Origin of the sequence: Cupriavidus sp. WKF15 (assembly GCF_029278605.1) — a bacterium.
Taxonomy (GTDB): domain Bacteria; phylum Pseudomonadota; class Gammaproteobacteria; order Burkholderiales; family Burkholderiaceae; genus Cupriavidus.
This window is the reverse complement of sequence record NZ_CP119572.1, coordinates 3,605,657-3,662,682: the sequence shown is the minus strand read 5'-3', so window position 1 is coordinate 3,662,682 and position 57,026 is coordinate 3,605,657. Positions and strand designations below refer to the sequence as shown.

The 57,026-nt window shown below is 66.2% G+C and carries 48 protein-coding genes and 1 pseudogene (1 of these 49 cut by a window edge); 40 read left to right on the top strand and 9 right to left on the bottom strand.

The annotated features are described in order from the left end of the window. The 4 genes from CupriaWKF_RS17040 to phhA all read right to left on the bottom strand — a co-directional run. Positions 1-1,078 carry the 5' portion of a sensor histidine kinase gene (locus tag CupriaWKF_RS17040; RefSeq protein WP_276098960.1) on the bottom strand. 557 nt of this gene lie to the left of the window's left edge, so 1,078 of the gene's 1,635 nt are visible here — the first part of the coding sequence; its start codon is at positions 1,076-1,078; the stop codon falls past the left edge of the window. Positions 1,079-1,139: 61 nt separating this feature from the next. Then, a complete protein-coding gene (locus CupriaWKF_RS17035; protein ID WP_276098959.1) occupies positions 1,140-1,844 on the bottom strand; it encodes a response regulator transcription factor in 705 nt (234 codons plus the stop codon). A gap of 187 nt (positions 1,845-2,031) precedes the next feature. Continuing rightward, complete coding sequence (locus tag CupriaWKF_RS17030; protein WP_276098958.1) at positions 2,032-2,346, bottom strand: 4a-hydroxytetrahydrobiopterin dehydratase; 315 nt, start codon at positions 2,344-2,346, stop codon at positions 2,032-2,034. A gap of 98 nt (positions 2,347-2,444) precedes the next feature. Further along, positions 2,445-3,395, bottom strand: a complete 951-nt coding sequence (phhA, locus tag CupriaWKF_RS17025) for a phenylalanine 4-monooxygenase (RefSeq protein WP_276098957.1) — start codon at positions 3,393-3,395, stop codon at positions 2,445-2,447. A gap of 156 nt (positions 3,396-3,551) precedes the next feature. Between phhA and CupriaWKF_RS17020 the strand changes: the two genes are divergently transcribed. The 4 genes from CupriaWKF_RS17020 to pbpC all read left to right on the top strand — a co-directional run bounded on the left by CupriaWKF_RS17020 (position 3,552) and on the right by pbpC (position 13,138). Then, positions 3,552-4,025, top strand: a complete 474-nt coding sequence (locus CupriaWKF_RS17020; protein ID WP_224080162.1) for an Lrp/AsnC family transcriptional regulator — start codon at positions 3,552-3,554, stop codon at positions 4,023-4,025. A 97-nt stretch (positions 4,026-4,122) separates the two neighbouring features. After that, on the top strand, positions 4,123-10,200 hold the full coding sequence (locus CupriaWKF_RS17015) for an MG2 domain-containing protein (protein ID WP_276098956.1): 6,078 nt from the start codon (positions 4,123-4,125) through the stop codon (positions 10,198-10,200). Continuing rightward, positions 10,197-10,907: a lysoplasmalogenase gene (locus CupriaWKF_RS17010; protein ID WP_276098955.1), complete on the top strand. Its 711-nt coding sequence runs from the start codon at positions 10,197-10,199 to the stop codon at positions 10,905-10,907. Before CupriaWKF_RS17015 ends, CupriaWKF_RS17010 begins: the two co-directional genes overlap by 4 nt. Beyond that, on the top strand, positions 10,904-13,138 hold the full coding sequence (pbpC, locus tag CupriaWKF_RS17005) for a penicillin-binding protein 1C (RefSeq protein ID WP_276098954.1): 2,235 nt from the start codon (positions 10,904-10,906) through the stop codon (positions 13,136-13,138). The genes CupriaWKF_RS17010 and pbpC overlap by 4 nt, the downstream gene beginning before the upstream one ends. Here pbpC and CupriaWKF_RS17000 read toward each other — a convergent pair. Next, the gene (locus CupriaWKF_RS17000) at positions 13,124-14,062 is read right to left on the bottom strand and encodes a LysR family transcriptional regulator (RefSeq protein ID WP_276098953.1); all 939 of its coding nucleotides are present in this window, start codon (positions 14,060-14,062) and stop codon (positions 13,124-13,126) included. The genes pbpC and CupriaWKF_RS17000 overlap by 15 nt on opposite strands. Before the next feature lie 96 nt (positions 14,063-14,158). Between CupriaWKF_RS17000 and CupriaWKF_RS16995 the strand changes: the two genes are divergently transcribed. Together CupriaWKF_RS16995 and CupriaWKF_RS16990 are read left to right on the top strand one after the other, a co-directional pair. After that, positions 14,159-15,172: an aldo/keto reductase gene (locus tag CupriaWKF_RS16995; protein WP_276098952.1), complete on the top strand. Its 1,014-nt coding sequence runs from the start codon at positions 14,159-14,161 to the stop codon at positions 15,170-15,172. 60 nt (positions 15,173-15,232) lie between these two features. Then, a complete protein-coding gene (locus CupriaWKF_RS16990; protein WP_276098951.1) occupies positions 15,233-16,189 on the top strand; it encodes a delta(1)-pyrroline-2-carboxylate reductase family protein in 957 nt (318 codons plus the stop codon). 18 nt (positions 16,190-16,207) lie between these two features. On the opposite strand, the gene CupriaWKF_RS16985 is transcribed toward CupriaWKF_RS16990, so the two are convergent. Beyond that, on the bottom strand, positions 16,208-16,741 hold the full coding sequence (locus tag CupriaWKF_RS16985) for a helix-turn-helix domain-containing protein (protein WP_346348596.1): 534 nt from the start codon (positions 16,739-16,741) through the stop codon (positions 16,208-16,210). Positions 16,742-17,025: 284 nt separating this feature from the next. On the opposite strand from CupriaWKF_RS16985, the pseudogene CupriaWKF_RS16980 reads away from it, so the two are divergent. Together CupriaWKF_RS16980 and CupriaWKF_RS16975 are read left to right on the top strand one after the other, a co-directional pair. Beyond that, positions 17,026-18,983, top strand: a pseudogene (locus tag CupriaWKF_RS16980) (alkyl sulfatase dimerization domain-containing protein). 276 nt (positions 18,984-19,259) lie between these two features. Next, a complete protein-coding gene (locus tag CupriaWKF_RS16975) occupies positions 19,260-19,985 on the top strand; it encodes an OmpW family outer membrane protein (RefSeq protein WP_276098950.1) in 726 nt (241 codons plus the stop codon). A gap of 91 nt (positions 19,986-20,076) precedes the next feature. Here the strand turns inward: CupriaWKF_RS16975 and CupriaWKF_RS16970 are convergent, their stop codons facing one another. Then, a complete protein-coding gene (locus tag CupriaWKF_RS16970; RefSeq protein ID WP_276098949.1) occupies positions 20,077-20,277 on the bottom strand; it encodes a heavy-metal-associated domain-containing protein in 201 nt (66 codons plus the stop codon). Between the two features lie 200 nt (positions 20,278-20,477). Between CupriaWKF_RS16970 and CupriaWKF_RS16965 the strand changes: the two genes are divergently transcribed. From CupriaWKF_RS16965 to CupriaWKF_RS16955, 3 genes are read left to right on the top strand one after another with little or no spacing between them, the layout of a single operon-like run. Further along, entirely contained in the window at positions 20,478-22,937 is a 2,460-nt protein-coding gene (locus CupriaWKF_RS16965) for a heavy metal translocating P-type ATPase (protein ID WP_276098948.1), read from the top strand. Continuing rightward, the gene (gene cueR / locus CupriaWKF_RS16960) at positions 22,934-23,377 is read left to right on the top strand and encodes a Cu(I)-responsive transcriptional regulator (RefSeq protein ID WP_276098947.1); all 444 of its coding nucleotides are present in this window, start codon (positions 22,934-22,936) and stop codon (positions 23,375-23,377) included. The genes CupriaWKF_RS16965 and cueR overlap by 4 nt, the downstream gene beginning before the upstream one ends. 54 nt (positions 23,378-23,431) lie before the next feature. Continuing rightward, positions 23,432-24,376: an alpha/beta hydrolase gene (locus CupriaWKF_RS16955; RefSeq protein ID WP_276098946.1), complete on the top strand. Its 945-nt coding sequence runs from the start codon at positions 23,432-23,434 to the stop codon at positions 24,374-24,376. Here CupriaWKF_RS16955 and CupriaWKF_RS16950 read toward each other — a convergent pair. Then, complete coding sequence (locus CupriaWKF_RS16950) at positions 24,373-25,260, bottom strand: LysR family transcriptional regulator (protein WP_276098945.1); 888 nt, start codon at positions 25,258-25,260, stop codon at positions 24,373-24,375. The two genes, CupriaWKF_RS16955 and CupriaWKF_RS16950, sit on opposite strands and share 4 nt — an antisense overlap. Positions 25,261-25,509: 249 nt before the next feature. On the opposite strand from CupriaWKF_RS16950, the gene CupriaWKF_RS16945 reads away from it, so the two are divergent. The 12 genes from CupriaWKF_RS16945 to CupriaWKF_RS16890 all read left to right on the top strand — a co-directional run bounded on the left by CupriaWKF_RS16945 (position 25,510) and on the right by CupriaWKF_RS16890 (position 39,216). Further along, positions 25,510-27,129 (top strand): GMC family oxidoreductase N-terminal domain-containing protein, encoded by a 1,620-nt coding sequence (locus tag CupriaWKF_RS16945; protein WP_276098944.1) that lies wholly within the window; start codon positions 25,510-25,512, stop codon positions 27,127-27,129. A gap of 333 nt (positions 27,130-27,462) precedes the next feature. Next, positions 27,463-28,239, top strand: coding sequence for an ABC transporter ATP-binding protein (locus CupriaWKF_RS16940; protein ID WP_276098943.1), 777 nt, complete (start codon positions 27,463-27,465; stop codon positions 28,237-28,239). A 13-nt stretch (positions 28,240-28,252) separates the two neighbouring features. Beyond that, entirely contained in the window at positions 28,253-28,972 is a 720-nt protein-coding gene (locus CupriaWKF_RS16935; protein ID WP_276098942.1) for an ABC transporter ATP-binding protein, read from the top strand. 87 nt (positions 28,973-29,059) lie between these two features. Beyond that, the gene (locus CupriaWKF_RS16930) at positions 29,060-30,268 is read left to right on the top strand and encodes an ABC transporter substrate-binding protein (protein ID WP_276098941.1); all 1,209 of its coding nucleotides are present in this window, start codon (positions 29,060-29,062) and stop codon (positions 30,266-30,268) included. 77 nt (positions 30,269-30,345) lie between these two features. Further along, positions 30,346-31,230, top strand: a complete 885-nt coding sequence (locus CupriaWKF_RS16925; protein WP_211946071.1) for a branched-chain amino acid ABC transporter permease — start codon at positions 30,346-30,348, stop codon at positions 31,228-31,230. Next, positions 31,230-32,258 carry a branched-chain amino acid ABC transporter permease gene (locus tag CupriaWKF_RS16920; protein ID WP_276098940.1) on the top strand — a complete coding sequence of 343 codons (1,029 nt, stop codon included), beginning with the start codon at positions 31,230-31,232 and terminating at the stop codon, positions 32,256-32,258. Before CupriaWKF_RS16925 ends, CupriaWKF_RS16920 begins: the two co-directional genes overlap by 1 nt. 309 nt (positions 32,259-32,567) lie before the next feature. Beyond that, entirely contained in the window at positions 32,568-33,065 is a 498-nt protein-coding gene (locus tag CupriaWKF_RS16915) for a hypothetical protein (RefSeq protein ID WP_276098939.1), read from the top strand. A 65-nt stretch (positions 33,066-33,130) separates the two neighbouring features. Beyond that, the gene (locus tag CupriaWKF_RS16910) at positions 33,131-33,889 is read left to right on the top strand and encodes a TSUP family transporter (protein WP_276098938.1); all 759 of its coding nucleotides are present in this window, start codon (positions 33,131-33,133) and stop codon (positions 33,887-33,889) included. A gap of 298 nt (positions 33,890-34,187) precedes the next feature. Further along, the gene (locus CupriaWKF_RS16905) at positions 34,188-35,339 is read left to right on the top strand and encodes an ABC transporter substrate-binding protein (RefSeq protein WP_276098937.1); all 1,152 of its coding nucleotides are present in this window, start codon (positions 34,188-34,190) and stop codon (positions 35,337-35,339) included. 213 nt (positions 35,340-35,552) lie between these two features. Next, on the top strand, positions 35,553-36,605 hold the full coding sequence (locus tag CupriaWKF_RS16900; RefSeq protein ID WP_276098936.1) for a branched-chain amino acid ABC transporter permease: 1,053 nt from the start codon (positions 35,553-35,555) through the stop codon (positions 36,603-36,605). Between the two features lie 3 nt (positions 36,606-36,608). Then, complete coding sequence (locus CupriaWKF_RS16895) at positions 36,609-38,450, top strand: ATP-binding cassette domain-containing protein (RefSeq protein WP_276098935.1); 1,842 nt, start codon at positions 36,609-36,611, stop codon at positions 38,448-38,450. A 22-nt stretch (positions 38,451-38,472) separates the two neighbouring features. Then, positions 38,473-39,216 (top strand): ABC transporter ATP-binding protein, encoded by a 744-nt coding sequence (locus CupriaWKF_RS16890; RefSeq protein WP_276098934.1) that lies wholly within the window; start codon positions 38,473-38,475, stop codon positions 39,214-39,216. Between the two features lie 228 nt (positions 39,217-39,444). On the opposite strand, the gene CupriaWKF_RS16885 is transcribed toward CupriaWKF_RS16890, so the two are convergent. Next, on the bottom strand, positions 39,445-40,386 hold the full coding sequence (locus CupriaWKF_RS16885; RefSeq protein WP_276098933.1) for a LysR substrate-binding domain-containing protein: 942 nt from the start codon (positions 40,384-40,386) through the stop codon (positions 39,445-39,447). Positions 40,387-40,506: 120 nt separating this feature from the next. On the opposite strand from CupriaWKF_RS16885, the gene CupriaWKF_RS16880 reads away from it, so the two are divergent. The 17 genes from CupriaWKF_RS16880 to CupriaWKF_RS16800 all read left to right on the top strand — a co-directional run bounded on the left by CupriaWKF_RS16880 (position 40,507) and on the right by CupriaWKF_RS16800 (position 56,987). Then, entirely contained in the window at positions 40,507-41,502 is a 996-nt protein-coding gene (locus CupriaWKF_RS16880) for a tripartite tricarboxylate transporter substrate binding protein BugE (RefSeq protein ID WP_276098932.1), read from the top strand. 3 nt (positions 41,503-41,505) lie between these two features. Continuing rightward, entirely contained in the window at positions 41,506-42,375 is an 870-nt protein-coding gene (locus CupriaWKF_RS16875) for an N-formylglutamate amidohydrolase (protein ID WP_276098931.1), read from the top strand. Between the two features lie 197 nt (positions 42,376-42,572). After that, positions 42,573-44,513, top strand: a complete 1,941-nt coding sequence (gene mnmG, locus CupriaWKF_RS16870) for a tRNA uridine-5-carboxymethylaminomethyl(34) synthesis enzyme MnmG (protein ID WP_276098930.1) — start codon at positions 42,573-42,575, stop codon at positions 44,511-44,513. Then, a complete protein-coding gene (gene rsmG / locus CupriaWKF_RS16865) occupies positions 44,514-45,221 on the top strand; it encodes a 16S rRNA (guanine(527)-N(7))-methyltransferase RsmG (protein ID WP_276098929.1) in 708 nt (235 codons plus the stop codon). An 84-nt stretch (positions 45,222-45,305) separates the two neighbouring features. Beyond that, entirely contained in the window at positions 45,306-46,112 is an 807-nt protein-coding gene (locus CupriaWKF_RS16860) for a ParA family protein (protein ID WP_276098928.1), read from the top strand. A 2-nt stretch (positions 46,113-46,114) separates the two neighbouring features. Then, positions 46,115-47,017 carry a ParB/RepB/Spo0J family partition protein gene (locus CupriaWKF_RS16855; RefSeq protein WP_276098927.1) on the top strand — a complete coding sequence of 301 codons (903 nt, stop codon included), beginning with the start codon at positions 46,115-46,117 and terminating at the stop codon, positions 47,015-47,017. Between the two features lie 305 nt (positions 47,018-47,322). Further along, entirely contained in the window at positions 47,323-47,841 is a 519-nt protein-coding gene (locus tag CupriaWKF_RS16850) for an ATP synthase subunit I (protein ID WP_276100853.1), read from the top strand. Positions 47,842-48,076: 235 nt separating this feature from the next. After that, positions 48,077-48,943, top strand: a complete 867-nt coding sequence (gene atpB / locus CupriaWKF_RS16845) for a F0F1 ATP synthase subunit A (RefSeq protein ID WP_276098926.1) — start codon at positions 48,077-48,079, stop codon at positions 48,941-48,943. A gap of 71 nt (positions 48,944-49,014) precedes the next feature. Continuing rightward, positions 49,015-49,281 (top strand): F0F1 ATP synthase subunit C, encoded by a 267-nt coding sequence (atpE, locus tag CupriaWKF_RS16840; protein ID WP_013958389.1) that lies wholly within the window; start codon positions 49,015-49,017, stop codon positions 49,279-49,281. 98 nt (positions 49,282-49,379) lie between these two features. Beyond that, positions 49,380-49,850: a F0F1 ATP synthase subunit B gene (locus CupriaWKF_RS16835; RefSeq protein ID WP_276098925.1), complete on the top strand. Its 471-nt coding sequence runs from the start codon at positions 49,380-49,382 to the stop codon at positions 49,848-49,850. Positions 49,851-49,852: 2 nt separating this feature from the next. Further along, positions 49,853-50,392 (top strand): F0F1 ATP synthase subunit delta, encoded by a 540-nt coding sequence (locus CupriaWKF_RS16830; RefSeq protein ID WP_276098924.1) that lies wholly within the window; start codon positions 49,853-49,855, stop codon positions 50,390-50,392. Positions 50,393-50,430: 38 nt separating this feature from the next. Next, entirely contained in the window at positions 50,431-51,972 is a 1,542-nt protein-coding gene (gene atpA, locus CupriaWKF_RS16825) for a F0F1 ATP synthase subunit alpha (RefSeq protein WP_276098923.1), read from the top strand. A 76-nt stretch (positions 51,973-52,048) separates the two neighbouring features. Next, positions 52,049-52,924 (top strand): F0F1 ATP synthase subunit gamma, encoded by an 876-nt coding sequence (atpG, locus tag CupriaWKF_RS16820; protein WP_276098922.1) that lies wholly within the window; start codon positions 52,049-52,051, stop codon positions 52,922-52,924. 33 nt (positions 52,925-52,957) lie between these two features. Further along, positions 52,958-54,361, top strand: coding sequence for a F0F1 ATP synthase subunit beta (gene atpD, locus CupriaWKF_RS16815; RefSeq protein WP_276098921.1), 1,404 nt, complete (start codon positions 52,958-52,960; stop codon positions 54,359-54,361). Between the two features lie 99 nt (positions 54,362-54,460). After that, positions 54,461-54,877 (top strand): F0F1 ATP synthase subunit epsilon, encoded by a 417-nt coding sequence (locus CupriaWKF_RS16810; protein WP_224080200.1) that lies wholly within the window; start codon positions 54,461-54,463, stop codon positions 54,875-54,877. Positions 54,878-55,555: 678 nt separating this feature from the next. Next, positions 55,556-55,993, top strand: coding sequence for a CoA-binding protein (locus tag CupriaWKF_RS16805; protein WP_276100852.1), 438 nt, complete (start codon positions 55,556-55,558; stop codon positions 55,991-55,993). Positions 55,994-56,030: 37 nt separating this feature from the next. Then, a complete protein-coding gene (locus CupriaWKF_RS16800; RefSeq protein ID WP_276098920.1) occupies positions 56,031-56,987 on the top strand; it encodes an alpha/beta hydrolase in 957 nt (318 codons plus the stop codon). The last annotated feature ends 39 nt before the right edge of the window (positions 56,988-57,026 follow it).

Sequence of the window (57,026 nt, the reverse complement as noted above, 5' to 3'; positions counted from 1 at the left end):
AATACTCCACCGGACCCAGCCGCTCCAGCGACAGCCCGGGCTCCGCGCGGGCCAGCGACAGCAGCTGGTTGGACAGGCGCACGGCGCGGTCGGAGGCGGTCTGCAGCTCGCGCAGCGCATGGCGGGCCACTTCGAGCGAATCGGCCTCCATGGCCCGGTCAGCGTGCAGCTTCACGGCTGTCAGCGGCGTGCGCAGCTGGTGCGCGGCATCGGCAATGAACTTGCGCTGGGCGTCCAGCGCATCCCGCAGCCGCGACAGCAGTGCATTCAGGCCGCGGATCAGCGGCGCCACCTCGGCCGGCACCTGGGTTTCGTCGAGTGCGGCCAGCGAGCGCGCAGTCTGGCGGTTCAGCTTGTCGGTCAGGATCTGCAGCGGCACCAGCTCTTCCTTGAGCACGTGCGAGAGGATCAGGCTGCCCACCAGCAGCAGCAGGATCAGCGGCACCGACACCGATAGCAGGATCTCGTTGGCCGCGGTCTCGCGCCGGTCCAGCAGTTCCGCCACCTCCACCACGATGGGGCCGCGCGCCAGCTTGCCGTCTTCGCTGGTGCCGAGTTCGTCGGTGGCGGCGCTCGGCAGCATGACCGGAAGCCGGACCGCGCGTACCTGGCGGCCGCTGAACCAGGCATAGAACAGGCGTGCGTCATGCAGCGTGGTCTGGCCGGTGCCATAGCCGAGCCACGTGTCCATGCCGCCGATCAGGCCGTCCGGGCCATGGATGCGCCAGTAGATGCGGTCGGTGCCCTCGGCCTCGACCAGCGTCTGGGCGATCATCGGGATGTCCTGCTCCAGCCGCGGCCCGGCAATGCGGATCTGCTGCGCGATGCTATTGGCCACGCCATACAGCGCGCGGTCGAATACCTGCGTGGTGTAGTGCGCGGCCAGCCAGTAGGAGAGCGAGCCGCTGACCAGCACCAGCGCGAACAGCGGCGTGGCCAGCGCGCGCAGCAGGTGTACGCGCAGGCTGGCGTTGACCGCCACGCGCGGCGCCTGGCCCATGCCGCGGCGGGCCGGTGGCGACACCGGCTGAGTACCGGGATCGGCGGCGGAGCGGGAACTACGGGAGCGCGGCCACATGGGGCGGGGAGCTTTCAGTCAGCTGGCCGGCGCGGTGCCGGCCAGCGCCACGGGCGCGCGTTCATTGGCCGACGCGGACCTGCAGCAGGTAGCCGAAGCCGCGCACCGTCACGATCTCGACGTCGCTTTCCTCGAGCTTCTTGCGCACGCGGTGCACATAGACTTCGATGGCGGTGTCGCCAACGGTGTCGCCGCCTTCGCCGGCCGGATGCGCGAAGGTCGCCAGGTGGTCCTGCAGCTGGGCCTTGCTGACCACGCGGCCCTGGCGCTGCAGCAGCAGTTCCAGCACCGCGAACTCGCGCGGCGACAGTTCCAGCGGCTTGCCGTCGATGAACATGCGGCGGTCGTTGCCGGACAGGCGCAGGCGGCCCAGGCGCACGTCGCGGTCGGGCACGGCTTCGCCATGCTGGCTGCGGCGCAGCAGCACGCGCACGCGCGCCTCCAGCTCGGGCAGGGCAAAGGGTTTGACGAGATAGTCGTCGGCACCGGCGTTCAGGCCGGACAGCTTGTCTTCGAGCTCGTCGCGCGCGGTCAGGATGATGACGGGGGTGGTGCGGTTGCGGGCACGGTAGCGCGCCAGCAGCGTCATGCCGTCGATGCCGGGCAGCCCCAGGTCGAGGATGACCAGGTCGTGCTGATCGCGCAGCAGGTGTTCGGTGGCGTAGACGCCGTCATGGACCACGCGCACCTGGTGGCCGGCACGTGTCAGGCCGGCTTCGACGCCGCTGGCGATCTGGCGGTCGTCTTCGATCAGCAGGATACGCATGGCGGCAGTTGGGGCAGGGCGTCGGGCATGGCTGGATCAGCCGGAAAGGAAGACAGGATGCGGCAGGCGCGGCGTGGCGTGCACGCGAATACCGCGATGCGCAGATTGTACAGGCCAGGGCCCTTGTCTTCCTTTCGGTTTGCCTTCAGTACGCGGCCTGCGTGCCGCCAGGGCGACCGTGCGTGTCTTAGGCCACCTGCAAGGCCACCTGCAGCGAAGCGGCGGCCTGCTCGATGAAACGGGCCAGGTCGATGTCGCGCTGGGTCAGGCCGTTGGCGTCGTGCGTGGACAGCGTGATATCCACGCGGTTGTAGACGTTGAACCACTCGGGGTGGTGGTCGGCCTTCTCCGCCTGGATGGCGACGCGCGTCATGAATGCGAACGCCGCATTGAAATCGGGGAAGGTGAAGCGCTTCTGGATGGCGTCGCGGTTGTCGACGTCGGTCCAGCCGGGGAGGTCGGCGAGCAGGGTGGCGCGCACCTGGGGCGATAGGGGTGTCATGATGGGCTCGATCAGGGGAAAGAAAAAACCGGCCCGCCCTGGCGGGCTTGCCGGCATTGTTTCACAAAGCGGAAAACCGTGCGGTCGGCCGCTCCGGGTCAGATATCGTCGCTGTCGCCCCAACCTTCGCGGGTGCCCACGTTGAGCACCTGGTCGCCTTCGGCCACGTCGCCCGCGCCCAGCGTCGGCAGGTTGCGCAGTTCCTGGTACAGCGGCGCAAAGTCCGGCCGGGTCGCGTCGAACAGCTGCTCGAAGTCGTCGATCACGAAGTAGGTCTTCTGGAAGGTGTCGATGCGGTAGCGCGTGCGCATGATGCGGCGCACATCGAAGCCGATGCGGTTGGGGCTGGCCGAATCCAGGCTGTAGATCGACTCGCCCTGGCTGGACAGGATGCCGGCGCCGTAGATGCGCAGGCCTTCGGGCGTGCGGATCAGGCCGAATTCCACCGTGTACCAGTACAGGCGCGCCAGCATGTCGAGCGCGCCCAGGCCAGCCGCCTTGAGACCGCCCTTGCCGTAGGCCTGCATGTAGTCGGCGAAGACCGGGTTGATCAGCAGCGGCACATGGCCGAACACGTCGTGGAAGCAGTCCGGCTCCTGCAGGTAGTCGAGCTGCTCGGGCTTGCGCATCCACCAGCTGGCCGGGAAGCGGCGGTTGGCCAGGTGCTCGAAGAACACCTCGTCGGGCACCAGGCCCGGCACGGCGACCACCTGCCAGCCCGTGGCGCGCATCAGCGTCTCGTTGAGCTGGTCGAATTCCGGCACGCGGTCCTTTTCCATGCCCAGCGTGGCCAGGCCCTGCAGGAATTCATTGCTGACGCGACCGCGCAGCATCGACGCCTGGCGCTCGTAGAGCTTGCGCCAGATGGCGTGGTCGGTGCTGGTATAGCGGTGCACCGGCTGCGCGATGGTGAAGTCCGGGCGCAGTTCCTGGCCGGACAGCAGGCCGGCGTCGAATTGCTCCCTGAGCTTTTCGGTCATGGTGCCCTGGAAGGCACCGTCGAACTGGCCGGAAGCCTCCTGGACTGGGGCGCTGGCGGAAGCGAGCATCGAATTTGTCTCCTGGGTTTGGCGCGGAGCGCCGTGATGCGGTTTATCTGCGTAGTTTAGGCGTGCATTGCCGCAAACTGGCCGCAAAATCGGTCTTGCTGGGGAGACTGGCGCATATAATCCGCGCTATATGGCTAATTAATGCGGAAACAACGTATGGTTTCGCTTGACCAGTTCGACCTGGCACTGATCGCGGCCCTGCAGGCCGACGGGCGCTCCACCCACCAGCAGCTGGCCGAGCGCGTACACCTGTCGCCCAGCCAGGTCGGGCGGCGGCTTGCGAGGCTGGAAGCCGACGGCGTCATCACGGGCTATCGCGTGAGCCTGTCGACCCAGGCGCTCGGGCTCGGTGTGCAGGTCTTTATCAGCGTCAAGCTGGCGCACCACGGCGACACCATCATCGAACGCTTCGGCGAGGAAATCCTGCTGCTCGAGGAAGTGCAGGAATGCTATTCCGTGGCGGGCGAGGCCGATTACCTGATCCGCGTAGTCGTGCCCGACCTGCCCACCCTGGCCGAGTTCACGATGAAGCGGCTGATGCGGGTGCCCGGCGTGGAGAGTATTCGTTCCAACATTGTCCTGACCGCGCTCAAGTGCGAAGGCGCCTTGCCGCTGTCGCACCTGCGCTGAATTTTTTGTCGGCCGCGTTGCAGGTTTGAGTGCCGGCCTTGCACTCCCAAACGTCACATGTCACCCTCGCCGGGTGCTTTGACGGGAGGATCGCAGGATGATGGGAATCGTTGCCCGACCGGGTCGGGGACTTGGCAGGCGCGCGGCTTGCCGCGCCGTCATGGCGGGCGCGCTGGCCTGGCTGTCGGTGTCGGCCGCGCTCGCGGCGCAGGTGACGCGCTTCTCGCCGGAGGGAACGGTTCCGCAAGTGCGCCAGGTGGCGATCCGCTTCGACGAGGCCATGGTGCCAATGGGCGACGTGCAGGCGGCCGCGCCGGCGGCGCTCTCGTGTACCGGCGCCGCCACGGCGGGGCAGGGACGCTGGGTCGACGCCAGCAACTGGGTCTTCGACTTCGAGCGCGACCTGCCGCCGGGCGTGCGGTGTTCGGTGCGGATGTCCGCCAGCCTGCGCAGCGTGGCGGGCAAGCCTTACGCGGGCAAGGCCGAGTACCGGTTCGAGACCGGCGGCCCCGCGGTCGTGTCCAGCCGTCCGTCGGGCGGCGAGATCGAGGAAGACCAGGTCTTTGCGCTGCGCTTCAATGGCGCCGCCACGTCGGCCTCGGTGCGCGATCACGCGTGGTGCCAGGCAGAGGGCCTGGGCGAGCGCATTCCCGTACGCCTGCTGACCGGCAAGGAGCGCGACGCCGTGCTCGAGGCCATCTACTGGAAGCGCCTCGCCAAGGACGCGCCCGATGCGATCCACCTGCTGGCCTGCCAGCAGCGGCTGCCGGCCGGGGCGCGCATGCAGCTCGTGCTCGGCGCCGGCATCGCCACGCCGTCCGGCGTTGCCGCGCGCGACGAGCGCCGCTTCGACTACACCGTGCGCGAGCCGTTCAGGGCGAGCTTCAGCTGCGAGCGCGAGCACGCGCAGTCGCCGTGCACGCCGCTGCGGCCCATGACGGTCTCGTTCTCGGCACCGCTCGCGCGCAAGCTGGCCGAGCAGGTGGTGCTGAAGACGTCGTCCGGCCCGCGCAAGCCGCAGTTCGAGGCCGATCTCGCGCCCGATGCAAGCGTGACGTCGCTGACCTTCGCCGCGCCCTTCCCGGAGAAGGCCGATTTCACGATCGAGATTCCGCGCGACCTGAAGGACGACAGCGGCCGCACGCTGTCCAACGCCGACCTGTTCCCGCTCAAGGTGTCGACCGCGGCCATGCCGCCGCTGGCCAAGTTCGCCGCGGCGCCGTTTGGCGTGGTCGAACGCTTCGGCGAACTGCCCAGGGGCAAGCTGCCGGCCGACTATCCGCCGCTGCTGCCGGTCACGCTGCGCAACGTGGAAGCCGATCTGCAGGTGCGCGGCGTGCAGGCGCAGGCAGGTACGGTGATGAAGCTCAAGGTCGATGACGATGGCGCCGTGCTGCGCTGGCTCGGCCTGGTGCGCCGCATGCACGAGACCAGCTGGACGCGCCTGGAACTCGACGCGGTACTGGCGGGCCGCTCGCCCTATGGCGTGAACAATCCGCGCAATGCGCCGTCGATCGAATCGCGCTCGGTGTCGCTGCTGGAACGTGCGGCGGGCGTGCAGAAGCTCTCGGTGCCAAAGCCTTCGGGCGATGCGCCGCGGCCGTTCGAGGTAGTCGGCATTCCGCTGCCGGAACCGGGCTTCCACGTGGTCGAGATCGCCTCGCCGATGCTTGGCGAAGCGCTGCTGGGCAAGCGTGCGCCCATGTATGTGCGTACCGCCGCGCTGGTCACCAACCTGGGCGTGCATTTCAAGCTCGCGCGCGGCGAAGGCGACGGTTCGATGAGCGGCCTGGCGTGGGTCACCGCGCTTGACGATGGCAAGCCCGTGCGCGACGCCGCCGTCGCCGTGCGCGATTGCTCCGGCAGGTTGCTTGGCGAAGGCCGTACCGATGCCAGCGGCATCTCGCGTTTCGCGAAGCTCGACGATGTGCGCGGCCGCAGCTGCGACGGCAACGGCCTGTCTGGCTATTTCGTCTCCGCGCGTATCGCGGCCACGCATCCGGAGGCGCGCGGCAAGGCCGACATGGCCTTCGTGATGTCCGACTGGAACCGCGGCATCGAGACGTGGCGCTTCCATGTGCCGACCGATGCCAGCGCCGCGCAGACCGTGCGCGCGCATACCGTGTTCGACCGTACGCTGCTACGCGCCGGCGAAACCGTGTCGATGAAGCATTTCATCCGCGCCGAGACCGCGCAGGGCTTCGCCTTGCCGCCGGCGAGCCGCAAGCTGCCGGACACGGTGGTGATCCGCCATGAAGGCAGCGGCCAGACCTATGAGTTGCCGCTGCAGTGGCGCAACACCGCCACCGGCGGGCGCAGCGCGGAGAGCAGCTTCCAGGTGCCACCGGCGGCCAAGCTCGGGGTCTACAACGTCGAGCTGCAGGCCGAAGCCAACCGCGGCGATGACGTCGACGACAACAATGCGCATTCCTATGCCAGCGGCAGCTTCCGCGTGGAAGCCTTCCGGCTGCCTGTACTGACCGGCACACTGCAGGCCCACGGCGGGCAGGGGGCCAAGGGCGGCGCCGTGGTGGCGCCGGCCGAGCTGCCGGTCGGTGTCGAAGTGCACTACGTGTCCGGTGGCGCCGCCATCGGCCTGCCGGTGCGCGTATCGGCGCTGCTGCGCGACAAATTGGTCAGCTTCCCGGGCTACGACGAGTACTCGTTCACGCCGCCGCGTGTCGCGCGCGAGAACGCCTCCGGCGATGAGGAGATGGACCAGGCCGACGAGGGTCAGGCCGGCGACGGCGGCCAGAAGCTGGTCGCCGACAAGCTGCCGCTGACGCTCGACAAGAACGGCAACGGCACCGTCACGCTGCGCAAGCTGCCAAAGACCGATGCGCCGCGCGACCTGGTGCTGGAAGCCGGCTTCGCCGACCCGAACGGCGAGGTCCAGACGCTGCGCCAGACCGTGCCGGTATGGCCTGCCGCCGTCGTGGCAGGCATCCGCACGGATGGCTGGGTATCGGTGAAGCAGAAGCTGGCCGTGCGCGGCCTGGTGCTCGACACGCAGGGTAAGCCGGTAGCCGATGCGCCGGTGAAATTCAACGCGCGCCTGCGCATGACTACGTCGACGCGCAAGCGCGTGGTCGGCGGTTTCTATCGCTATGACAATCGCAGCGGCAGCCGCGATCTCGGCACGGTGTGCGAGACGCGTACCGACGCGCAGGGCCGTGCGCGCTGCGATGTCACGCTGGACCAGGCCGGCCAGGTCGAACTGATTGCGATTGCGCGCGACAAGGACGGTCGCAATGCGCAGGCCGCATCCACGGTATGGGTCACGCGCCAGGGCGAGCTGTGGTTCGGCGGCGAGAACCATGACCGCATCGACGTGCTGCCAGAGAAGAAGCAATACGCACCCGGCGAGACCGCTGTCTTCCAGGTGCGCATGCCATTCCGCCAGGCCACGGCGCTGATCGCGGTGGAGCGTGAAGGCGTGCTCGAGACACAGGTGGTCGAGCTCAATGGCAGTGATCCCACCGTACGTGTGAAGGTCAAGCCCGAGTGGGGACCCAATGTCTACGTGTCGGTGATGACGATCCGCGGACGCCTGCACGAGGTGCCCTGGTATTCGTTCTTCACCTGGGGCTGGCGCCAGCCGGGCGAATGGTGGCGGGCGTTCCGCAGCGAGGGCAAGGGATACGCGGCGCCCACGGCATTGGTGGACCTGTCCCGGCCGGCCTTCCGTCTTGGCCTGGCGGAGATCCGCGTCGGCAACGAGGCGCACCGGCTCGACGTCACCGTGACGCCCGACAAGGCGTCCTATACCGTGCGCGGCAAGGCGCGCATTGCGCTGCAGGTGAAGCTGCCGGACGGCAAGCCCGCGGCCAATGGCGAGATCGCGCTGGCCGCGGTGGACCAGGCGCTGCTGGAACTGATGCCGAACAACAGCTGGGACCTGCTCGACGCCATGCTGCAGCGACGCAGCTACGGCGTGGAGACGTCTACCGCGCAGATGGAAATCATCGGGCGCCGCCACTATGGGCGCAAGGCGGTACCGGCCGGCGGTGGCGGCGGCAAGAGCCCGACGCGCGAGCTGTTCGACACGCTGCTGCTGTGGAACCCGCGCGTGCAGCTTGACGCAGAGGGCAAGGCCACCGTGGAAGTGCCCCTCAACGATTCGCTGACCAGCTTCCGCATCGTCGCCGTCGCTGACCTCGGCGTGGGGCGCTTCGGCACCGGCAGCGCGACCATTGCGGCCACGCAGGACCTGCAGCTGATTTCCGGCCTGCCGCTGCTGGTGCGCGAGGACGACCGCTACCGGGCGATGTTCACGTTGCGCAATACGACAAAGCGGGCCATGACCGTGCAGGCCAGTGCACGCGCCACGCTGGTCGGCGATGCCAGCGCACCACCCGCACCACCCGCACTACCCGCGCAGACCGTGCAGATTCCCGCGGGCGAGGCGCGCGAGATCGGCTGGGATGTCACCGCGCCGGCGCTGCTCGCGTACTCGCGCAGCGGCACGATCCAGTGGGAGGTGCAGGCCGCCGAGCAAGGCGCCGGTGGCGCGGCGGACCGCATCAAGGTATCGCAGCAGATCGTGCCGGCGGAGCCCGTGACGGCGCAGCAGGCCACGCTGGCGCAACTGGCGCCGGGGCTGTCGGTGCCCGTGAAGGCGCCGCCAGGTGCGCTCAAGGATCCGGCCGGCAAGCTGCGCGGCGGCTTGCAGGTGAACCTGCAGTCGTCGCTCGCGGGTGGCATGCCAGGCGTGCGCGAGTGGTTCCTCAACTACCCGTTCAGCTGCCTGGAGCAGCGCGCGTCGAAGGCCATCGGGCTGGCCGACGGCACGGCATGGGAAGCGCTGATGAACCAGCTGCCGTCGTACCTGGATGCGAACGGCCTGGCCTCGTACTTCCCGCTGCGCAGCGACAGCCAGAGTGGCAGCGTCGCGCTGACCGCTTACCTGCTGTCGGTCAGCGACGAAGCCGCGAAAGCGGGGCTGACGCTGCGCGTGCCGGACGAGCTGCGCGCGCAGATGGAACGCGGCCTGGCGGCGTTCGTCGAAGGCCGCATCCGTCCGGATGCGTGGAGCCCTTCGGCAGCCACGATGGATCTGGAAGTCCGCAAGCTGGCCGCGCTCGAAGCGCTGTCGCGCACGGGACACGCGCAGGCACGCATGCTCGGGTCGATCCAGATCCTGCCGGCGCAATGGCCCACCTCCGCGCTGATCGACTGGACCATGCTGCTGTCGCGCATGCAGGATATCCCGCAACGTGAAACCCGCCTGGCCGAAGCGCAGCAGTTGCTGCGCGCGCGCCTGATGGTGCAGGGCACGCGGCTGGCGTTCTCGACCGAGCGCAGCGACGACTGGTGGTGGCTGATGGCCGGCGGCGATGTGAATGCCGCGCGCCTGCTCGCACTCGCCGCGGAACTGCCGGGCTGGAAGGACGAAGCACCGCAGCTTGCCACCGGCCTGATCGGGCGCCAGGTGCGCGGCGCGTGGGGCACGACCAATGCCAATGCGTGGGGCATGCTCGCGATCGCGCGCTTTGCGCAGGCGTTCGAAAAAACGGCGGTGGCGGGCAGCACGCGCCTGTCGGTGAGCGGTGGCGGGGAAGGCGCGCGCAGCTTCGACTGGAGCCGCGCACAACGCCGCGACGGCGTGGCGCAAGGCAGCGTCGACCTGCCGTGGCCGGCCGGGGAGGGCGGCGGCACGCTGCAGCTCGAGCATGCCGGCGCGGGCCATCCGTGGGCCACGGTGCGCGCCATGGCCGCGGTGCCGCTGTCGGGTCCGCTGGCCGCCGGCTACCGGGTGCGCCGCACGGTGACGCCGGTCGAGCAGGCGGTGTCGGGCAAGTGGTCGCGCGGTGACACGTATCGCGTAAAACTCGAGATCGATGCGCAGGCCGACATGACGTGGGTGGTGGTGAGCGATCCGGTGCCGGCGGGCGCAACCATCCTCGGCAGCGGCCTGGGACGTGATTCGGAGATCGCCACGCGCGGCGAGCGGCGCAAGGGCATGGCCTGGGCCGCCTACACCGAACGCACGCCGCAGGCCTACCGCGAGTACTACGAGTACCTGCCCAAGGGCGCGATCTCGGTCGAGTACACGGTACGCCTGAACAATGCCGGTGATTTCGCGCTGCCGCCGACGCGCGTCGAAGCCATGTACGCACCGGACGTGTTCGGTGCCGCGCCGAATGCGCGCCTGGCCGTAGGGGCTCGCCCATGAGCTGGCTCGCGCTCATGATGCCGGCGCGCGTGCGCGAGTGGTGGCTGGCCGGCACCCTGGCGGGCCTGGTCTACGGTGCCTTGCTGGTGCAGGTATCGATGGAGTTGCCGGACGGCGCGCCGTTGACCGGGCAGATTGCAATGCAGCCCGCGTGGAAGACCGCGATGGCGCTGATGCTGGCGCGTGCCGCGTGGTTCCATCGCCCGCTGGGCGAGCGGCGCTGGCTGGTGATTGCGCTGGTGTGCTCGGCGATCGGGGATTTCCTGCTTGCCGTGCCCGCGCTGCGCGTCTCGTTCGTGGGCGGGCTCGGTGCGTTCCTGCTGGCGCACCTGGCCTATCTGCGCGTGCTGGTGCCGCTCGCGGGGGACTGGCGCGCGCACCGGCTGATCGCGTGCGGCGCGATGATCGGCGTGGCGGGTACGATGCTGGGCCGCTTCTGGCCCAACCTGGGCTCGCTCGCGGGGCCGGTCACGGTGTACGTCATCGTGCTGGCGGCGATGGTGTGCGGCGCGCTGGTGGCGAAGCTGCCGACGCCGCTGACGGCGCTCGGCGCGCTGTGTTTTGCGGCCTCGGACATGATGATCGGCATTGCACGCTTCCTGGTGCCGTTCGACAGCTTCCAGCTTGGCATCTGGTGGACGTATGCGGCGGCGCAGGTGCTGATCGTCGCGGGCATCGTGGCCAGGCGCCCGGAGCGTGCGGCATGAAGCGGTTCGTGGCGTCGTCCGTCTGCATGGCTGCAGTGATGCTGGCCTCGATAGCGTTGCCGGCGCACGCACTGCCGTCCTTCACGCAAGTCCGGGCCGACTGGCGCAGCAGTGACGTGGTCATCACCGACCGCAACGGCGAAACCGTTGCGCGCGTGCGCGACGATTTCCGCGTGCGCCGCGGTGATTGGGTCACGCTCGCGGAAACCTCGCCGGCGCTGCGCACGGCCATCGTGCTGTCGGAAGACAAGCGCTTTTACGCACACAGCGGCGTCGACTGGCAGGGCGTGGCCGCGGCGGCCTGGGCCAATCTCTGGAACACGCGCACGCGCGGCGCTTCCACGCTGACCATGCAGCTGGCCGGGCTGCTCGATGAAGACCTGCGCAGGCCGGGCAGCGCGGGGCAGGGCCGCAGTGTCACGCAGAAGCTGGGGCAGGCCGCCGGCGCCGCGTCGCTCGAGCGGAGCTGGAGCAAGGACCAGATCCTCGAGGCGTATCTGAACCTGGTGCCGTTCCGGGGCGAACTGGTGGGCCTTTCGGCGATGTCGCAGGCACTGTTCGGCAAGTTTCCGCAAGGGCTGGATGCGCGCGAAGCGGCGCTGGCCGTGGCGCTCGTGCGCGCACCCAATGCCGGCGCCGCGCAAGTCGCGCGACGCGCGTGCGGGATCCTGCGCGAGATGCGCGTGCCGCGCGAATGCGAGGGGCTGGAGGGCTTTGCGCAACTGGCGCTGCTGCGCACGGGCAGCGTCGCGCAGGGCGGCACGGCCGCATCGCCGCAGCCAAGGCAACTGGCGCCGCACCTGGGGCGGATGCTGGCGGGCCAGGCGCGAGTGCAAGCGGGTCCCGGGGTACCGGTGCCGCCGTACCTGCGCTCCACGCTGGATGCGGGGCTGCAGCGCGTGGCCGCGGCGAGCCTGCAGCGGCATCTGCGCGAACTGGCCGGCCGCCACGTGGAAGACGGCGCGGTGGTGGTGATCGACAACGCGAGCGGCGACGTGCTGGCCTACGTGGGCTCGTCGGGCGAATTGTCCGGCGCGGCACAGGTGGACCACGCGCAGGCGCTGCGCCAGGCCGGCTCGACGCTGAAGCCATTCCTGTACGAGCAGGCATTGGAGGAGCGCAGGCTGACGGCGGCTTCGCTGCTCGATGACCGGCCGGTCAACCTGCCCGCTGGCGGCGGACTGTACGTGCCGCAGAACTACGACCATCGCTACGCGGGCTGGGTCAGCACGCGCGCGGCGCTGGCGGCATCGCTGAACGTGCCGGCCGTGCGCACGCTGGTGATGGTGACCCCGCACCGCTTCCACAAGCGCCTGGTGGCGCTGGGCCTGCCGCTGACCGAGGCCGGCGACTACTACGGCTACAGCCTGGCGCTGGGCAGCGCGGATGTGTCGCTGCTGGCGCTGACCAATGCGTATCGCGCCCTCGCCAATGGCGGCCGCTATGGCCCGGTGCGCATGCGCGCCGGCATGGCACCCATGCCACCGACGGCGGTGATGTTGCCGGCGGCGAGCTATGTGGTCGGCGACATCCTCTCCGACCGCCATGCGCGCGCGCGCACCTTCGGTCTCGACAGCCCACTGACCACGCGTTTCTGGACCGCCGTGAAGACCGGTACCAGCAAGGACATGCGCGACAACTGGTGCATCGGCTGGTCGCAGCGCTACACCGTGGGCGTGTGGGTCGGCAACGCCAGCGGGGCCAGCATGCATGACGTGTCCGGCGTGTCGGGCGCGGCGCCGGTCTGGCACGACGTGATGGAGGCGCTGGACCGTTCGCAGCCGAGCATGGCCCCTGGCGCGCCGGCGGGTGTCGAGCGGGTGGCCCTGGCCTTCTCCGATGACCTTGAGCCCGCGCGCGAGGAAGTGTTCCTGGCAGGCACGGCGCTCACGCGCGTCAGTGTCGGGACATCGTCCGCGCGGGCTGGCGTGCCGGCCATTGCAAACCCGGCCGACGGAACCATTTTCGCGCTCGATCCCGACATGCCGCCGTCGGCGCAGCGCGTGTGGTTCCACGCCGAAGGCGTGTCCGGCCAGACCGCGCGCACGGTGAGCTGGCGCATGGATGGCAAGCCGCTCGGGCGCGGTGGCGAAGTATCGTGGCTGCCGTGGCCCGGCCGCCATCAGGTGGAGCTGCTGGACGCGGCCGGCAAGGTGGTGCACCGCATCGGCATCGAGGTGCGCGGCGCCGTCGTTACGCCTGGCAAGGCGAGTGGGTCAGCGCGGCGCTGAAGCGGGGCCGCGCGCTTTCAGGAAGTCGACGAACACACGCAGCTTGGGTGGCATCAGCATGCGGCCGGGGTAGTAGAGATAGAAGCCGTCGAACGTTGGCTGCCAGTCGTCGAGGACCGTGACCAGCTCGCCCGAGGCGAGCGCCGCCGCGATGTGCGACGGAAATTCGTAGACCAGTCCGAGTCCCGCCAGCGCCGCCTGGTGCAGCATCGTTTTGTCGTTGGCGATCATCGCCGCGCGCGTCTCGACGGTGACGACGCGACCGCCTTGCGGGCGCTCGAAGAATTCCCAGCGGTACACCTGGCCCGTCGCGCCGAAGCGGTATTGCAGGCAGGCATGCGCGTGCAGGTCGCGCGGCGATTGCGGCGTGCCATGGCGCGCCAGGTACTCGGGCGACGCGGCCACCACGAAGCGCATGGGGCCGGTCACGGGAATGGCCACCATGTCCTGCTGCAGCGCCTCGCCAAGGCGCAGGCCGGCATCGAAGCCTTCGGCGATCAGGTCGACCAGGCGGTCGTCGGTCACGAGATCCACGCAGATGGCCGGATAGGCGCGCATGAAGTCCGTCAGCACCGGCCGCAGCGCGATGGCGGCGGCGGTCACCGAGGAGGTCAGCCGCAGCGTGCCGGCCGGCATGTCGCGTCTGGCACGCACGTCGTCGGTCGCGGCGCCGATTTCGGCCAGCGCCGGCTCCACGCGTGCAAGCAGCGCCGCGCCGGCTTCGGTCAGCCCGACCCGGCGCGTGGTTCGCTGCAACAGCCGCACGCCGAGGCGGCTTTCCAGATGGCGCACGGTCTGCGAGACGGCCGAGGGGCTCACGGCCAGGGCCTGCGCCGCGGCCGTGAAGCTGCCCAGGCGTGCCACGCGCACGAACGCCGCGAGCGCGGGCAGAGAATCGGCATCGATTGTGAAGTCAGGCTTCATGATGCATGCAGCGTAGCACGCTGGTTCCGGCGCCGTCGACTGGCCATACTTGCCTGCATTCGTCGCCGTGCGCGACGCCACCAGACGGGAGCCAGCATGACCGGAAATACCACTTCGATTCCTACGCGCCAACTGGGCAACCACGGGCCCACGGTCTCCGCCATCGGCCTCGGCTGCATGGGCATGAGCGATTTCTACGGCGCGCATGACGATGCCGAATCGATCCGCACGATCCGGCATGCGCTGGACCACGGCATCACGCTGCTCGACACCGCAGACATCTACGGCCCGCATACCAATGAAGAACTGGTGGGCCGCGCCATTGCCGGGCGGCGCGGCCAGGTCGTGCTGGCGACCAAGTTCGGCATCGTGCGGGACTTGTCGCAGCCGGCGGCACGCGGCGTCAATGGCCGGCCCGAGTACGTGCGCGCGAGCTGCGAGGCGAGCCTGAAGCGGCTCGGCGTGGACCATATCGACCTGTATTACCTGCACCGTGTCGATCCGCAGGTTCCCATCGAGGAAACCATCGGCGCCATGGCTGAGCTGGTGAAGGCCGGCAAGGTGCGCTGGATCGGCCTGTCCGAGGCCGGGGCGCAGACCATCGAGCGCGCGCACAAGGTGCACCCGGTCACGGCGCTGCAGAGCGAGTATTCATTGTGGACGCGCGATGTGGAGTTGGACGGCGTCCTGGCTACATGCGAACGGCTGGGCATCGGCTTCGTGCCGTACAGCCCGCTCGGGCGCGGCTTCCTGACCGGCGCGATCCGCAGCCCCGAGGATTTCGACGCGGATGATTTTCGCCGCACCAATCCGCGCTTCATGGGCGAGAACTTCGCGCGCAACCTCGCGCTCGTCGACAAGGTGCGTGCACTGGCGGCTGGCAAGGGCTGCACGCCGGCGCAGCTGGCACTGGCCTGGGTGCTCGCGCGCGGGCCGCAGGTGGTGCCGATTCCCGGCACGCGCCGCGTCGCCAATCTCGACGACAACCTGGGCGCGCTGGAGGTGCGGCTCGACGCAAGGGAGCTCGCCGAGATCGATGCCGTTTTCCCGGCCGGCGCAGCGGCCGGTACGCGCTATGCCGAGCATGTGATGCCGATGCTGGCGCGCTGATGCGGGTGCGGGGCCTGCCGCATAATGGTGGGTCCCGAACCGTGCCCGCCGGAGTGCCGCATGTCCCTGATTCCCCTCGATGCCGCCAGCACGGCGGCACGCTTGCCTTACCCCGAGCTAGCTGCAGCGATTGCCGACATGCTGGCCGAACTGCGCGAGGGGACGGCCATGGCGCCGCCGCGTATCGCGCTGCCGGTGGGCGATGCGCAGGACGGGGAGGGCACGCTGCTGGTCATGCCCGCGCGCAACCGGCGCCTGGTCATGACCAAGAACATCACCGTGCATCCGGACAATCCACGGCGCGGGCTGCCGAACATCCTTGGCGAAGTGGTGGTGGCCGATGCGCATACCGGCGAGCGCGTGGCGATGCTCGACGGCCCCACGGTGACGGGACGGCGCACGGCCGCGGTGTCGCTGCTGGCCGCACAGCGCTTTGCCGCGCAGCCGGATGGCGAACTGCTGATCATCGGCGCGGGCGTGCAGGCGCTGACGCACCTGGAAGCCTTTATCGCCGGACTGCCGGTGCGCCGCGTCTGGCTGCACTCGCGCACGCGCGAAAAGGCCGAAGCGCTGGCCGCGCATGCCGGCACGCTCGGCGCGCAGGCTGAGGTGGTGGATGACGTCGCTGCCGTGCTGCCGCGCGTGTCGATGGTGGTGACGGTGACATCGAGCCGCAGCCCGGTGCTGCCGGATCTCGATTGCGGCTTGTGGCGCGACGACCATTTCATTGCCGCGGTCGGCGCGTTCCGTCCCGATATGTGCGAACTGCCACCGGCCCTGTGCCACGCGGCCTCGGCCAGCGGGCGGCTGCTTGCCGATACGCTGTTCGGCATCGAGGACGAGGCCGGCGACCTGTTGCAGGCCGGGATCGACTGGGCCACGGTGCAGCCGTTCGAAACCGCGATCCTGCAGGCCGAAGAGATCCGCGCGCGCAGCGGCAGTCCGCTGGTGTTCAAGAGCGTCGGCTACGCGCTGTGGGACCTGGCGGCCTGCGTGCTGGCGAGCCGGCAGGGCTGAGCGGCACGACTACAGGCACTACGCCGCCGCCGACGCGAGCCACGTCCGGAACAGTTCCCGCGCTGGCTCGAGGTAGCTGGCAATGGGCTCGCTGCAGCCGCCTGCATACCAGTGGCAGTAGCAGCCATGGAAGGTGGCCAGCATCAGCCGCGCCATCGCGGCCGGCATCGGCCGTTGCGGCTGAGAGAACGCGTCGACCAACGCCTGCACGTGGCTGTCCCAGCCGCGGCGGATTTCCGCACGCACGCTGCCCGAAAACAGCATGCCGAGCACCACGCCCTTGGCTTCGGGACTGGCCGTGAAGGCCTGCGCCACCTGCTCGAATACGCGGTCGAGACGGCGCACCGGCGTCTCTTCTACGCGTATGTCCGGCGCAATTTCCTGCCCGATCTGCTGGAACAAGGTGGTCGCGGCTTCAGCCAGCAGCATTTCCTTGCTGCCGAAGTGCCACAGCAGGCTGCTCTTTGCCACGCCCGCGCCGCTGGAAATCTGATCCAGCGTCACGTCTGCATAGCCGTGGATGCGGATCAGGTCGCGCGTCACCTCGAGCACGCGCAGGCGCGTCTCCAGGCCGCGGCGGTTCTTCTAGGTTGCCGACGAAGCGGACGGTGGGATGACAGGCATGGGGCGCAACAATAGGGCGTTCAGGTCACCTTTGGGACGAGTCCGCGCTGGAAATGGTGGTCACTCGAATTTGACAGTGTGACGGCATTCGAAACTCCTGAATTGTACTGAACGTTCAGGACAATGCGCCCCCGTCTCGCGGACGGCAGCTTCGCCTGCCGCCCAGTTGCTTCCCCGGGCTCGCACGGAGCCAATGTCTCAAGGAGAACCGAATGCTTCACCGATATGCGGCGCTGGCCGCCGCAGCGCTGTGCCTCGCCGGCACGGCCCATGCCGCCGAAGGTCCGGGGCCAGCCACGCCCGCCACGGCAAAGGCCAATGCGGCCGTCCTTCAGCAGCTGCCTTTTGCCAACCGCCAGGATTTCGAGGACGCCCAGCGCGGCTTTATCGGCACGCTGGACAGCAACGAGATCCGCGATGCGCAGGGCCGCCTGGTCTGGTCGCTCGGGACCTACGCCTTCCTTCGCGACGCGAAGGCGCCCGATACCGTCAACCCGAGCCTGTGGCGCCAGGCCCAGCTCAACCTGAACAACGGCCTGTTCCAGGTCACGGACCGCATCTACCAGGTGCGCGGGCTCGACATCTCGAACATGACCATCATCGAGGGCGATGGCGGGCTGATCATCATCGATCCGCTGACCTCGATGGAAACCGCGCATGCGGCGCTGGACCTGTACTACAAGCACCGCCCGAAAAAGCCTGTGGTGGCGGTCATCTATACCCATAGCCACGGCGACCACTTCGGCGGCGTCAAGGGAGTCACCACGGACGAGGACGTCAAGGCCGGCCGCGTCAAGGTGCTGGCGCCGGAAGGCTTCATGGAGGAGGCGGTCAGCGAGAACGTGTTCGCGGGTACGGCCATGGGCCGGCGGGCCCAGTACATGTACGGCGCCAACCTGCCGCGGTCGGCCACCGGCCATGTCGATTCGGGACTGGGCAAGGCGGTGTCGCACGGCACCATCACACTGATCGCGCCGACCGACCTGATCGCGAAGACCGGCGAGACGCGCACCATCGACGGCGTGCGGATCGAGTTCCAGATGGCACCCGGCACCGAGGCCCCGGCCGAGATGCTGATGTATTTCCCGCAGTGGAAGGCGCTGTGCGCGACCGAGGACGCCACCCACAACCTTCACAACCTGTACACCATTCGCGGCGCGCAGGTGCGCGACGCCAACCAGTGGTGGCGCGCGCTGGACGAGACCATCGACCGCTTCGGCGGCCGAACCGAGGTGGTATTCGCCCAGCATCACTGGCCCAAGTGGGGGCAGCAGAACATCGTGAGCTACCTTGGCAACCAGCGTGATGCGTACAAGTACATCCATGACCAGTCGCTGCGCCTGGCCAACCAGGGCTTCACGCCGGCCGAGATTGGCGAGCGCCTGAAGCTGCCGCCGTCACTGGCCAGCCAGTGGGACCTGCGCGACTACTACGGCACCGTCAACCACAACGCCAAGGCCATCTACCAGCGCTACCTGGGCTGGTATGACGGCAACCCCGCCAACCTCTACCCGCTGCCGCCGGAAGAGGCAGCCAGGCACTATGTCGCGTTCATGGGTGGCGCGGACAAGGTGATCGAGCAGGCCAGGGCGTCGTACGCGCGCGGCGAGTACCGCTGGGTGGCCGAGGTCATGAAGCATGTGGTATTCGCCGATCAGTCCAACCAGGCGGCGCGCGACCTGGAAGCCGATGCCCTCGAGCAGCTCGGCTACCAGACCGAGTCGGCCACTTGGCGCAGCGCCTTCGTGGCGCGCAGGAACTGCGCCATGGCATGCCGAAGGATTCGGGGGCGCGCACGTCGAGTCCCGATGTGCTGCGAGCCATGACCGACACCATGTTCCTGGATCACCTGGCGATCCGCCTGAATGGCGAGCGCGCAGCCGGTCAAAAGCTGGCCATCAACTGGATTCAGCCCGATACCGGCAAGCGCTATGCACTGACGGTGGAGAACGGCGTGTTCCGCTACAAGGCCGACGCCCAGCATGTTGCCCCTCAGGTAACGATAAGCATGCCGCGCCAGACCCTGGCCGGCGTGCTGGCCGGCCAGACCACGCTGCCGGCCGAGGTTCAGGCCGGACGGGCCCGCGTCGACGGCGATGCCGGCGCACTGCGTACGTGGGTAGGCCTGATGGACAAGTTCGATACCAACTTCGCCATCGTGACGCCCTGACGCAACAGGTTTGCGTCATCCGGGCGGCAATACGGGAAAACCTGCCGCCGCCCGCCCAAACCCCTAAATATTCGAGGGTTTTTGCGCTACGCCGCAAAAACGTTGCGCGAATGCTGCGGTGCCGGAGGCCGAGGTCAGCCTCGATGCGGTTTTCCTACTGGTAAACCCTTTGTTTAGGGGAGCCCTTCTATGAATCAGTATCGTTGATGAAACAGTCCTGTCACCGTAGGCCGGATAATGCTCTTCGGTAGTAACCCGAAGAGGAATACGAGGACTATGAAATTGACTTATAAGAAGATGCTGGCGGCAGGCGCTGTCATGGCGCTGGCAGGTACCGCGCAGGCACAATCCGCAGGTAGCAATATCGTCAGCCTGGGCTGGTTCCGTGTCATGCCGAACAGCTCGGCAGATCCGCTCACGGTGGACAGCATCAATGGCCACCCGGTAGGCCTGACCCGCCCGAACACCGGCGCGGAAGTCGAGACCGCCGACACGCTGGGCCTTGCCTTCACGCATTACTTCACTGACAACATCTCCGGCGAGTTCGTCGTCGGCATTCCGCCCAAGCATGATGTCAAGGGCACTGGCGACTTCGCGCAATATGGAAAGCTGGGGTCGGTCCGGCAGTGGAGTCCGGCGCTGCTGGTGAAGTACCACTTCTTTGACGCGAAGACAAAGTTCCGTCCGTACGTGGGCCTGGGCGTGAACTACACGTGGTTCACGGATGAATCCATCACCAACCAGAATTTCGTCGACCATACCTTTGGCATTCCCGGCGCCAGGATGAGCGCCAATGCCGAAAGCTCGTGGAACCCGGTGTTCAATATCGGTGCCAACTACGCCATCACCGACAACTGGTTTGTCGGCCTGTCGGTGTCCTACCTGCCGCTGTCGACGCGTGCCACGCTCACCACGCAGGCGGGCGCGACGACGATCGTTTCGCACACCAAGATCAAGATCGATCCGGTGGTGACGTTCCTCAACGTGGGCTACAAATTCTGACCGGTTCGGGTTGCGGTTACGACAGACGCGAAAACGGGGCGCCCACGGCGCCCCGTTTCGCTTGGGTCGTCAGCGCACGTGGCGCCCGGTCTTACGCGGCGGACTTAACCGGATAACCAGCCTCCTCGATGGCGGCCCGCAACGCCTGCACATCGGCGCCGCTTTCCACCTTTACCGACTGCGCCGGCACATCGGCGGAAACGCGCGCGCCGGGGTCGATCTCCTGCACCGCACGCGTGATCGCGCCGACGCAGTGGTTGCACGACATGCCTTCGACCTGGAACTGGATCATGGCTGGGATCTCCTGATTGACATGGACTGGCGGCGCGATTGCCGCGACAGACGTAGTTTGAACCTTCCCATGGTGGGAAGCGCAAGCAAAACGAGGTGTCGGTCAGCACAAGGGCAGTTTGCGGCACTGAGAACATCCTTGACCTTCCTATCATGGTAAGGTCCATCATGCAGTCACCGAAACTGTGGATAAGTCCAGCGATGTCGAATGCCAGCCTTTCCCCTTCCCTGACAGGCAGCCAGGCGCCGGAATGGCGGCTGCCGATCGATGGCATGACCTGCGCTTCGTGCGTGCGGCGTGTCGAGAATGCGCTGGCCAGGGTGCCGGGCGTGCGGGACGTTGCCGTGAACCTGGCTACCGAGCAGGCCACGCTTTACGCGGACAGCGGCGCCGTGCTGCCTGCCGCGGCCAAGGCCGTCGCGGATGCCGGGTATGAAGTGCCGCGCGAAACGGTGGAACTCGATATCTCCGATATGACCTGCGCGTCGTGCGTCGGCCGCGTCGAACGTGCGCTGCGGGCAGTGCCTGGCGTGCTCGATGCCCAGGTCAACCTGGCGACCGAGCGCGCCAGCGTGACACTGCTGCGCGGCGCCGCCGATGCCGGCGCGCTTGCGGCCGCCGTGGCGCGCGCGGGCTACGGCGCGACGCCGGTGACCGAAATCCTGCCTGCCGCGGCGCGCGATGCTGCCGCCCGGGACTTCTGGAGCGGCCCCTGGCCCGTGATCGTCTCGGCGGCACTGTCGCTGCCGCTGGTGGCCCCCATGGTGCTCCAATGGTTCGGCGTGCACTGGATGCTGCCGGCCTGGGTGCAGTGGCTGCTGGCCACGCCGGTGCAATTCGTGTTCGGCTGGCGCTTCTACAAGGCCGGGTGGAAGGCCGTGCGTGCCGGCGCCGGCAACATGGACCTGCTAGTGGCCCTGGGCACGAGCGCGGCCTACGGCTTGTCGTTGTGGCTGATGTGGCGTTCGCCGGGCGGCATGCCGCATCTTTATTTCGAAAGCGCGGCCGTGGTGATCACGCTGGTACGGCTGGGCAAGTGGCTGGAGACGCGCGCCAAGCGCCAGACCGCCGATGCTATCCGCGCGCTCGCCGCGTTGCGGCCCGACACCGCACGCGTGCGCCGTGCAGGGCAGGAAGTGACCGTGCCGCTGGGTTCGGTGCGCGTGGATGACGAAGTGGTGGTGCGACCCGGCGAGCGGATCCCGGTCGATGCCGTGGTCGTCGAGGGCACGAGCCATGCGGACGAATCGATGCTGACCGGCGAGAGCCTGCCCGTGCCCAAGGGCCCCGGCGACAAGGTTACCGGCGGCGCGATCAACTTCGAAGGGCTGCTCGTCGCGCGCACCGTGGCGGTGGGCGCCGAGACCGTGCTGGCCCGCATCATCCGCATGGTCGAGCACGCGCAGGCGGCCAAGGCGCCGATCCAGCGCCTGGTGGACCAGGTCAGCGCGGTATTCGTGCCCGTGGTGCTTGGCATTGCGCTCGTCGCGCTGCTCGGCTGGGGCCTGTTCGCGGGCGACTGGGAAGCTGCGCTGCTCAATGCCGTCGCGGTGCTGGTGATTGCCTGCCCGTGCGCGCTGGGGCTGGCCACGCCGACCGCGATCATGGCCGGCACCGGTGCCGGCGCGCGCGCGGGCATCCTGATCAAGGACGCCGAGGCGCTGGAGATTGCCCACCGCGTGAGCGTGGTGGCCTTCGACAAGACCGGCACGCTGACGGTGGGGCGGCCGGAAGTCGTGGCCCTGCATGCTGCCGACGCGGACGATGCCGACGGCGCGTGGCTGCTGGCACGGCTCGCTGCGCTGCAGGCCGGCAGCGAGCACCCCCTGGCGCGCGCGGTGCTGAACGCAGCGCAGGCGCGCGGCATGGCAGCGCCGGCAGCCACCGACGTGCAGGCGCTGCCGGGGCGCGGCATTGCCGGCGTGGTCGAAGGGCAAGCCTTGCAGCTCGGCAGCGAACGGCTGCGTGAAGCGCTGGGCGCTGATGCGGGTACGCTGCAGGCCGTGGCCGACCGCTTGCGCGACGAAGGCCGCACGGTATCGTGGCTGGTCGAAACACAGCCGCCGCGCGTCGCTGGCCTGGTGGCCTTTGGCGATGCCATCAAGCCCGGCGCGCCTGCGGCGATCGCACGGCTGCGCGCGGCCGGCGTGCGCACGGTGATGCTGACTGGCGACAACCGCGGCGCGGCCGCGCGCGTGGTGCAGGCGCTGGGCCTTGACGAAGTGCAGGCCGAAGTACTGCCGCAAGACAAGGCCGCGCGCGTGCGTGCGCTGGGCCAGGACGGTGCGGTCGTGGCCATGGTCGGCGACGGCATCAACGACGCGCCGGCGCTGGCCGCGGCCGATGTCGGCATTGCCATGTCGACCGGCACCGACGTGGCCATGCACGCCGCAGGCATCACGCTGATGCGCGGCGATCCCGCGCTGGTGGCCGATGCGCTGGCCGTGTCGCACCGCACCGTGCGCAAGATCCGCCAGAACCTGTTCTGGGCGTTCTTCTACAACGTGGTGGGCATTCCACTGGCGGCGGCGGGGCTGCTCAATCCGGTGGTCGCCGGCGCGGCGATGGCATTTTCCAGCGTGAGCGTCGTCAGCAACGCGCTGCTGCTGCGCCGCTGGCATCCCGGTGCCGGCGCCGGCGAACAGGGAGCCAAGGCATGAACATCGGACAGGCAGCAGAGTCCTCGGGCGTTTCCGCCAAGATGATCCGGCACTACGAGTCCATCGGCCTCGTCGACGCGCCGCCGCGCACCGAAGGCGGCTATCGCCGCTACGACGAGCGTGCCGTGCACACCTTGCGCTTCGTGCGGCGCGCCCGTAATCTCGGGTTCTCGCTCGACGAGATTCGCGGGCTGCTGTCGCTGTGGCATGACCGCCAGCGCGCCAGCGCCGACGTGAAGGCGATGACCCTGCGGCATGTGGCCGACCTGGAAAAGCGCATTGCCGAACTCGCCGCCATGCGCGATACGCTGCGCGCGCTGGCCGAGTCGTGCAGCGGCGACGACCGGCCCGATTGCCCGATCCTTGCCGACTTCGCACAACCGGATGGCCATGCGCATTGCCATGACGCGTACGGCGGTGCAGGGGAACCCGGACCATAACCCGAAGCGCAGTGCCCCCCGGCGGCGGGCGGGGCAGCCGGAGGAGAGCAGCGGATGGACAAGCCCATGACGGAAGACCCCGTTCATCCTGCCGAGGGCGGGCAGTCAGCGCGCGCAGAGGCGCCGGAGGCAGCGCGGGGCCTGGTAGCGTTGCAAAGCCGGCAACGCATGCGCGACGGCACGGAACTGCTGCTGCGCACCTGGGAGCCGGACCCGCGCGGCGGGTCCGCACCGCTGGGCTGTGTGCTGATCGTGCACGGCCTGGCGGAGCACAGCGGCCGCTACCAGCATGTGGCCGAGGTGCTGTGCGGACTGGGCCTGCGCGTGCGCGCCTATGACCAGCGCGGCCACGGCGCCAGCGGTGGCGCGCGCATGGTGGCCGATCATCCCGATAGCTATCTCGACGACCTCGCGGAAATCCACGATGCGGCAGTGCGTGCGTGGAACGAACTGCCGATCCTGCTCGGCCACAGCATGGGCGGCCTGGTGGCGGCGCGCTTCGCGACCGCGCGCGTGCGGCCGGTGCGCGCGCTGGTGCTGTCGTCACCGGCGCTGGCATTGCGGCTGTCGCCGGCCATGATGACACTGCACCGGGTGCTGCTGACCCTCGCGCCACGGCTGCGCGTGCCGAACCCGATCGATGCGCGCATGCTGTCGCACGATCCGCAGGTCGTCGCACGCTACCGCGCCGATCCGCTTGTGCAGACGACGATCACGGCAGGCGTGCTGGAGAGCTTTATCCACGGCATGGCCCAGGCGCAGGCCGATGCGGCGCGGCTCGAAGCCCCCATGCTGATGCTGGTGGGCGGCGCCGACCGCGTCGTCGATCCGGCCGGCAGCCGTACCTTCTTCGAGCATGCGCCGGCCGACCTGCGCGAGCAGGTGTGGTTCGACCAGGGGTACCACGAGGTCTTCAACGAGGCCGAGCCCTTGCGCAGCGAAGTGTTCGCCACGCTGACGGAATGGCTGCGGCGGCATCTGGCGCCGCTGCAGCGTTAAGCGCGGAATACGGATTCCGCCACGCCGAACACGGCGCTTACCACGGGGTCATCGCGCCGGCTGGCCAGCGCGACCAGGGTCAGTTCGGTCTGCACCGACATGCCTTCCACGACCACGAGACCGTGCGCATGCGACTCGCGCAGCGCAATGGAATCGCGCACGAGCGACAGGCCGACGCCGGAGCGCACGAGATCGAGCATCGAAGCCTCCTGGTCCACGTGCGCGACCTTGTGCACGCTGGCGGCATCCACGCCGGCTTCGGCAAAGCGCGCCGAGAGCAGCCGGTGGTGTGCGGACTCGGGCGGTGTCCAGATCCACGGCAGCGTCGCGAGCTGCGCCCATGAGCGCAGCGCGGTGCGTTCCTTCCAGCCCTTGGGGGCGACCACGTAATACGAGAACGGCGTCAGCGCCAGCGCATTGAAGCCGGCATCGGGCGGCTGCCCGAGATAGAAGCCGACGTCGAGCGCGCCGCTGCGCACCTGCTGCAGCACCCAGCCCGACATGCCATGGCGCAGCTCGGTGCCGATCTGCGGATGGCGTTCGACCAGCGTGCGCAGCATGACGCCAAGCCGCGTGAACTCGGGATCGAGGATGGTGCCAATGGCGAGCTTGCCGCGCACGGTGCTGTGCATCGCGTCGACGGTGTGCTGCAGGTCGCCGACGCTGTCGAGGATGCGCTCGGCCAGCGGCAGCAGCGCGGCGCCGTCCGCGGTCAGCGTGAGGCCGGCGGCGGTGCGTTCGAATACGCGCAGGCGCCAGGCCGATTGCAGTGCCTTCAGCTGCAGGCTCACGGCCGGCTGCGTCAGGTGAAGCCGCCGGGCGGCACGGGTGAGGTTGCCTTCGCGGGCGACCGCAACGAAGGCGCGCAAGTGATGGAGGTCCACGTTCAGGGGCGCGCGAGTGTGCGGTGCAATATTTTGGGCGGCTTATATTGCGATTGACGATAAATCATTGGACGGGCCCGTGCAACTGCGCCAACCTTGCGGAACGGGGTGGCAGGCGCGCCAGCCATCTTCACCCGACGCAAAGATGGGACGTTGCCGGCCGACTGTGCGACAGTGCGACAGTGCGACAGTGCGGCGGACTTTGCCGGCGGACACCAGAACACAACAAGCGGAGACAAGACGACTCGTATGGAGACCTTCGACTACATCATCGTGGGCGCCGGCTCGGCCGGCTGCGTGCTGGCCAACCGCCTGACGCAGGACGCCGACGTGAATGTGCTGTTGCTGGAAGCGGGCGGCAAGGACGACTACCACTGGATCCATATCCCGGTCGGCTACCTGTACTGCATCGGCAATCCGCGCACGGACTGGCTGTATCGCACGGTGGCGGAAAAGGGGCTCAACGGGCGTTCGCTTGGCTATCCGCGCGGCCGCGTGCTGGGCGGTTCGTCGTCGATCAACGGGATGATCTACATGCGCGGCCAGCGCGAGGACTACGACGACTGGGCGCGCCTGACCGGTGACGACGGCTGGCGCTGGGACAATGTGCTGCCGCTGTTCAAGCGCAGCGAAGACCACCATCGCGGCGCCAGTGAATTCCATGGCGCCGGCGGCGAATGGCGCGTCGAGGCGCAACGCCTGCAGTGGGACATCCTGGAGCGGTTCATCGAGGCGGCCGAGCAGGCCGGCATCCCGCGCACCGACGACTTCAACCGCGGCGACAACTTTGGCGTCGGCTACTTCGAGGTCAACCAGCGTCGCGGCATCCGCTGGAACACTTCCAAGGCGTTCCTGCGGCGCGCGGCGGACCGGCCCAACCTGACCATCGTCACCGGCGCGCAGGTCAGCGCGCTGACCTTCGAGGGGCGCCGCTGCACCGGCGTGAACTATGTCGGCGGCGGGCAGGCGCACAGCGCGGCGGCGCGGCATGAAGTCATCCTGGCCGCGGGCGCGGTCAACACGCCGCAGCTGCTGGAGCTGTCGGGTATCGGGCAGGGCGAGCGGCTGCAGGCCCTGGGCATTCCGGTGCGGCACGCATTGCCGGGCGTGGGCGAGAACCTCCAGGACCACTTGCAGCTGCGCTCGGTGGTCAAGGTAAACGGCGTGCGCACGCTGAACACGCGCGCGGCGAGCTGGTGGGGCAAGCTCGGCATCGGCCTGGAGTACGCCTTCAACCAGAGCGGGCCGATGAGCATGGCGCCATCGCAGCTCGGCGCGTTCGCGCGTTCGGATGCCGCGCAGGCGCGCCCGAACCTGGAGTACCACGTGCAGCCGCTGTCGCTCGACAAGTTCGGCGAGCCGCTGCATGCGTTCAATGCATTCACGGCCAGCGTCTGCAATCTGCGGCCGACATCGCGCGGCAGCGTGCATATCGACAGCGCTGATTTCCGCCAGGCTCCCGTGATCGCTCCGAACTACCTGTCCACGGAGGAAGACCGCAAGGTCGCGGCGGATTCGCTGCGGCTCACGCGGCGCATCGTGGCGTCGCCCGCGCTTGCGCCATACCGCCCGGAGGAATGGCTGCCGGGGCCCGCCTTCGAAACCGATGAGGCGCTGGCCGAGGCTGCCGGCAATATCGGCACGACGATCTTCCATCCGGTCGGCACGTGCCGCATGGGCCGCGCGGAGGATCCGCTTGCCGTGGTGGACCACCGGTTGCGCGTGCTTGGCATCGACGGGTTGCGGGTAGTGGACGCTTCGGTGATGCCCCTGATCACCTCGGGTAACACGAATTCGCCGACGATCATGATTGCCGAACGGGCCAGCGACATGCTGCGCGAGGACCGTCGCCAGCAACTCGCGGCCTGAGCACGGAGCGTGTCCCGGGGCATGCCCCAAAAGGGGGGTGGCTCGGGAGCCCGATCGTCCGCAAGTCCTTGTCGCAGCGCGTCAAAAACCTGACACGCGGTTCATGTCTTATAGTGCAAACCCCGATGTTTTGCGATGCAACAGGCGCACACAATAGACGTTGCGGTTGGTGCGCCACCCAGCACATGGTGAGAGCTGCCACCGGTAACAGCGGTAGTCGCGCCGCGCAAAAAAAACACTAAAGCGACCCAACGGCGAAACGCCGAGTTCGAACCGATTGTCAGTGGTGCCGGGCACAAGCCGGCAGTTCAGCAACAGGGCGGGCAGGAGACTATGAATCAACAGGAAACCATCCTGGAAACGCGAAACCTGACCAAGGAATTCAAGGGTTTCACGGCGGTGAGCGACGTCAGCCTGCGCGTGCGCCGCGGCTCGATCCATGCGCTGATCGGGCCCAACGGCGCCGGCAAGACCACCTGCTTCAACCTGCTCACCAAGTTCCTGGAGCCGACCACCGGCACCATCCTCTTCAACGGCGTCGACATCACGCGCGAGAAGCCTGCGCAGATCGCGCGCCGCGGCGTGATCCGCTCGTTCCAGATCTCGGCCGTATTCCCGCACCTGACGGTGATGGAGAACGTGCGCATCGGCCTGCAGCGCCAGTTGGGCACCGCGTTCCAGTTCTGGCGCAGCGAGCGTTCGCTCGACGTGCTCAATGATCGCGCGATGGAGCTGCTGGAGCAGGTCGGCCTGACCGAGTTCGCGCAGACCGTCACGGTGAACCTGCCGTACGGGCGCAAGCGCGCGCTGGAGATCGCCACCACGCTCGCGATGGAGCCCGAGCTGATGCTGCTCGACGAACCCACGCAGGGCATGGGCCACGAGGACGTGGACCGCGTCACGCAGCTGATCAGGAAGGTCTCGGCGGGCCGCACCATCCTGATGGTCGAGCACAACATGAACGTGGTGTCGTCGATCGCCGACAAGATCACCGTGCTGCAGCGTGGCGCGATCCTCGCTGAAGGGCCGTACGCTGAAGTGTCGAAAGACCCGCGCGTGATGGAGGCCTACATGGGCACCGCCGACGCCGAGCTGCAAGGCGCGCACTGAGGAGGCCATCGACATGACGACATCCAGCGTACCGGCGCTCGAGATCAAGGACCTGCACGCCTGGTACGGCGAATCGCACATCCTGCACGGCGTGGACCTGACCGTGAACCGCGGCGAGGTGGTGACGCTGCTGGGCCGCAACGGCGCGGGCCGCACCACCACGCTGCGCGCGATCATGGGCCTGACTGGCGCGCGCAAGGGCTCGATCAAGGTCAACGGCCACGAGACCATCGGCCTGGCGACGCACAAGATCGCGCACTACGGCATCGGCTATTGCCCGGAAGAGCGGGCGATCTTCTCGAGCCTGTCGTGCGAGGAGAACCTGTTGCTGCCGCCGGTGCTGAAGGGCGCCGACAAGGGCATGAGCGAGGCCGAGATCTACGAGATGTTCCCGAACCTGAAGGAGCGCCGCCAGAGCCAGGGCACGCGCCTGTCGGGCGGCGAGCAGCAGATGCTGGCGGTCGGGCGCATCCTGCGCACCGGCGCGAACCTGCTGCTGCTTGACGAGATCTCGGAGGGTCTGGCGCCGGTGATCGTGCAGGCGCTCGCGCGCATGATCCTGATGCTCAAGAAGAAGGGCTATACGGTGGTGATGGTGGAGCAGAACTTCCGCTTCGCCGCGCCGCTGGCCGACCGCTTCTATGTGATGGAGCACGGCAGCATCGTCGAGCGCTTCGCGGCGAGCGAGCTGGAGGCGAAGATGCCGGTGCTGCATGAATTGCTTGGGGTCTGATCCGCGCGTCCGCTTGCACGGAGCGCCAGATCGGTTGTTTGGCAGGAACGGGTGGCGCGCTTGGCGCTACAACACAGGAGACTCGCTATGAAGAAGACTCGGCTCGCGGCCGCGATGGCGGCCATTGCCATGGGTGCTGTTTCGTTCAACGCCGCCGCGCAGGTATCGGGCGATACCGTCAAGATCGGCTACATCACCGACCTGTCGGGCCTGTATGCCGATATCGACGGGCAGGGCGGCGCCGAGGCCATCAAGATGGCCATCGAGGATGCGGGCGGCAAGGTGCTGGGCAAGCCCATCGAACTGGTCACTGCCGACCACCAGAACAAGGCCGACATTGCCGCGTCCAAGGCACGCGAATGGATGGACCAGCAGGGCCTGGACGTGCTGATCGGCGGTACCAACTCCGGTGCCGGGCTGGCCATGAGCAAGGTGGCCCTGGATAAAAAGCGCGTCTATATCAACGTCGGCGCCGGCTCGGCGCGCCTGACCAACGAAGAGTGCTCGCCGTACACGGTGCACTACGCCTACGACACCGTGGCGCTGGCCAAGGGCACCGCCATCCCGGTGGTGAAGCAGGGCGGCAAGTCGTGGTTCTTCCTGACTGCTGACTATGCCTTCGGCCACTCGCTGGAGAGCGATGCCGCGGCGGTGGTGAAGGCCAATGGCGGTACGGTGGTGGGTTCGGTGCGCCATCCGCTGTCGGCGTCGGACTTCTCGTCGTTCCTGCTGCAGGCGCAGTCGTCCAAGGCGCAGATCCTTGGCCTGGCCAACGCCGGTGGCGACACCATCAACGCGATCAAGGCGGCCAAGGAGTTCGGCATCACCAAGACGATGAAGATCGCCGGCCTGCTGATGTTCATCAACGACGTCCACAGCCTGGGGCTGAAGAACACCGAAGGCCTGCTGATGACCGACAGCTGGTACTGGGACATGAACGACGACACCCGCAAGTTCGCCAACCGGTACTTCAGCAAGATGAAGAAGATGCCGAGCAGCCTGCAGGCCGCCGACTACTCGGCCGTCAGCACCTACCTGAAGGCCGTGGCCGCGGTCAAGACGGATGACCCGGACAAGGTCATGGCCGAACTGAAGAAGACCAAGATCAACGACTTCTACACCAAGGGCTATATCCGCCAGGATGGCCGCGGCATTCACGACATGTACCTGATGCAGGTGAAGGCCCCGGCCGAGTCCAAGAAGCCGTGGGATTACATGAAGATCGTCGCGACGATTCCGGGCGACCAGGTCTTCACCACGGTGGCCGAGTCGAAGTGCGCGATGTTTAAGAAGTAACCGTCAGCAGCGCTGCGACGGTTTGCTCCTCTCTCCCGCCTGCGGGAGAGGGGAGATACAAACAGCAACGGATGCCTATGGACATCTTCGGAATCCCCCTTCCCGCCATGCTGTCCCAGCTCCTGCTGGGCCTCGTCAATGGCGCCTTCTATGCGATGCTGAGCCTGGGCCTGGCGGTGATCTTCGGCCTGCTCAATGTCATCAATTTCGCGCACGGCGCGCTGTTCATGCTCGGCGCGGTGCTGGCCTGGATGGGCATGGAGTACGCCGGGCTCAACTACTGGGTCATGCTGGCCCTGTCCCCGCTGGTGGTCGCGGTGCTGGGCGTGGTCATCGAGAAGACCATGCTGCGCTGGATCTACAAGCTGGACCATATCTACGGCCTGCTGCTGACGCTGGGCATCACGCTGGTGATCGAAGGCATCTTCCGTTCGATCTACGGCGTGTCGGGCTTGCCATACCAGACACCCGACGCGCTGCAGGGCGCCACCGACCTCGGCTTCATGATCCTGCCCAACTACCGGGCCTGGGTAGTGGTGGCTTCGCTGGCGGTGTGCTTCGCCACCTGGTACGTGATCGAGAAGACCAAGCTTGGCGCCTACCTACGCGCCGGCACCGAGAACCCGAAGATGGTGGAGGCCTTCGGCGTCAACGTGCCACTGATGGTGACGCTGACCTACGGCTTCGGCGTGGCGCTGGCCGCGTTCGCGGGCGTGCTGGCGGCGCCGGTGATCCAGATCTCGCCGCTGATGGGACAGAACCTGATCATCATCGTGTTCGCGGTGGTGGTGATCGGCGGCATGGGCTCGATCATGGGGTCGATCCTTACCGGCCTGGGGCTGGGCGTGATCGAAGGGCTGACCAAGGTGTTCTATCCTGAGGCATCGTCGACCGTGGTGTTCTTCATCATGGTGATCGTGCTGCTGCTGCGTCCGGCCGGACTGTTCGGGAGGGAGAAGTGATGCGTGCGGAATCCACCGTGACGATCAAGGGCGCACAGGCGAAAGAGGGCCACGGCGTGCAGAAAAAACTGTTGTACGGATTGTTGCTGCTGGCGCTGATCGTGGCGCCGATGGCTGGCGCCTACCCGGTGTTCGTGCTCAAGGTGCTGTGCTTTGCGCTGTTCGCGTGCGCGTTCAACCTGCTGATCGGCTATACGGGGCTGCTGTCGTTCGGCCATGCGGCCTTCTTCGGCGGCGCAGGCTATATCTCGGGCGAAGCCATGAAGGTGTGGGGCGTGACGCCGGAGATCGGGCTGATCCTGGGCACCGCAGGGGGCGCACTGATCGGCTACGTGGTCGGCTCGCTGGCCATCCGCCGCCAGGGCATCTACTTCTCGATGATCACGCTGGCGCTGGCGCAGATGCTGTTCTTCATCTGCCTGCAGGCGCCGTTCACGGGCGGCGAGGACGGCCTGCAGGGCATCCCGCGCGGCAAGCTGTTCGGCGTGCTGTCGCTGTCGGACGACCTGACGCTGTACTACGTGGCGCTGGCGATCATCGTGGCGGCCTTTGCGCTGATCGTGCGCACCGTGCATTCGCCATTCGGCCAGATCCTGAAGGCGATCAAGGAGAACGAGCCGCGCGCGATCTCGCTTGGCTATGATGTCGACCGCTTCAAGCTGACTGCCTTCGTGCTGTCGGCGGCGCTGTCCGGTCTCGCGGGTTCGATCAAGGCGCTGGTGCTCGGCTTCGAGACGCTGACCGACGTGCACTGGTCGATGTCGGGCTCGGTGATCCTGATGACGCTGGTGGGCGGTCTGGGCACCTTGTCGGGCCCGATTGTCGGCGCCTTCGTGGTGGTGGCGCTGGAGAACAAGCTTGGCGACATCGGCTCGTTCCTGGCCTCGGCCACGGGCATCCAGTGGTTCAACTCGCTGGGCGAGTCGGTGACCATGGTGATCGGCGCGATCTTCGTGATCTGCGTGCTGACCTTCCGCCGCGGCATCATGGGCGAACTGAACGCGCTCTTCAGCCGCAAGCAGGAGTGATCACAGGTCGACATGCCCGATATTGGGGCTAGGGTTTCTTCTAGCTTGTCCCATCTGCACCGCTTCGTTACATTTCACACACGGTTTTCGCAGGTTAGATGGAGGCGGAAGCGAGGAGACGACAGGCGCGCACCCGGTGTCGGGTAGCAGCGTTATAAATAAAGGGCGTTGCCGGGTGATCCTCGGCAACGCTTTTTTCATTCACGGGTGGTGATTGCATCACCCGCACCAATTCAGGGCGGCGATGCCGCAACGGCATCACCGCGCTTGAGGCACATGAGACAATGCGGGCTTGCTTTCCAGCACGCCATGCCGTCCGATCCCGCTTCCCCCCAATATTCCGAATTGTTCCCGCAGCACCAGGTACGCCTTGGCGTAAGCGCCGACGCACGCGTACTCGACGCCTGGCTGCAGGCTGCCGTGCCGTTGCCGGTGCCTGCGGCGCGCGCACGTACGCTGGTGCTGGAGGGACTGCTGGCACAGACGGGACAAGGGGCATGCCTGCTGGCGACCCGTGAAGGTGGCGAAATCGTCGCCTGCCTGCCGGTGGCGCTGGTCCCGAGTCTTGAGCTCGGGGGGCGCGTCGCGTGCGCTATGGAGTGGTGGTCGCCCAACGCAGCAGCAGCGGGCCCGGGCGGCCTCGATGCCTGCCTGGCGACGCTGGCCGACTGGTGCCGGGCCCACGGCATCCGCCATGTCCTGCTGGCCCCTGGCCTGGCCAGCGAGACGCCGCCGGCAGGATTCGCCCGGCATGCCAGCGGGCTCTGGCATCGCGTCCTGGTGCCGGCACCCAAGACGCTGGGCTAAGTGCCCGGCGCGCCGCGCAGCTTCCCCCTTCCTTTCGTCCTTCTTCCTCTTCTCTTCCTGCAATCATGGAGTTCGCATTCCTGGCGGTAGCCGCCTTTCTCGCCGGCCTGATCGACGCGGTGGCCGGTGGCGGCGGCCTGGTCCAGATCCCCGCGCTGTTTTCGGCCTTTCCCGGCATGCCGCCGGCCACGCTGCTCGGCACCAACAAGATAGCCTCGGTCGCCGGTACGGCCAATGCGGCGATCCGCTACGGGCGCAGCGTGCGCATCTACTGGGCGGCGACGGCGCCAGCCGTGATAGCGGCATTCGTGTTCTCGATGGCCGGTGCCTGGGCGCTGACCATGATTCCGGCCGAGCCGCTGCGCAAGGCGCTGCCGTTCGTGCTGGTGACGCTGCTGGTCTATACCGTGGCCAAGAAGGACCTGGGCACCGAGCACGCGCCATCGCTCAGCGGCGCGCGCGAGCGCGCGGCGGCGTTGCTCGCGGGCGCGGCGATCGGTTTCTACGACGGCGTGTTCGGGCCCGGCACCGGCAGCTTCCTGATGATCGTGTTCGTGCGCGTGTTCGGCTATGACTTCCTGCACGCCTCGGCTTCGACCAAGGTGGTGAACATGGCCACCAACCTCGCGGCGCTGCTGCTGCTGGCCAGCAAGGGCCATATCTGGTGGCAGCTCGGCGCGGTCATGGCCGTGGCCAACGTGGCCGGCAGCCAGGTAGGCAGCCGGCTGGCGCTTCGCCACGGCAGCGGCTTCGTGCGCAAGGTGTTCATCGTGGTGGTCAGCGCGCTGATCCTGAAGACGGCGTGGGACGCCTTCGTGCGCTGAGTTTGCCGCGCCATGCCATGCCGTGCCGTGCCGCGATGCGGGTTAATCCGGCTGGTGGCGCTAAATCGCTGTGTTAGACTCGATTCACATTCCCGACCGAGCGGTCGGGAAATGGCCCGCGGCATTTCCGGGGAGTGGTGCGGACGGGAAAGACGGGAGGAATCATCTCCTTCCTGGCAGTACGCAGGTGCCAGCGATGTGCCTGCGCTGACCCGAGGGGTCGCAAAAACAAATAGAGGCATCCGACGGCCGGGGCCGTACGGATGCCTTTCCGTTTGCAGGAACCGAAGGAGACAAGATGAACTTCAAGCGCGCCAGCCTGCTGGCCATCGCTGCTGCCGCCCTTGTTGCCGGCACTGCCAGCGCACAGGTCAAGGTAGGGGTCACGGTGTCGGCTACGGGTCCGGCGGCATCGCTGGGCATCCCGGAGAAGAACACCTTCACGCTGATGCCCAAGGAGATCGCGGGCAAGAAGGTCGAGTACATCGTCCTGGATGACGCCTCCGACACCACGACGGCCGTCAAGAACACGCGCAAGCTGATCAGCGAGGACAAGGTCGACGTGGTGGTGGGTTCCACCGTGACACCGAACTCGCTGGCCATGGTCGACATCGTGGCCGAGAACGAGACGCCGATGATCACCATGGCCGCCTCGGCCCGCATCATCGAGCCCATGGACGCCAAGCGCGCCTGGGTCTTCAAGACGCCGCAGAACGATTCGCACATGGCCACGGCAATTGCCGAGCACATGACCAACAACAACGTGAAGACGGTGGCGTTCATCGGCTTCGCGGATGCCTACGGCGACAGCTGGGCGCAGGAATTCGCCAAGGTGGCGGACATGCGCAAGATCAAGGTCGTCGCCAATGAGCGCTTCGCGCGCACCGATACCTCGGTGACCGGCCAGGTCCTGAAGATGATGGGCAGCAATGCCGACGCCGTGCTGATCGCAGGCTCGGGTACGCCCGCGGCGCTGCCGGCCAAGGCGCTCAAGGAGCGCGGCTACAAGGGCAAGATCTACCAGACCCATGGCGTGGCCAACCCCGACTTCCTGCGCGTGTGCGGCAAGGACTGCGAAGGCACCTTGCTGCCGGCGGGCCCGCTGCTGGTGGCCGAGCAGCTGCCAGACAGCAACCCCGTCAAGAAGCCGGCCATGACCTACAAGACCGCCTACGAGAAGGCCTTTGGCGGCCAGGTGTCGACCTTCGGCGGCCATGCGTGGGACGCGGGCCTGATCCTGCAGCACGCGATTCCCGAGGCGCTGAAAAAGGGCCAGCCGGGCACCAGGGAGTTCCGCAAGGCACTGCGCGACGCCATGGAGCAGACCAAGAATCTGCCGGTATCGCACGGCATCATGAACATGAGCCCGACCGACCACCTCGGCTTCGATCAGCGCTCGCGCGTGATGGTGCAGATCGTCGACGGCAAGTGGAAGCTGCTGACCAAGTAAGCGGCTTGCAGTGGCTGGACGTGTAGCAAGGGAAGGCGCATGGTGAAACCCATGCGCTTTCTTTTTTCGTGCGCATCAGTGCATTAGGGTTGCCCTGTATTTCTGCAATAGGCAACCCGTTTACCATTCCGTAATCCCAGCGCACCCAGCGCATACTCGCGCCCTGTCCGCCCCTTGGCTTGCAGGCAGATCATTTCACAACACGGGGAGACAATGGACCTTTCGATTGCCGCCATCCTGGCGCAGGACGGGATCACATCAGGCGCGATCTACGCGCTGCTGGCGCTGGCACTGGTGCTGGTGTTTTCGGTGACCCGCGTCATCTTCATCCCGCAAGGGGAGTTCGTTGCCTATGGCGCGCTCACGCTGGCGGCCATGCAGAGTGGGCATGCGCCGCAGACGAGCTGGCTGCTGCTGGTCATGGGCGTGCTGACCTTCCTGTATGAGACCGTGACCGTGCTGCGCAGCGCGGAACTGCGCCGTACGCTCGGGCGCAGGCTCGGCGTGCTGGCCGGCAAGTACCTGGTGTTTCCGCTGGTGGTGCACGGGCTGGTCCAGCAGTACGGCGCGCAGCCGTTGCCGATGCTGGCGCAGATCGCGCTGACGCTGCTGGTCATCATTCCGCTCGGGCCGATGCTGTACCGCCTTGCCTACCAGCCGCTGGCCGAAGCGAGCACGCTGGTGCTGCTGATCGTCTCGGTCGGCGTGCATTTCGCGCTGGTGGGGCTGGGGCTGGTGATGTTCGGCGCCGAAGGCTCGCGCACCGAGGCATTCTCCGATGCGCGCTTCGAAGTGGGCAGCCTCAGCATCTCGGGGCAGAGCCTGTGGGTCGTGGGGATGTCGGCGCTGCTGATCGGCGCGCTGTATTTCTATTTTGAGCGCACGCTGCAAGGCAAGGCGCTGCGCGCGACGGCGGTGAACCGGCTGGGCGCGCGCCTGGTCGGTATCGGCACCACGCAGGCGGGGCGGCTGTCGTTCACGCTGGCCGCGGCCATGGGCGCGCTGTGCGGCATCCTGATCGCGCCGCTGACGACCGTGTACTACGAGTCGGGCTTCCTGGTGGGCCTGAAGGGCTTTGTCGGCGCGATCGTCGGCGGGCTGGTGAGCTACCCGATCGCAGCACTGGGTGCGCTGCTGGTGGGGCTGCTGGAATCGTATTCGTCCTTCTGGGCCAGCGCGTTCAAGGAGGTCATTGTCTTTACGCTGATCATTCCGGTGTTGCTGTGGCGCTCGCTCACGGGCAAGCACGTCGAGGAAGAGGAGTAAGCCATGACGATGCTGACTGACAAGCAAGCCGCCGTGGGCGGCGAACGCGCCGGCAGCCGCGCCAGGCTGCAGCGCAACCGCGTGCTGACAGTGCTGTTCATCGCGGTGCTGGCGTTGCTGCCGGTGCTGCCTACGCCGGAGTTCTGGATCACGCTGGGCAACTACATCGGCCTGTACAGCATCGTGGCGATCGGGCTCGTGCTGCTGACGGGCGTGGGCGGCATGACGTCGTTCGGGCAGGCGGCGTTCGTCGGGCTCGGTGCCTACAGCACCGCGTACCTGACCACGCAGTTCGGGCTGTCGCCGTGGTTCGGCCTGCTGGTGGGACTGGTGATCACCATGGCCTGCGCGTACGTGATCGGGCTGATCACGATGCGCATGTCCGGCCACTATCTGCCGCTTGCCACCATTGCGTGGGGCCTTTCGCTGTTCTTCCTGTTCGGCAACCTGGAGTTCCTGGGCAAGTACGACGGGCTCAATGGCATTCCGGTGCTGTCGTTGTTCGGCGTCGAGCTGCAGTCGGGCCGTTCGATGTTCTACCTGATCTGGGCCGTGGTGCTGCTCGCCGTGCTGGCCGTGCAGAACCTGCTCAACTCGCGTCCGGGCCGCGCCATGCGAGCGCTCAAGGGCGGCGGCGTGATGGCCGAGGCGATGGGCGTGAACACCGCGTGGATGAAGGTCGTGGTGTTCGTGGTGGCGGCGGTGCTGGCGTGCATCTCGGGCTTTCTCTATGCGCACCTGCAGCGCGCGGTGAACCCGACGCCGTTCGGCCTGAACTACGGCATCGAATACCTGTTCATGGCCGTGGTCGGCGGCGTGGGCCACGTGTGGGGCGCGGTGCTGGGTGCCGGCCTGCTGACGATCCTCAAGGACACGCTGCAGGGGCTGCTGCCGAAGCTGCTCGGTGCCAACGGGAACTTCGAGATCATCGTGTTCGGCGTGCTGCTGGTGCTGCTGTTGCAATACGCGCGCGATGGCCTCTGGCCGTTCCTGCGCCGCTTGTTTCCGTCGGGGCCGCCGGTGCAGGCACCGCAAGCCGCCGACGCGCTGCCGGTACGGCAGAAGCCCGAGGCCGGCGAACTGATCCTCGACGTGCGCGCCGCGCGCAAGCAGTTCGGCGGGCTGGTGGCGGTGAACGACGTGAGCTTCCAGGTGCGGGCCGGCGAGATCGTCGGCCTGATCGGCCCGAACGGCGCAGGCAAGTCAACTACGTTCAACCTGGTCACCGGCGTGCTGCCGGTGACGCGCGGCGAGGTGCGCTATCGCGGCGACATGATATCGGGCCTGCCCTCGCGCGAGATCGTCAAGCGCGGCATCGGCCGCACGTTCCAGCACGTGCACCTGCTGCCGACCATGACGGTGCTTGAGAACGTGGCGATCGGCGCGCACCTGCGCGGCGACTTCCGCGCGCAGGGCGGTGTCTGCGCGGCGATGCTGCGCATGAACCGCGCCGAGGAGGACAAGCTCTTGTTCGAGGCGCGTCGCCAGCTGGAGCGCGTGGGTCTTGCGGACTGCATGTACATGGAGGCCGGCAGCCTCGCGCTGGGGCAGCAACGCATCCTGGAGATCGCGCGCGCACTGTGCTGCGACCCGGCGCTGCTGCTGCTCGACGAGCCCGCGGCGGGCCTGCGCTACAAGGAGAAGCAGGCGCTGGCCGAATTGCTGCGCAAGCTCCGGTCGGAAGGCATGAGCGTACTGCTGGTGGAGCACGACATGGACTTCGTGATGAACCTGACCGACCGCCTCGTGGTGATGGAGTTCGGCACGCGCATTGCCGAAGGCGTGCCCGAGGAGGTTCAAAAGAACTCGGCCGTGCTCGAGGCCTACCTCGGCGGCGTGGAGTAACGGTGTGGACAAGGAACGCAAGATGAGCCCGATCCTCGAAGTGAAGGACCTCCACGTCCGCTACGGCAAGGTGGAAGCGTTGCACGGCGTGAGCCTGAAGGTGGATGCCGGCAAGATCGTGACCGTGATCGGCCCCAATGGCGCAGGCAAGTCGACCATGCTGAACGCCATCATGGGCGCGCTGCCCGTCACCGGCTCGGCCACTGGCACCGTCAGCTATCTCGGCCACGATATGGCCGGCATCCCGGTGGAAGGGCGCGTGGCGCGCGGCATGTGCCTGGTGCCGGAGAAGCGCGAGCTGTTCGCGTCGATGACGGTGGAAGACAACCTGCTGCTTGGCGCCTTCCGCCGCAAGCGTGCGCGCGAGAAGAATTTCCTGGATCAGATGGACGTGGTCTACGACCTGTTCCCACGCCTGCGCGAGCGCGCGCGGCAGGACGCCGGCACGCTGTCGGGCGGCGAGCGCCAGATGCTCGCGGTGGGCCGTGCGCTGATGGCCAAGCCGCAGCTGCTGATGCTCGATGAGCCGAGCCTCGGGCTGGCGCCGCTGATCGTGAAGGAGATCTTCCACATCATCAGCAACCTGCGCCAGACCGGCGTGGCGACGCTGCTGATCGAGCAGAACGCGCGCGCGGCGCTGCAGGTGGCGGACTACGGCTATGTGATCGAGACCGGCGATTTGGCGATGGAAGGACCGGCGGCGGAACTGGCCAGCAATCCGAAGGTGATAGAAACCTACCTGGGGCTGGCGAAGAAGGCGGCGTGAATCGCAGGATTAGTTGATTGATGAATAGTTCGGCCCGCGTTTGCGGGTCTTTTTATTTATCGGGTGGATGTAACCCGGATCAAAGCCCCTGCGTCATCCAAGAATATTCGGATGAAAGATGTTTGTGACTATCTAGTCGAACGAAAAATCTTTGCGGTGAATAGTTGCTGAATGGGCACAGAGTTTTCATTCATTTAATGAATTCCTCTTACCATTAATTTGAGAAGATCATCTCTCAGGCGAATGATCATCGCCGACAGCTTGCGCTGAGTCCTGTGCCGCCGTTTCCAACAGCCATTCTCGGAAGCACCGCAGAGCAGGATGATCGCGCCGTTCCCTGGGTGTGCAAAGAAAGTAGCCGCGCTGCAGCCGTATTGGAAGATTGAAGGGTGCTACCACGCGTCCGGAGGCCAGTTCGTCATGCAGCAGGCAGCGCTGCAGCACGGCCACGCCCATGTCGGCGCGCACCGCCTGGATCAGGATCGACACTTGATCGAAGCCGGTTGATAGCGTTGGCGCAGCGTTGGGTACGCCTGCCGCCCGCAGCCAGTTCTGCCAGTTGGTGGGGGCGGTGGTGTGGTAGAGCAGGGGTTCTTTGAGCAGTTCGGCCGGCTCCTTCCAGCGCCCGGCGGCGTGCCGCTGGCGCGCCCGTTCGGGATGGCAGACCGGTACCATTTCATGTCCCACCACATAGTCCACCTGCAGGCCGGGCCACTTGCTGGCCTCGCCGGCCAGCACCGCCGCATCGGGCACTGCGCCTGAGAAGTCCTCATCGCGACGGTAGGGCACGAAGTCGAGCCGGATTTCCGGGTGCCGCCGATGGAACTCGGGCAGCCGGGGCACCAGCCAGACGCTGGCGAGCGTCGGGACAACGGACAAGGTGAGGTGGTGGCTGCGGTCGCCGGCGCGCAGTGCCGCACTGGCATTCTCGATGGCGGCCAGGGGACCCGCCACCGCATCCAGCAATTGCTGCCCGGCGCCGGTCAGCATCAGGCGATGCGCATTGCGCTGGATCAGCGGCTGACCGAAGTGCTCCTCCAGCCTGGCAATGGCGCGGCTGATGGCCCCTTGCGTGACGCATAGCGTTTCGGCCGCACGGGTGAAACTGCCCAGTCGTGCGACGGCGGCGAAAGCATGCAGCTCGGACATGGAGGGGGAATGCAGCCGCATGGGTCGGGGACGTCGAGGATGAACTTTGGTAATGCGAAGGTGCAATATAGTCGTTTGCCTCGCATGGGTAAACGGTCGACACTCGGCGCTCATTGCACACCATAAAACAGGAGAAAGCCCATGACCCGAGTCCGGATGTCGCGCCGCCAACTCATGCTGTCCGGCGCCGCGGCTGCCGCCACGCTTGCTTTTGCCGGCAGCGCCCTTGCCCAGGCTCCCTATCCCAGCCGCCCCATTCGCCTGATTGTGCCGTTCGCGGCAGGCGGCTCGACGGACCTGTCGGCACGCCTGGTGGCGGAGTTCGCCGGACGTGAGCTGGGCCAGCCCATCGTGGTCGAGAACAAGGGCGGGGCAGGGGGCTCGGTGGGCATGGAGCAGGTCGCCAAGGCAGACCCGGACGGCTACACCATCGGCATGGCCACGGTCAGCACCCATGGCTCCAACCCGGCGGTCTTTCCCAAGCTGAAGTACGACCCGATCAAGGACTTTGCCCCCGTAACCAATGTGGTGGCGGTCCCGAGCGTGTTTACGGTGCATCCGAGCGTACCGGCCAAGACCATGCAGGAATTCATTGCCCTGGCCAAGGCCAACCCGGGCAAGTACACGATTGCCTCGCCAGGTGTCGGCTCCCTGGGCCACGTGAATATCGAGTACTTCATGATGCTGGCCAAGATCAAGCTGCTGCACGTGCCATACAAGGGCGCCGGGCTGGGGCTCAATGATGCCGTGGCAGGGCAGGTCAATGCGATCAGCGACAACCTGTCATCCGCGCTGCCCCACGTGAAATCGGGCCGGTTGCGCGCGCTGGCCGTGCTTGGCCCGAGCCGCTCGCCGCAACTGCCGAACGTACCCACTTATGCGGAGCTGGGCTTCAAGGAGATGGGCGATGGCGGCTGGTTCGGCATTGTGGCGCCGGCCGGGACGCCCCCGGCCATCGTCAACCGGCTGAACCAGGCGATCCACAAGGCCATGCAGAACCCCGAGTTCAAGCGGAAGGTGGAGGAGTCGGGCGGCACGCTGGTGCCGAATACGCCGGAGCAGTTCAAGGCACAGATCCAGCAGACCATGGCGCGCTATGCGCGCGTGGCCAAGGCTGCCAACATCCAATTGGACTGAAGCATGGCTGAAGCAATGGAATCGGAAGTCATCGCGCCGTTCACGCTGGCTTTGCCGGAGGCCGAGGCCCTGCCACTGGTGTGTGACTCGCCGCACAGCGGCACCGTCTACCCGGCCGACTTCGGCGCTGCCGTCGCACCCGAGCGCCTGCGCGCTGGCGAGGACACCCACGTCGATGCGCTGTGGGAGGCGATCCCCCGGGTGGGCGGCACACTGCTTGCCGCAACCTTTCCGCGTGTGTACATCGATCCGAATCGCATGCTGGATGACATGGATCCGGAGCAGTTGGACGGGCCCTGGCCGACGCCGCTCGCACCGGGCGAGAAAACCCGTCTGGGCTACGGCCTGATCTGGCGAAATATCGACGCCGCGACGCCGATCTACGACCGCAGGCTCGCAGTAGCCGAAGTCCGGTCCCGTATCGACCACTACTACCGGCCCTATCATGCGGCGCTGGCCGAGGCAGTGGAGGGTGCCCACCGCCGCTTCGGCGCAGTCTGGCACCTGAATCTGCACTCGATGCCGAACAACGCCTATGAGCGGCTCAAGATCCAGAGCCCGCACCCGCTGGCGGATTTCGTGCTGGGAGACCGGGACGGCAGTACCTGCGAACCCGGGCTGGTCGATCTGGTGGAAGCCGAGCTTCGTAGGATGGGTTATACCGTCGCGCGCAACGACCCGTACAAGGGCGTGCAACTGATCGCCCAGATCGGGCGTCCGGCAGAGCGACGCAACAGCCTGCAGATCGAAATCCGGCGCCCGCTTTATATGGATGAGCAGACGCGTGAGCGCAATGATGGTTTTGCTGCCCTACAACGGGATCTGACGTTGTTGACGCTGCGAATTGCTGAGTACGTGCGGCGGCAAATCTAGGGTTGTTCCACGTGAAACATCCGGCCGGGCCTTGTGCCCGGCCTTTTTGTTTCACGTGGAACACACTCGGCGTCAATCGGGTATCGCAAGCGTCATGTTTCACGTGAAACATGGCGGGCCCTGAAAAGCCCCCAGTCGATTGCCGCTATAATTCGACATCCCGATTGTTCCCGCCAGCCTCCCGGAGGAGGTGTCCCATGCTTTACCCAAAAGAGTTCGATGTCATTGTCGTCGGTGGTGGTCACGCCGGCACGGAGGCCGCCCTGGCTGCTGCCCGGATGGGCTGCCAGACGCTGTTGCTGACCCATAACATCGAGACGCTTGGGCAGATGAGCTGCAATCCGTCGATTGGCGGCATTGGCAAGGGGCATCTGGTCAAGGAAGTGGATGCCATGGGCGGCGCGATGGCTGCTGCCACGGACGAGGCGGGGATTCAGTTCCGCATCCTTAACTCCAGCAAGGGCCCGGCTGTGCGCGCAACGCGTGCCCAGGCCGATCGCGTGCTGTACCGCAAGGCCATCCGCACCCGCCTGGAGAACCAGCCGAACCTGATGCTGTTCCAGCAGGCCGTGGACGATCTGCTGGTGGAACGGGATCGCGTTGTCGGCGCCGTGACGCAGGTTGGCATCGCTTTTCGCGCCCGCGCGGTGGTGCTGACGGCCGGTACGTTCCTGGACGGCAAGATCCACGTAGGCCTGGACAACTATACGGGCGGCCGCGCGGGTGACCCCGCTTCGGTGTCGCTGTCGGCCCGACTCAAGGAGCTGAGGCTGCCGCAGGGCCGGCTGAAGACCGGCACGCCGCCGCGTATCGATGGCCGCACCATCGACTTTTCGGTGATGGAAGAGCAGCCCGGCGATCTGGATCCGGTGCCGGTGTTCTCGTTCCTGGGCCGTCCTGAACAGCATCCGCAGCAGCTTCCGTGCTGGATCAGCCATACCAACAGCCGTACCCACGACATCATCCGCGGCGGGCTCGACCGCTCGCCGATGTACACGGGCGTGATCGAAGGGGTAGGGCCGCGTTACTGCCCGAGCATCGAGGACAAGATCCATCGCTTTGCCAGCAAGGACAGCCACCAGATCTTCCTGGAGCCCGAAGGGCTGACGACCAACGAGTTCTACCCGAACGGCATCTCCACGAGCTTGCCTTTCGACGTGCAGCTCGAGCTGGTGCATTCGATCCGTGGCCTGGAGAACGCGCACATCCTGCGTCCCGGCTACGCCATCGAATACGACTACTTCGATCCGCGTGCGCTCAAGGCGTCGCTGGAAAGCAAGGCGATCAGCGGGCTGTTCTTTGCCGGCCAGATCAACGGCACCACCGGCTATGAAGAGGCTGCCGCACAGGGCCTGCTCGCAGGCATCAACGCTGGCTGCTACGTGCGCGAGCGCGATGCCTGGACGCCGCGCCGTGACCAGGCTTACCTGGGCGTGCTGGTCGACGACCTGATCACGCGTGGCGTGACCGAGCCGTACCGCATGTTCACCAGCCGCGCCGAGTTCCGCCTGAGCTTGCGTGAAGACAACGCCGATATGCGCCTGACCGAGATCGGCCGCGAACTCGGCGTGGTCGATGACGTTCGCTGGGATGCTTTCAACCGCAAGCGCGATGCTGTTTCACGTGAAACAGAGCGCCTGAAGAGCACCTGGGTCAATCCGACCCTCCTGCCGGCCGAAGACGCCGTGCCGCTGCTGGGCAAGCCGATCGAACGCGAGTACAGCCTGGCGGACTTGTTGCGCCGCCCGGAGGTCCGCTATGACAGCCTGATGGCGCTGCAGGGCGGTCGTCATGCACCGGAAGCCCCGCTCGACGCGGATCCGTTGCTGGTGGACCAGATCCGCGAGCAGATCGAGATTGGCATCAAGTACCACGGCTATATCACCCGCCAGGCGGCGGAAGTGGACAAGCTCGAAGCCAACGAGTCGACGCGCCTGCCGGAAGGGCTGGACTACACCGAAGTGCGCGGCCTCGGCTTCGAGGTCAGCCAGAAGCTGAACCAGCATCGGCCCGAGACGCTGGGGCAAGCCTCGCGCATTTCGGGCGTGACGCCGGCGGCGATCTCGCTGCTCTTGGTACACCTGAAGAAGAAGGGGCTGGGGCGTACCCGTTCCGGCAACTCTCAAGAGGCTGCCTGAGTGGCGGGCCAACGACACACCGTGATCGACGACGCGGCCCAGCGTCGTCGCCTGGAGGCCGGCCTCGCAGAGATCGCGCTGGCCTTGCCGCCGGATCGCATCGAGAAGCTGTTCGCCTACCTCGCGCTGCTGCGCAAGTGGAACGGCGTCTATAACCTCACCGCGATTCGCCATCCCGATGAAATGCTGACGCACCATCTGCTGGACTCGCTGGCTGCGGTTCCGGCACTGGCGGAGGCGGCGCGCTCGGCGGCGGTTGCCGGTGGCGCCCGGGGCAGGGTGCTTGACGTCGGATCGGGCGGCGGCATGCCAGGCCTGCCGCTGGCGATTTCGTGCCCGGATGTCTCGGTGCTGATGGTCGACATCGTGCAGAAGAAGACCGCCTTCCTGACACAGTGCCGTGCTCAACTGGGCTTGCCGAATGCGGCGGCACACTGGGGTCCGGTCGAGAAGCTTGAAGACGCCGATAAGTTCGCGGTGATTACGTCACGTGCGTTCGCCGAGCTGACGGACTTCGTCAACCTCTCCGGCCAGCTGCTGGCGCCGGCAGGGAGGCTGATTGCGATGAAGGGCGTCTATCCGCAGGCCGAACTCGACCGCATGGAAGCGGCCGGCCTGATGGCTGCATGGCACGTGGAAGAGGTAAGGCGACTGACGGTTCCCGGGCTGGACGCTGAGCGTCACCTGGTGTTCTTGTCGCGCAAATGATTTTGGCGGCGCGTGCGCCGCGAGCTGGACGGGCCAAAACGGGCCGCGCCGGATAAAGAATTCAATCGGGAGCCTCAGAAGCATATGGCCAAGGTATTCGTGATCGCGAACCAGAAGGGCGGGGTGGGCAAGACCACCACGACGGTGAACCTCGCCGCAGGACTGGCTGCGCAGGACCAGCGCGTGCTGCTGGTCGACCTGGATCCGCAGGGCAATGCCTCGATGGGCTCGGGTATCGACAAGCAGTCGCTGGAACACAGTGTGTACCAGGTACTGGTCGGGCTGGCCTCGGTTGCGCAGGCTCGCCAGCGCTCCGAGACCGGCAAGTACGATGTGCTGCCCGCCAATCGCGAGCTGGCGGGCGCGGAAGTCGAACTCGTGGAACTGGACCAGCGCGAGCGCCGGCTCAAGCAAGCCATTGCCGAGGTCGACGATGAATACGACTTCGTGCTGATCGACTGCCCCCCGTCACTGTCGCTGCTGACGCTGAACGGTCTGTGCGCAGCGCACGGCGTGATCGTGCCGATGCAGTGCGAGTACTTCGCGCTCGAAGGCTTGTCCGATCTGGTCAATACCATCAAGCAGGTACATGCGAACCTGAACCGTGAACTGAAGGTGATCGGCCTGCTGCGCGTCATGTTCGATCCGCGCGTCACGCTGCAGCAGCAGGTATCGGCGCAGCTCGAATCGCATTTTGGCGACAAGGTCTTCAAGACCCTGATCCCGCGCAATGTGCGCCTGGCCGAGGCGCCGTCTTATGGCATGCCGGGCGTTGCCTTCGATCCGTCGTCGAAGGGTGCCAAGGCATATCTCGACTTCGGCGCCGAGATGATCGCCCGTGTCAGGCAGCTGTCGGCGCCGGAAGCTGCCACCGCCATGCAAGGACAGTGACCATGAGCACCGTGAAAAAGAAGGGTCTGGGCCGCGGCCTGGAAGCCCTGCTGGGAGGTCCGGCCGAGATCGTCGAGACCGCCAAGCAGGAGGGCGCGCCCACCGTGCTGCGACTGGACCAGCTTCAACCGGGCAAGTACCAGCCGCGCACGCGCATGGATGAGGGCGCCCTGCAGGAGCTTGCGGCGAGCATCCGCGCGCAAGGCCTGATGCAGCCAATCCTGGTGCGGCGCGTGGCAGAGCTCGACCGCTACGAGATCATTGCGGGCGAACGGCGCTTCCGTGCCTCGCGCATCGCGGGGCTCGACAAGGTGCCGGTGCTCGTGAAGGAAGTTGCCGACGAAGCAGCGGCGGCCATGGCGCTGATCGAGAACATTCAGCGCGAAGACCTGAATCCGCTGGAAGAAGCGCAGGGCATCATGCGCCTGATCCGCGAGTTCCGCTTTACGCATGAACAGGCTGCCGAGTCGGTGGGCCGCTCGCGCAGCGCGGTGTCCAATCTGCTGCGCCTGCTGAACCTGGCGGCGCCAGTGCAGACCATGCTGATGGCGGGCGATCTCGACATGGGGCACGCGCGTGCGCTGCTGGCCGTCGACGGCGCGAACCAGATCACGCTGGCCAACCAGATCATCAACAAGCGGCTGTCGGTACGCGAGACCGAGAAGCTCGTGGCATCCACGCTCAAGCCGTTCGAACTGAAGTCGCTCAAGCATAAGACCGGCAACGGCATGCGCGATGTCGCGCGGCTCGAAGAAGAACTGTCGGATGCGCTGGGACTGTCGGTGCAGATCAAGCTCGGCGTGCGTGGCAAGGGCCAGCTCACCATCCACTTCAGCAATAACGAAGCCCTCGATGGCGTGCTCGCGCGCTTGCGCGATGCGGACGAAGGGCAACGAGTCGCCTGAAAAGCTGCGCGATAAACGGCCATTTTCCTGCTCACTGTTGCATTCGCGCAGCAGTAAACAATCCGATGTTCGGTTAACGCACCGGGCAGTCGCGAATCCACCATCATGCGTCACGCGAGTTGCGCAATCCAATTACGTCAAGCGTCGTTGTCGCGCAATTTCAACGAAGCCATCATGCAATCGTGATAGCAACCGTTGTGCAGTTTGCCATTGCAAGCAAACTGTAAGCACATTGACGCGACTCAGTAGTTCCCCTTAAAATCGTGCGGTTTGAATTCTGGTCGGGCCGAAAAGTTCCGGCCCGGATGAGGCAGGCAGTAGTGGTACGAGACCGTCAGCAGCACAACGATTCGCGTCAGGTAAACGCCCGCAGTGATGACTGGGATTCTGACGCAGAACGTGAGGAAGAAGCTGTCGATCCGCTGTCACACGCCGAGGCGGTGACGCTGTTTGGCGAACGCGCGTTGCGGCCTTCGCGCATGACACCCGGCAAGATCGTGCTGGCGCAGGTGGTTGTGACCCTGCTGTCGGCATTGTGCTGGGCGTTGTTCGGCAAGCAGGCAGGGCCGTATGGCTGGTCCGCGATGTTCGGTGGCGCAGTGTGTTTCGTACCGAGCGGATTTTTCGCGTTCCGCCTGTGGATGGCGCGCGATCGGGCGTCGGTGGGCGGGCTGGTGATGGGCGAGGCGATCAAGGTGTTCGCCACCGTCGCACTGTTCGTGCTGGTGGTGGTGCTGTACCGCGATCTGCGTTGGGTGCCGATGCTCGTCACGTTCCTGCTTGCGCTCAAGACGTATTGGGTGGTGGCCCTGGCAATTCGGTAACGCCAGGCCGGCCGCACGAAGTGTGTGCTTCCCGGAGAGATGGGGCACCAAAACGGAATATCAAGATACGTGGCGCAGGGTTTCACACTTGTGAAACCGTGGGCCAACAAAGTTTGACCCGCTTGCATGGCGGTGACCGGCCACGATGGCCGAAGGCAATGCAAGACGCGTACCGGCTGCCCGCCAATGCGAGGGTGCCGGCTCAACGATTTCGCAATATACCGTTCGTTTCGACATGTCAGAAGCTATCCAAGGCGCCGAACACGCGCTGACACCCTCCGGCTATATCGCCGAACACTTGCAGAACCTGAACTCGGTCGGCGGCAAGCAGGCGTCGGTGGTCGATTTCTCCGTGCTCAACTATGACACGGTGTTCTGGTCCGTGCTGTGCGGCGCCATCGCCGTGATCTTCCTCTTCGCTGCCGCGCGCCGCGTCAGCGCGGGCGTGCCGGGCCGCTTCCAGGCCTTCGTCGAGATGATTGTCGAGATGGTCGACGACCAGGCCAAGGGCATCATTCACGGCGACCGTTCGTGGATTGCTCCGCTGGCGCTGATGGTGTTCTGCTGGATCACCATGATGAACGCCATCGACCTGATTCCGGTCGACTGGGTCACCGGCCTGAACCAGCTCCTCGGTATTTTCCACATCCATCTTCCGCACCACCGCGCAGTGGCCACGGCCGACCTGAACGGCACGCTGGGCATGTCGTGCTCGGTGCTGGTGCTGATGATCTACTACAGCTTCAAGATCAAGGGCGCGGGCGGCTTCATGCACGAACTGTTCTCGGCCCCGTTCGGCGCCAAGTGGTACCTGGCCCCGTTCAACCTGATCCTGAACATCATTGAGTTCCTGGCCAAGGCCGTGTCGCTCGGCATGCGGTTGTTCGGCAACATGTATGCCGGCGAACTCGTGTTCCTGCTGATCGCGCTGCTGGGTTCGATCTGGACGTTCAGCGCCGACCTGTCTGCACTGGGCTTTGTCGGCCACGTCGTTGCCGGCACGGTCTGGGCGATCTTCCACATCCTGATCGTGCTGCTGCAGGCCTTTATTTTCATGATGCTGACGCTGGTGTACATCGGCCAGGCTCACGATCACCACTGATCGACACAGGTTTTAGGTTTTTGGTTTTTTGGTTTTTTGGTTCTAAGTCTCTCTAAATTAAAGGAGTCATCATGCAAGCATTTCTCGCCAACATCCAGGGTCTGACCGCCATCGGTATCGGCATCATCATCGGTCTGGGCGCTATCGGCGCCTGCCTGGGTATCGCCCTGATGGGCGGCAAGTACATCGAAGCCTGCGCACGTCAGCCCGAGCTGATGAACCCGCTGCAAACCAAGATGTTCCTGCTGGCTGGCCTGATCGACGCGGCATTCCTGATCGGTGTGGGTGTTGCAATGCTGTTCGCCTTCGCCAACCCGCTGCTGGCTGTCATCAAGTAATTCTTTTCGGTCTGCATGATGCTGACGGGCGGCGCGGGCCACTAGCCTGGCCGCCCTTGCGCATTTATCTGTAGTTTGATTACCGAAAGGAACACACCATGAATCTGAACGCAACGTTTTTTGCGCAGATGGTCGTGTTCTTCATCCTGTGGTGGGTTGTTGCCAAATTCATTTGGCCGCCGCTGGTGAAGGCGCTCGACGAACGCGCAAGGAAGATCGCCGATGGCCTCGCCGCTGCCGAGAAGGGCAAGGCCGAGCTTGAACTCGCCAGCAAGCGTGTGGACCAGGCTATGGCCGAAGCCCGCACCGAGGGTGCTCAACGCGTCGCTGACGCCGAGAAGCGCGCCCAGCTGACGGCCGACGAGATCAAGCATAACGCCCAGGCGGAAGCCGCACGCATCATTGCCCAGGCCAAGGCCGAGGCAGAGCAGCAAGTGACCCGCGCACGTGAAGATCTGCGCGACCAGGTCGCTGTGCTGGCTGTCAAGGGTGCTGAGCAGATCCTCAAGCGCGAAGTGAACGCGCAGGTCCACACGGATCTGCTCAATCAACTCAAAGCTGAGCTCTAATCATGGCCGAAACCGCAACCATTGCCCGTCCCTACGCTGAGGCGCTGTTCCGCGTCGCCAGCGAAGCCGGCAATCTGGGTGCATGGTCCGAGCTGGTGTCGGAGATGGGGCTGATTGCCGCCAACCCCGACATGAAGGCGCTCGCCGACGATCCGAACATTCCCGGCCAGAAGCTGGCCGAACTGTTCCTGTCGCTGGTGAAGTCCCCGGTCAATGACGAGGCTCGCCGCTTCGTCAACCTGCTGGTGGAGAACAACCGCCTGACGGTGATGCCGGAAGTCGCCGAGCAGTTCCATGCGCTCAAGAACGCCCGCGAAGGCTCGTCGGACGTCGAGATCACCAGTGCATTCCCGCTGGATGGTCAGCCACTGAACGACCTGGTCGCTGCACTCGAACGCAAGTTCGGCCGCAAGCTGCACGCGAAGGTGGCGGTGGATCCGTCCCTGATCGGCGGCGTGAGCGTCAAGGTCGGCGACGAAGTGCTCGACACCTCCGTGCGTGCGCGCCTGGCTGCCATGCAAACCGCGCTGACCGCCGTCTGATCGGCCGTCCGTCGGATTGAAGAATTAGGAGCATTGTGATGCAACTGAACCCCTCAGAAATCAGCGAGCTGATCAAGTCCCGCATCTCGGGTCTTGGCGCCGAAGCTGAAGTGCGCAACACCGGCACGGTGATTTCCGTGACCGATGGTATCTGCCGCGTGCATGGCCTGTCTGGCGTGATGCAGGGCGAGATGCTGGAATTCCCGGGCAACACCTTCGGCCTCGCGCTGAACCTCGAGCGCGACTCGGTCGGCGCCGTGGTGCTGGGCGACTACGAACACATTTCGGAAGGCGACACGGTCAAGTGCACCGGTCGCATTCTGGAAGTGCCCGTCGGCAAGGAACTGCTAGGCCGCGTGGTGAACACGCTGGGCCAGCCGATCGACGGCAAGGGCCCGATCAACGCGAAGGAAACCGACGTGATCGAAAAGGTCGCGCCGGGCGTGATCGCGCGTCAGTCGGTGAGCCAGCCGGTGCAGACCGGCCTGAAGTCGATCGACGCGATGGTGCCGATCGGCCGTGGCCAGCGTGAGCTGATCATTGGCGACCGCCAGACCGGCAAGACCGCCGTGGCCGTCGACGCGATCATCAACCAGAAGGGCAAGGGCATGTACTGCGTGTACGTCGCCATTGGCCAGAAGGCTTCGACGATCGCCAACGTGGTGCGCAAGCTCGAAGAGCACGGCGCGATGGAATACACCGTCGTCGTGGCCGCCGCCGCTTCGGACTCGGCCGCCATGCAGTACCTGGCTGCCTATGCCGGCTGCACGATGGGCGAATACTTCCGCGACCGCGGCGAAGACGCGCTGATCGTCTATGACGACCTGACCAAGCAAGCCTGGGCCTACCGCCAGGTGTCGCTGCTGCTGCGCCGCCCGCCGGGCCGCGAAGCCTACCCGGGCGACGTGTTCTACCTGCACTCGCGCCTGCTGGAGCGTGCCGCGCGTGTGAACGAGCACTATGTCGAGCAGTTCACCAAGGGTGCTGTCAAGGGCAAGACCGGTTCGCTGACCGCGCTGCCGGTGATCGAAACGCAGGCCGGCGACGTGTCCGCGTTCGTGCCGACCAACGTGATCTCGATTACCGACGGTCAGATCTTCCTGGAAACCGACCTGTTCAACGCCGGTATCCGTCCCGCCATCAACGCCGGTATCTCGGTGTCGCGCGTGGGCGGTGCCGCCCAGACCAAGGTGGTGAAGAACCTGGCCGGCGGTATCCGTACCGACCTGGCCCAGTACCGTGAACTGGCTGCGTTCGCGCAGTTCGCTTCGGACCTGGACGACGCCACCCGCAAGCAGCTCGAGCGCGGCCGCCGCGTGACCGAACTGCTCAAGCAGGCGCAATACCAGCCGCAACAGGTGTGGCAGCTGTCGGCCTCGCTGTTCGCAGCCAACAACGGCTTCCTCGACAACGTGGAAGTGAAGGACATTCTGCCGTTCGAGAAGGGCCTGCACGACCATCTGAAGACCAAGTACGCCGATCTCATCAACCGCATCGAAGAGACCAAGGTGCTCTCGAAGGAAGATGAGCCCGCCCTGCGTGCCGCGATCGAGGATTTCAAGAAGTCCGCCGCGTTCTAACCACCGCGTGATTCCACGACACCACTGGCGCGCCTGAGCTTTCAGGCGTGGCAGTGGTTCGGACGGAGAGGAAGATATGGCCGGAACGAAAGAAATTCGAACCAAGATCAAGAGCGTGCAAAACACGCGCAAGATCACCAAGGCGATGGAGATGGTCGCCGCATCCAAGATGCGCAAGGCGCAGGAACGGATGCGCAATGCCCGTCCCTATGCCGAAAAAGTGCGCAACATCGCGGCGCACCTGGCTTCGGCCAACCCCGAGTTCAAGCATCCGTTCATGCAGGAGCGCGAAGTCAAGCGCGTCGGCATGATCGTGGTCACGACCGACAAGGGGCTGTGCGGCGGTCTGAACACGAACGTGTTGCGTGCGGTGACCAACGAGCTGAAGAGCCTGCAGGGCCGCGGCGTGGATGTGCAAGCCACGGCCATCGGCAGCAAGGGCCTGCAGTTCCTGAGCCGCATCGGCGCCAAGGTGGCCTCGAATGTGGTCCAGCTCGGCGATACCCCGCACCTGGAAAAGCTGATCGGCGCGGTCAAGGTCCAGCTCGATGCATTCACCAATGGTGAAGTCGACGCGGTGTACCTGGCGTACACCAAGTTCATCAACACGATGAAGCAGGAACCGATGGTTGAGCAGCTCCTGCCGCTCGCCGCCGACAAGCTGTCGCAGACGGAAGAAGAGAAGCGCGCCTACTCGTGGGACTACATCTACGAGCCTGACGCGCAGACCGTGGTGGAAGAGCTGTTGGTCCGCTACGTCGAGGCGCTGGTGTACCAGGCCGTGGCCGAGAACATGGCGTCCGAGCAGTCGGCGCGCATGGTGGCCATGAAGGCAGCATCCGACAACGCGAAGAACGTGATCGGCGAACTGCAGCTGGACTACAACAAGACCCGGCAGGCAGCGATCACCAAGGAACTGTCGGAGATCGTCAGCGGCGCGGCAGCGGTCTGAGGCGTCAAGAATTCAAGCTATCGGAGATACGAAATGAGTATCGGAAATATTGTGCAGTGCATTGGCGCCGTGGTGGACATCGAGTTCCCGCGCGACGCAATGCCGAAGGTGTACCACGCGCTGGTGCTGGAAGACAGCGGCGAAACGTCGTTTGCCGAAAAAGGCCTGACGTTCGAAGTCCAGCAGCAGCTGGGTGACGGCGTGGTGCGTACCATTGCCCTCGGCTCGTCGGACGGCCTGCGCCGCGGCATGGCCGTGAAGAACACCGAAGCGCCGATCTCGGTGCCGGTGGGTCAAGGCACGCTGGGCCGCATCATGGACGTGCTGGGTCGTCCCATCGACGAAGCCGGCCCGATCGCTTCGGACGAGCGCCGCGCGATTCACCAGAAGGCACCGAAGTTCGACGAACTGTCGCCTTCGACTGACCTGCTGGAAACCGGCATCAAGGTGATCGACCTGATCTGCCCGTTCGCAAAGGGCGGCAAGGTGGGTCTGTTCGGCGGTGCCGGCGTGGGCAAGACCGTCAACATGATGGAGCTCATCAACAACATTGCCAAGCAGCACAGCGGTCTGTCGGTGTTCGCCGGCGTGGGCGAGCGTACCCGTGAAGGGAACGACTTCTACCACGAAATGAAGGAATCCAACGTGCTCGACAAGGTGGCCATGGTGTTCGGCCAGATGAACGAGCCGCCGGGCAACCGTCTGCGCGTGGCACTTTCCGGCCTGACCATGGCCGAGAAGTTCCGCGACGAGGGCCGCGACATCCTGTTCTTCGTCGACAACATCTACCGCTACACGCTGGCCGGTACCGAAGTGTCGGCACTGCTGGGCCGTATGCCTTCCGCCGTGGGCTACCAGCCGACGCTGGCCGAAGAAATGGGCAAGCTGCAGGAGCGCATTACGTCGACCAAGACTGGCTCGATTACGTCGATCCAGGCCGTGTACGTGCCTGCGGATGACTTGACCGACCCGTCGCCGGCTACCACCTTCCTGCACCTGGACTCGACCCTGGTGCTGTCGCGTGACATCGCTGCTCTCGGTATCTACCCCGCAGTGGACCCGCTTGACTCGACCTCGCGCCAGATGGACCCGCAGGTTGTGGGCCAGGAGCACTACAACGTCGCGCGCGCGGTCCAGCAGACCCTGCAGCGCTACAAGGAACTGCGCGACATCATCGCGATTCTGGGCATGGACGAACTGTCGCCGGAAGACAAGATGGCCGTGAACCGCGCGCGTAAGATCCAGCGTTTCCTGTCGCAGCCGTTCCACGTGGCCGAAGTGTTCACGGGTTCGCCGGGCAAGTACGTGCCGCTGAAGGAAACCATCCGTGGTTTCAAGATGCTGGTGGATGGCGAGTGCGATCACCTGCCCGAGCAGGCGTTCTACATGGTCGGCTCGATCGACGAAGCCTTCGAGAAGGCCAAGAAGCTCCAGTAAGCCTCGCTTTGACGCTCCCGCGCCCCGGTGCGGGAGTGGCGGCATGCTGCCTCGCGCGGCCTGCCGTCAGAAGTGAAGCGAACGGACAAAGGAATTCATATGGCAACCATTCTTGTAGACGTCGTCAGCGCGGAAGCGTCGATCTTCTCCGGTCAGGCGAAGTTCGTGGCGCTGCCGGGCGAGTCGGGTGAGCTGGGCATCCTGCCGGGCCACACGCCGCTGATCACGCGCATCCAGCCGGGCGCCGTGCGCATCGAGAAGGAAGACGGCAGCGAAGAGTTCGTGTTCGTTGCCGGCGGCATTCTCGAAGTGCAGCCGAAGCATGTCACCGTGCTGGCCGATACCGCCATCCGCGGTACCGACCTGGACGAAGCCAAGGCGCAGGAAGCCAAGCGTGCCGCCGAGGAGCTGATGCAGAACCAGAGCAGCGATCTGGACATTGCACGCGCTCAGAGCGAACTCGCCGTGGCCGCCGCGCAGCTGGCTGCCATCGCCCGCCTGCGTCGTAAGAAGTAAGCAGCAAGCAGTACTGGCGCACTGTTGTTTTTTCGGTGCGACAGTCAAAAAAAAGGCAGCCATGCGGCTGCCTTTTTTTTGGGCTGGGGATATTCTTCAGCTGTTCTGGACAAAAAAAAGCGCGCGGGCCGGGGAGGCTCCGCGCGGACGGGAAAATCCCTTCGAGGGGTCAATTCGAAGGAACGGGTTCGGTCCAGGACTACTAAGGCGCAGCGAATCGCATTCGCATAATTGGCCAACAAGGCCTGGCGCCACCGGGTCTTCCTGGTATCCGGCCAGCAGGCATCGCCTGCTGGCTCGGAAAATCGGGATTCACTGCCAAAGGCTTTCTTCAGCGCCCCATCTTCTGACTTCTTGCTTCTTCGCGGGACGCGCCTCACCAAACGTCGGTGTGTCAATGCATTGTGGGGGAAAGTCCCTGCAATGGCAGTAACAAAATGTATCCTTTTGCAAGAAGTTGAAAGCCAGGTCGGTGCAAATAGCTCGTTATATGCACATTTGCGAACTCAAGCATCACTTTTTGGCGAGGCAGGTGCCTGATGCGCATCGTCTTGCGTCGGATTGCTTGTGCGACGGCGAACCAAGCGACGATTACGGCGTCGCACTTCATTCGCGGTTACGATGACTCCAGTTCTCACCACGCCCGGCAACTGCCGCGGCAATGCCACGGAGCCGATGATGACAGGTACGCAGGACGCGATCCGGGAAATGCTTGACATGAAGACCGTGGCCATTGTCGGCTTGTCCGACCGTGCCGACCGTCCGAGCCATGAAGTTGCCGAATTCCTGCAGCAGCATGGTTTCCGCATCGTGCCAGTGAACCCGCGTCATGCCGGCGAACGGATTCTGGGCGAGCCCTGTCATGCCACGCTGGGCGAAGCTGCCTTGGCGATCCGGGCGCAAGGCGGCCGCATCGACTGGGTCGACATCTTTCGCCGTGCCGAGGATACTCCGCCGGTAGTCGGCGAGGCCATCGCCATGGGTGCGCGCGGTGTCTGGCTGCAGCTTGGCATCGTGAACGATGATGCGGTGGCACGCGCGCTGGCTGCGGGCCTGCTTGCCGTGCAGGACTGCTGCAGCAAGATCGAACTGACGCGGCAACTCGCGCTGTCCTGAACCGCACGCTATTGCCCGAACCCTTCCCGCCCCACCGATGGCCATCGATCCGCAACTCCTCGCCTATTTCCGCCGTCAGGCCGAGCAATATGCCGGCCTGCCCGTACCCGTTGATGCGCTCGCGCGGCGTGCGCGCTTTGCCGAAGTGGCGGCCTCGTCGGTGGGGCCAGATCCGGACGGCGTCACATGGACTGACCTCGCGCTGGAGCTCGACGGCCGCACACTCACGGCGCGCCTGTTCCGGCCGGCCGGCACCGGGCCGCAGCGGCTGATCGTCTATTTCCACGGCGGCGGGTGGGTGATCGGATCGCCCGAGACTCACCATACGGTTGCCGCGATGCTTGCCGCCGATACGGGTTGTGCCGTGGCCAGCGTGGACTACAGGCTGGCGCCCGAGCATCCGTTTCCGACGCCATGCGATGACGCCGTGCAGGCCGTGCAGTGGTTTGCCGGACAGCGCGCGGCATTAGGTTTCGACACAGACTTCCTGGCCGTGGCAGGCGACAGCGCCGGCGGGCATCTGGGGGCGCTTGCCACGCAGCAGGTCAATGCCGGTGCGGGCAGGCAGGTCGTGGCGGCGCAATTGCTGGTCTACCCCGTCACCGCGCCCGTGCTCAGCACCGAAAGCTACCGCGCCTTTGCCAATGGCCCTGGCCTGACGCGTGACGAAATGGCCTGGTACTGGACTCAGTTCATTGGTGCCGACGCGCTGGCATTGGGTGCGCAGCACCCCGATGCGCGCATCAACCTGATGGCGCAGGCACCACAGGTGCAGCCGCCCGCCACCGTCATCATCGTGGCGGCCAACGACGTGCTGCGCGATGGCGGCCTGGCCTATGCCGATTTCCTGGTGCGCCATGACGCCACCGTGCTCACCATCGAGGCCAGCGGCATGACGCACGGTTTCGCGCGCCTGCAGTCGGATGCGCCGCGCGCGCGCGAATGGATGCAGCGCGCGGCCCAGGCGTTCATGGGCCTGCTCGACGAGGCCTAGCCCCCGAGCACCGGCACGGTCGCAACAAGTGCCGGTGCG

Bases quoted from the DNA above. Each gene is read 5' to 3' on its own strand.
- CupriaWKF_RS16880 (WP_276098932.1), top strand. From the start codon at position 40,507: ATGACCCGAGTCCGGATGTCGCGCCGCCAACTCATGCTGTCCGGCGCC.
- CupriaWKF_RS16935 (WP_276098942.1), top strand. From the start codon at position 28,253: ATGACGACATCCAGCGTACCGGCGCTCGAGATCAAGGACCTGCACGCC.
- CupriaWKF_RS16915 (WP_276098939.1), top strand. From the start codon at position 32,568: ATGCCGTCCGATCCCGCTTCCCCCCAATATTCCGAATTGTTCCCGCAG.
- CupriaWKF_RS17000 (WP_276098953.1), bottom strand. From the start codon at position 14,062: ATGAAGCCTGACTTCACAATCGATGCCGATTCTCTGCCCGCGCTCGCG.
- CupriaWKF_RS16995 (WP_276098952.1), top strand. From the start codon at position 14,159: ATGACCGGAAATACCACTTCGATTCCTACGCGCCAACTGGGCAACCAC.
- CupriaWKF_RS16855 (WP_276098927.1), top strand. From the start codon at position 46,115: ATGAGCACCGTGAAAAAGAAGGGTCTGGGCCGCGGCCTGGAAGCCCTG.
- pbpC (WP_276098954.1), top strand. From the start codon at position 10,904: ATGAAGCGGTTCGTGGCGTCGTCCGTCTGCATGGCTGCAGTGATGCTG.
- CupriaWKF_RS16920 (WP_276098940.1), top strand. From the start codon at position 31,230: ATGCGTGCGGAATCCACCGTGACGATCAAGGGCGCACAGGCGAAAGAG.
- CupriaWKF_RS16875 (WP_276098931.1), top strand. From the start codon at position 41,506: ATGGCTGAAGCAATGGAATCGGAAGTCATCGCGCCGTTCACGCTGGCT.
- CupriaWKF_RS17015 (WP_276098956.1), top strand. From the start codon at position 4,123: ATGATGGGAATCGTTGCCCGACCGGGTCGGGGACTTGGCAGGCGCGCG.
- CupriaWKF_RS16830 (WP_276098924.1), top strand. From the start codon at position 49,853: ATGGCCGAAACCGCAACCATTGCCCGTCCCTACGCTGAGGCGCTGTTC.
- CupriaWKF_RS16900 (WP_276098936.1), top strand. From the start codon at position 35,553: ATGGACCTTTCGATTGCCGCCATCCTGGCGCAGGACGGGATCACATCA.
- CupriaWKF_RS17020 (WP_224080162.1), top strand. From the start codon at position 3,552: ATGGTTTCGCTTGACCAGTTCGACCTGGCACTGATCGCGGCCCTGCAG.
- CupriaWKF_RS17010 (WP_276098955.1), top strand. From the start codon at position 10,197: ATGAGCTGGCTCGCGCTCATGATGCCGGCGCGCGTGCGCGAGTGGTGG.
- CupriaWKF_RS16800 (WP_276098920.1), top strand. From the start codon at position 56,031: ATGGCCATCGATCCGCAACTCCTCGCCTATTTCCGCCGTCAGGCCGAG.
- CupriaWKF_RS16970 (WP_276098949.1), bottom strand. From the start codon at position 20,277: ATGATCCAGTTCCAGGTCGAAGGCATGTCGTGCAACCACTGCGTCGGC.
- CupriaWKF_RS16835 (WP_276098925.1), top strand. From the start codon at position 49,380: ATGAATCTGAACGCAACGTTTTTTGCGCAGATGGTCGTGTTCTTCATC.
- CupriaWKF_RS16810 (WP_224080200.1), top strand. From the start codon at position 54,461: ATGGCAACCATTCTTGTAGACGTCGTCAGCGCGGAAGCGTCGATCTTC.
- atpD (WP_276098921.1), top strand. From the start codon at position 52,958: ATGAGTATCGGAAATATTGTGCAGTGCATTGGCGCCGTGGTGGACATC.
- CupriaWKF_RS16975 (WP_276098950.1), top strand. From the start codon at position 19,260: ATGAAATTGACTTATAAGAAGATGCTGGCGGCAGGCGCTGTCATGGCG.
- CupriaWKF_RS16930 (WP_276098941.1), top strand. From the start codon at position 29,060: ATGAAGAAGACTCGGCTCGCGGCCGCGATGGCGGCCATTGCCATGGGT.
- CupriaWKF_RS16910 (WP_276098938.1), top strand. From the start codon at position 33,131: ATGGAGTTCGCATTCCTGGCGGTAGCCGCCTTTCTCGCCGGCCTGATC.
- CupriaWKF_RS16940 (WP_276098943.1), top strand. From the start codon at position 27,463: ATGAATCAACAGGAAACCATCCTGGAAACGCGAAACCTGACCAAGGAA.
- CupriaWKF_RS16895 (WP_276098935.1), top strand. From the start codon at position 36,609: ATGACGATGCTGACTGACAAGCAAGCCGCCGTGGGCGGCGAACGCGCC.
- CupriaWKF_RS16905 (WP_276098937.1), top strand. From the start codon at position 34,188: ATGAACTTCAAGCGCGCCAGCCTGCTGGCCATCGCTGCTGCCGCCCTT.
- CupriaWKF_RS17035 (WP_276098959.1), bottom strand. From the start codon at position 1,844: ATGCGTATCCTGCTGATCGAAGACGACCGCCAGATCGCCAGCGGCGTC.
- cueR (WP_276098947.1), top strand. From the start codon at position 22,934: ATGAACATCGGACAGGCAGCAGAGTCCTCGGGCGTTTCCGCCAAGATG.
- CupriaWKF_RS16885 (WP_276098933.1), bottom strand. From the start codon at position 40,386: ATGCGGCTGCATTCCCCCTCCATGTCCGAGCTGCATGCTTTCGCCGCC.
- CupriaWKF_RS16965 (WP_276098948.1), top strand. From the start codon at position 20,478: ATGTCGAATGCCAGCCTTTCCCCTTCCCTGACAGGCAGCCAGGCGCCG.
- atpG (WP_276098922.1), top strand. From the start codon at position 52,049: ATGGCCGGAACGAAAGAAATTCGAACCAAGATCAAGAGCGTGCAAAAC.
- CupriaWKF_RS16925 (WP_211946071.1), top strand. From the start codon at position 30,346: ATGGACATCTTCGGAATCCCCCTTCCCGCCATGCTGTCCCAGCTCCTG.
- CupriaWKF_RS16805 (WP_276100852.1), top strand. From the start codon at position 55,556: ATGACAGGTACGCAGGACGCGATCCGGGAAATGCTTGACATGAAGACC.
- atpE (WP_013958389.1), top strand. From the start codon at position 49,015: ATGCAAGCATTTCTCGCCAACATCCAGGGTCTGACCGCCATCGGTATC.
- CupriaWKF_RS16990 (WP_276098951.1), top strand. From the start codon at position 15,233: ATGTCCCTGATTCCCCTCGATGCCGCCAGCACGGCGGCACGCTTGCCT.
- CupriaWKF_RS16945 (WP_276098944.1), top strand. From the start codon at position 25,510: ATGGAGACCTTCGACTACATCATCGTGGGCGCCGGCTCGGCCGGCTGC.
- CupriaWKF_RS17030 (WP_276098958.1), bottom strand. From the start codon at position 2,346: ATGACACCCCTATCGCCCCAGGTGCGCGCCACCCTGCTCGCCGACCTC.
- CupriaWKF_RS16860 (WP_276098928.1), top strand. From the start codon at position 45,306: ATGGCCAAGGTATTCGTGATCGCGAACCAGAAGGGCGGGGTGGGCAAG.
- atpB (WP_276098926.1), top strand. From the start codon at position 48,077: ATGTCAGAAGCTATCCAAGGCGCCGAACACGCGCTGACACCCTCCGGC.
- atpA (WP_276098923.1), top strand. From the start codon at position 50,431: ATGCAACTGAACCCCTCAGAAATCAGCGAGCTGATCAAGTCCCGCATC.
- mnmG (WP_276098930.1), top strand. From the start codon at position 42,573: ATGCTTTACCCAAAAGAGTTCGATGTCATTGTCGTCGGTGGTGGTCAC.
- CupriaWKF_RS16890 (WP_276098934.1), top strand. From the start codon at position 38,473: ATGAGCCCGATCCTCGAAGTGAAGGACCTCCACGTCCGCTACGGCAAG.
- phhA (WP_276098957.1), bottom strand. From the start codon at position 3,395: ATGCTCGCTTCCGCCAGCGCCCCAGTCCAGGAGGCTTCCGGCCAGTTC.
- CupriaWKF_RS16955 (WP_276098946.1), top strand. From the start codon at position 23,432: ATGGACAAGCCCATGACGGAAGACCCCGTTCATCCTGCCGAGGGCGGG.
- CupriaWKF_RS16850 (WP_276100853.1), top strand. From the start codon at position 47,323: ATGAGGCAGGCAGTAGTGGTACGAGACCGTCAGCAGCACAACGATTCG.